This window comes from Acerihabitans sp. TG2 (assembly GCF_035013185.1).
In the GTDB taxonomy this organism is placed as follows: Bacteria; Pseudomonadota; Gammaproteobacteria; order Enterobacterales; family Enterobacteriaceae; genus Acerihabitans.
On record NZ_JAYGJO010000019.1, the window covers coordinates 57,672 to 104,977 of the forward strand.

The 47,306-nt window shown below is 50.3% G+C and carries 37 protein-coding genes and 2 pseudogenes (1 of these 39 only partly in view); 16 read left to right on the forward strand and 23 right to left on the reverse strand.

The window, feature by feature from the left end:
- The 5 genes from SJI19_RS16345 to iolD all read right to left on the reverse strand — a co-directional run.
- Nucleotides 1–505: the 5' portion of a sugar porter family MFS transporter gene (locus SJI19_RS16345; RefSeq protein WP_323479335.1), read on the reverse strand. 893 nt of this gene lie to the left of the window's left edge; 505 of the gene's 1,398 nt are visible here — the first part of the coding sequence; the start codon lies at nucleotides 503–505; its stop codon lies off the left edge, out of view.
- A 214-nt stretch (nucleotides 506–719) separates the two neighbouring features.
- Nucleotides 720–1,841 (reverse strand): Gfo/Idh/MocA family oxidoreductase, encoded by a 1,122-nt coding sequence (locus SJI19_RS16350; RefSeq protein WP_323479367.1) that lies wholly within the window; start codon nucleotides 1,839–1,841, stop codon nucleotides 720–722.
- 116 nt (nucleotides 1,842–1,957) lie between these two features.
- On the reverse strand, nucleotides 1,958–2,854 hold the full coding sequence (iolE, locus tag SJI19_RS16355; protein ID WP_323479336.1) for a myo-inosose-2 dehydratase: 897 nt from the start codon (nucleotides 2,852–2,854) through the stop codon (nucleotides 1,958–1,960).
- A gap of 82 nt (nucleotides 2,855–2,936) precedes the next feature.
- Nucleotides 2,937–3,950, reverse strand: a complete 1,014-nt coding sequence (locus SJI19_RS16360) for a Gfo/Idh/MocA family oxidoreductase (RefSeq protein ID WP_323479337.1) — start codon at nucleotides 3,948–3,950, stop codon at nucleotides 2,937–2,939.
- A 709-nt stretch (nucleotides 3,951–4,659) separates the two neighbouring features.
- Entirely contained in the window at nucleotides 4,660–6,600 is a 1,941-nt protein-coding gene (gene iolD / locus SJI19_RS16365) for a 3D-(3,5/4)-trihydroxycyclohexane-1,2-dione acylhydrolase (decyclizing) (RefSeq protein WP_323479338.1), read from the reverse strand.
- A gap of 659 nt (nucleotides 6,601–7,259) precedes the next feature.
- On the opposite strand from iolD, the gene SJI19_RS16370 reads away from it, so the two are divergent.
- Nucleotides 7,260–8,123, forward strand: coding sequence for a MurR/RpiR family transcriptional regulator (locus SJI19_RS16370; protein ID WP_323479339.1), 864 nt, complete (start codon nucleotides 7,260–7,262; stop codon nucleotides 8,121–8,123).
- Between the two features lie 71 nt (nucleotides 8,124–8,194).
- Here SJI19_RS16370 and iolB read toward each other — a convergent pair whose 3' ends face one another.
- Both iolB and SJI19_RS16380 read right to left on the reverse strand, forming a co-directional pair.
- Nucleotides 8,195–9,016, reverse strand: a complete 822-nt coding sequence (gene iolB / locus SJI19_RS16375) for a 5-deoxy-glucuronate isomerase (RefSeq protein ID WP_323479340.1) — start codon at nucleotides 9,014–9,016, stop codon at nucleotides 8,195–8,197.
- Nucleotides 9,017–9,151: 135 nt separating this feature from the next.
- A complete protein-coding gene (locus SJI19_RS16380; RefSeq protein WP_323479341.1) occupies nucleotides 9,152–10,663 on the reverse strand; it encodes a CoA-acylating methylmalonate-semialdehyde dehydrogenase in 1,512 nt (503 codons plus the stop codon).
- Between the two features lie 436 nt (nucleotides 10,664–11,099).
- On the opposite strand from SJI19_RS16380, the gene SJI19_RS16385 reads away from it, so the two are divergent.
- The 8 genes and pseudogenes from SJI19_RS16385 to SJI19_RS16420 form a co-directional block, all read left to right on the forward strand.
- Nucleotides 11,100–13,028: a bifunctional 5-dehydro-2-deoxygluconokinase/5-dehydro-2-deoxyphosphogluconate aldolase gene (locus SJI19_RS16385; RefSeq protein ID WP_323479342.1), complete on the forward strand. Its 1,929-nt coding sequence runs from the start codon at nucleotides 11,100–11,102 to the stop codon at nucleotides 13,026–13,028.
- Between the two features lie 198 nt (nucleotides 13,029–13,226).
- Nucleotides 13,227–14,117, forward strand: coding sequence for an oxidoreductase (locus SJI19_RS16390; protein ID WP_323479368.1), 891 nt, complete (start codon nucleotides 13,227–13,229; stop codon nucleotides 14,115–14,117).
- Nucleotides 14,118–14,424: 307 nt separating this feature from the next.
- The gene (locus SJI19_RS16395) at nucleotides 14,425–15,150 is read left to right on the forward strand and encodes an ABC transporter ATP-binding protein (RefSeq protein WP_323479343.1); all 726 of its coding nucleotides are present in this window, start codon (nucleotides 14,425–14,427) and stop codon (nucleotides 15,148–15,150) included.
- 81 nt (nucleotides 15,151–15,231) lie between these two features.
- The gene (locus SJI19_RS16400; RefSeq protein ID WP_323479344.1) at nucleotides 15,232–16,164 is read left to right on the forward strand and encodes an ABC transporter substrate-binding protein; all 933 of its coding nucleotides are present in this window, start codon (nucleotides 15,232–15,234) and stop codon (nucleotides 16,162–16,164) included.
- A 74-nt stretch (nucleotides 16,165–16,238) separates the two neighbouring features.
- Entirely contained in the window at nucleotides 16,239–17,894 is a 1,656-nt protein-coding gene (locus SJI19_RS16405; protein WP_323479345.1) for an iron ABC transporter permease, read from the forward strand.
- Nucleotides 17,895–18,105: 211 nt separating this feature from the next.
- Nucleotides 18,106–18,477 carry a hypothetical protein gene (locus SJI19_RS16410; RefSeq protein ID WP_323479346.1) on the forward strand — a complete coding sequence of 124 codons (372 nt, stop codon included), beginning with the start codon at nucleotides 18,106–18,108 and terminating at the stop codon, nucleotides 18,475–18,477.
- Nucleotides 18,474–19,007 (forward strand): RES family NAD+ phosphorylase, encoded by a 534-nt coding sequence (locus SJI19_RS16415; protein WP_323479347.1) that lies wholly within the window; start codon nucleotides 18,474–18,476, stop codon nucleotides 19,005–19,007. Before SJI19_RS16410 ends, SJI19_RS16415 begins: the two co-directional genes overlap by 4 nt.
- Before the next feature lie 29 nt (nucleotides 19,008–19,036).
- Nucleotides 19,037–19,384, forward strand: a pseudogene (locus tag SJI19_RS16420) (aldo/keto reductase); the annotation flags it as partial.
- Nucleotides 19,385–19,407: 23 nt separating this feature from the next.
- Here the strand turns inward: SJI19_RS16420 and SJI19_RS16425 are convergent.
- Nucleotides 19,408–19,614 (reverse strand): excisionase family DNA-binding protein, encoded by a 207-nt coding sequence (locus tag SJI19_RS16425; RefSeq protein ID WP_323479369.1) that lies wholly within the window; start codon nucleotides 19,612–19,614, stop codon nucleotides 19,408–19,410.
- Nucleotides 19,615–19,839: 225 nt separating this feature from the next.
- Between SJI19_RS16425 and SJI19_RS16430 the strand changes: the two genes are divergently transcribed.
- The 3 genes from SJI19_RS16430 (at nucleotide 19,840) to uxuA (ending at nucleotide 25,194) form a co-directional block, all read left to right on the forward strand.
- Complete coding sequence (locus SJI19_RS16430) at nucleotides 19,840–21,384, forward strand: methyl-accepting chemotaxis protein (RefSeq protein ID WP_323479348.1); 1,545 nt, start codon at nucleotides 19,840–19,842, stop codon at nucleotides 21,382–21,384.
- Between the two features lie 263 nt (nucleotides 21,385–21,647).
- Nucleotides 21,648–23,858 (forward strand): catalase/peroxidase HPI, encoded by a 2,211-nt coding sequence (gene katG / locus SJI19_RS16435; RefSeq protein WP_323479349.1) that lies wholly within the window; start codon nucleotides 21,648–21,650, stop codon nucleotides 23,856–23,858.
- Nucleotides 23,859–24,126: 268 nt separating this feature from the next.
- Nucleotides 24,127–25,194: a mannonate dehydratase gene (gene uxuA, locus SJI19_RS16440; protein WP_323479350.1), complete on the forward strand. Its 1,068-nt coding sequence runs from the start codon at nucleotides 24,127–24,129 to the stop codon at nucleotides 25,192–25,194.
- Between the two features lie 105 nt (nucleotides 25,195–25,299).
- Here the strand turns inward: uxuA and napF are convergent, their stop codons facing one another.
- The 14 genes from napF to fabZ all read right to left on the reverse strand — a co-directional run bounded on the left by napF (nucleotide 25,300) and on the right by fabZ (nucleotide 39,793).
- Nucleotides 25,300–25,860: a ferredoxin-type protein NapF gene (gene napF, locus SJI19_RS16445; protein ID WP_323479351.1), complete on the reverse strand. Its 561-nt coding sequence runs from the start codon at nucleotides 25,858–25,860 to the stop codon at nucleotides 25,300–25,302.
- Between the two features lie 12 nt (nucleotides 25,861–25,872).
- On the reverse strand, nucleotides 25,873–26,466 hold the full coding sequence (locus SJI19_RS16450; RefSeq protein ID WP_323479352.1) for a molecular chaperone: 594 nt from the start codon (nucleotides 26,464–26,466) through the stop codon (nucleotides 25,873–25,875).
- A gap of 56 nt (nucleotides 26,467–26,522) precedes the next feature.
- On the reverse strand, nucleotides 26,523–27,299 hold the full coding sequence (locus SJI19_RS16455; RefSeq protein ID WP_323479353.1) for a dimethyl sulfoxide reductase anchor subunit family protein: 777 nt from the start codon (nucleotides 27,297–27,299) through the stop codon (nucleotides 26,523–26,525).
- Nucleotides 27,292–27,918 carry a DMSO/selenate family reductase complex B subunit gene (locus SJI19_RS16460; RefSeq protein WP_323479354.1) on the reverse strand — a complete coding sequence of 209 codons (627 nt, stop codon included), beginning with the start codon at nucleotides 27,916–27,918 and terminating at the stop codon, nucleotides 27,292–27,294. The genes SJI19_RS16455 and SJI19_RS16460 overlap by 8 nt, the downstream gene beginning before the upstream one ends.
- Before the next feature lie 16 nt (nucleotides 27,919–27,934).
- Nucleotides 27,935–30,373 carry a DMSO/selenate family reductase complex A subunit gene (locus SJI19_RS16465; RefSeq protein ID WP_323479355.1) on the reverse strand — a complete coding sequence of 813 codons (2,439 nt, stop codon included), beginning with the start codon at nucleotides 30,371–30,373 and terminating at the stop codon, nucleotides 27,935–27,937.
- Between the two features lie 115 nt (nucleotides 30,374–30,488).
- Nucleotides 30,489–31,496 (reverse strand): ABC transporter permease, encoded by a 1,008-nt coding sequence (locus tag SJI19_RS16470; protein ID WP_323479356.1) that lies wholly within the window; start codon nucleotides 31,494–31,496, stop codon nucleotides 30,489–30,491.
- Nucleotides 31,493–32,521, reverse strand: coding sequence for an ABC transporter permease (locus SJI19_RS16475; RefSeq protein ID WP_323479370.1), 1,029 nt, complete (start codon nucleotides 32,519–32,521; stop codon nucleotides 31,493–31,495). The genes SJI19_RS16470 and SJI19_RS16475 overlap by 4 nt, the downstream gene beginning before the upstream one ends.
- The gene (locus SJI19_RS16480; protein ID WP_323479357.1) at nucleotides 32,521–34,032 is read right to left on the reverse strand and encodes a sugar ABC transporter ATP-binding protein; all 1,512 of its coding nucleotides are present in this window, start codon (nucleotides 34,030–34,032) and stop codon (nucleotides 32,521–32,523) included. Before SJI19_RS16480 ends, SJI19_RS16475 begins: the two co-directional genes overlap by 1 nt.
- A 74-nt stretch (nucleotides 34,033–34,106) precedes the next feature.
- The gene (gene rhaS, locus SJI19_RS16485; protein WP_323479371.1) at nucleotides 34,107–35,066 is read right to left on the reverse strand and encodes a rhamnose ABC transporter substrate-binding protein; all 960 of its coding nucleotides are present in this window, start codon (nucleotides 35,064–35,066) and stop codon (nucleotides 34,107–34,109) included.
- A gap of 471 nt (nucleotides 35,067–35,537) precedes the next feature.
- Complete coding sequence (locus SJI19_RS16490; RefSeq protein WP_323479372.1) at nucleotides 35,538–36,821, reverse strand: TRAP transporter large permease; 1,284 nt, start codon at nucleotides 36,819–36,821, stop codon at nucleotides 35,538–35,540.
- 21 nt (nucleotides 36,822–36,842) lie between these two features.
- Entirely contained in the window at nucleotides 36,843–37,391 is a 549-nt protein-coding gene (locus SJI19_RS16495) for a TRAP transporter small permease (RefSeq protein ID WP_323479358.1), read from the reverse strand.
- A 39-nt stretch (nucleotides 37,392–37,430) separates the two neighbouring features.
- Nucleotides 37,431–38,408 carry a TRAP transporter substrate-binding protein gene (locus SJI19_RS16500; protein ID WP_323479359.1) on the reverse strand — a complete coding sequence of 326 codons (978 nt, stop codon included), beginning with the start codon at nucleotides 38,406–38,408 and terminating at the stop codon, nucleotides 37,431–37,433.
- A 396-nt stretch (nucleotides 38,409–38,804) separates the two neighbouring features.
- Nucleotides 38,805–39,095 carry a hypothetical protein gene (locus tag SJI19_RS16505; protein WP_323479360.1) on the reverse strand — a complete coding sequence of 97 codons (291 nt, stop codon included), beginning with the start codon at nucleotides 39,093–39,095 and terminating at the stop codon, nucleotides 38,805–38,807.
- Nucleotides 39,096–39,337: 242 nt separating this feature from the next.
- Nucleotides 39,338–39,793: a 3-hydroxyacyl-ACP dehydratase FabZ gene (gene fabZ / locus SJI19_RS16510; RefSeq protein WP_323479361.1), complete on the reverse strand. Its 456-nt coding sequence runs from the start codon at nucleotides 39,791–39,793 to the stop codon at nucleotides 39,338–39,340.
- A gap of 1,136 nt (nucleotides 39,794–40,929) precedes the next feature.
- Between fabZ and SJI19_RS16515 the strand changes: the two genes are divergently transcribed.
- Both SJI19_RS16515 and SJI19_RS16520 read left to right on the forward strand, forming a co-directional pair.
- The gene (locus SJI19_RS16515; protein ID WP_323479362.1) at nucleotides 40,930–44,037 is read left to right on the forward strand and encodes an autotransporter domain-containing protein; all 3,108 of its coding nucleotides are present in this window, start codon (nucleotides 40,930–40,932) and stop codon (nucleotides 44,035–44,037) included.
- 255 nt (nucleotides 44,038–44,292) lie between these two features.
- Nucleotides 44,293–44,562: pseudogene (locus SJI19_RS16520) on the forward strand (LysR substrate-binding domain-containing protein); the annotation flags it as partial.
- 109 nt (nucleotides 44,563–44,671) lie between these two features.
- Here SJI19_RS16520 and SJI19_RS16525 read toward each other — a convergent pair.
- The gene (locus tag SJI19_RS16525; protein WP_323479373.1) at nucleotides 44,672–45,148 is read right to left on the reverse strand and encodes a DUF4755 domain-containing protein; all 477 of its coding nucleotides are present in this window, start codon (nucleotides 45,146–45,148) and stop codon (nucleotides 44,672–44,674) included.
- Between the two features lie 436 nt (nucleotides 45,149–45,584).
- Between SJI19_RS16525 and SJI19_RS16530 the strand changes: the two genes are divergently transcribed.
- Nucleotides 45,585–46,139 carry a membrane lipoprotein lipid attachment site-containing protein gene (locus SJI19_RS16530; RefSeq protein ID WP_323479363.1) on the forward strand — a complete coding sequence of 185 codons (555 nt, stop codon included), beginning with the start codon at nucleotides 45,585–45,587 and terminating at the stop codon, nucleotides 46,137–46,139.
- Nucleotides 46,140–46,157: 18 nt separating this feature from the next.
- Nucleotides 46,158–46,814: a hypothetical protein gene (locus SJI19_RS16535; RefSeq protein ID WP_323479364.1), complete on the forward strand. Its 657-nt coding sequence runs from the start codon at nucleotides 46,158–46,160 to the stop codon at nucleotides 46,812–46,814.
- Nucleotides 46,815–47,306 lie beyond the last annotated feature (492 nt).

Genomic DNA, 47,306 nt, shown 5'->3' on the forward strand with positions numbered 1-47,306 from the left:
CCCAGATAAAACCAATGAATGCATTAATCGCAAAAGCAGCTAATTGGCCAATGACAATGGCCACTTCATTTAATCCAGTAAGTTTCCCTCGCATTTCCGTGGGAGCAACCTCGGATATAAACGTAGGTGCTGTAACCGATGCTCCGCCCACGGCATAACCGAGTAAGAAACGAGCCACTAATAGAACGGTAATATTGGGTGATAATGCAGATATCAGGGCACCAAAGAAGAAAACAAACGATAAATATAATAAATATTTTCTTCGACCAAAATAGTCAGCCAGTCTGCCGCCACAAACACTGCCAATCGCGGCGCCAACTAATAGCACGCTCATGACGAGGCCTTCGGTGGTCGGGGTAAGTGCCATGTTTTCTTTCAGGGAAGTAAAGGCGCCATTAATAACACCCGTGTCATAACCAAAAAGTAAACCACCAAAGGTAGCGACTAACGTTATTTGATGTAGTCGTTTCCTTTGCTGCATATTAAGATCCATTACTAGTGTCATTTTTTTACCTTTTCATTCTATTAACCGGTTGAGACTAAAAACATCTTTAGCATCTGTAAATTAAAGATTATGAAGGGGCTTGGAACACGTATGACTCTGATCCCATCAAGTTAGGTTATACTGAATAAATAAATCCTATTTTACGTGTTGATATTAGCCAAATTGTCAGCTGAGGTTTTATTTGCCCTATTTTATCTTTCTCCGTTGTCTAATTCTATAACTTTACCCACCGGCGTTCCTGTGACGACAGGGCAATAGCCTCCAATACTGTAGAGACCCGCAATCCTTCTTCAAAGTCGGGCCACATTTTATCGCCAGCGGCAATGCCGTTTATCAGATCTCTAATTTCGATGGTTTTTTGGTCGTTGAAACCAAATCCATGCCCGGCAGAGACACAAAAGGGGGCATAGTCAGGGTGGGAAGGCCCGACTAAAATAGTTTTGAACCCCTGTCTTTCCACGGGCTCATCATGTCGATAGAGTTGTAATTCAGCCATTCTCTCCTGAGTGTAAGCAATCGATCCCTTTGTCCCGGTGACCACGTAGGTTAATCCCATTTTACAACCACTGGCGATGCGTGATGTTTCAATCACGCCCATGACACCGGATTCAAAACGGACCAACGCACTCGCTTGATCCTCATTTTCAACTTTAGCTCGCTTAGAGAGGTTATTCGGATCGGGGCGTTCAGCGATAACAGTTTCCATATCTCCGACCACTTCACGGATATTGCCGATAAGGTAGTGAGCCATATTGACGATATGCGCAGCCAGATCCCCCAGGGCGCCTAAACCGGCTAATTCTTTTATGCAGTGCCAATCAATAGGCGTCTGAGGATTGGCTAGGTAATCTTCGTTGTGGGTACCGTAAAAATGAACTATTTCGCCAATTTCGCCATTTTCAATAATTTGTTTGGCTAACTGCGCCGCCGGGTTTTTCATATAATTGAAACCCACTAATGTTTTGACATTAGCCTGTTTGGCGGCTTCAACCATTTCCCTGGCATCGGCAACCGTCAGTGCTAATGGTTTCTCGCTATAGACATGTTTATGGTGTTTGATGGCTTCAAGTGCCACCTCTTTATGGAGAAAATTCGGAACACAAATATCGACGACATCAATGCGCGGATCGCTGACTAACTCATGCCAGTCAGCCGTATAACGGTTGAAACCAAAATCTTTTGCTTTTTTCTTTGCCAGTTCTTCACTTATTTCTGCAAGCATCTCGGTTACTATTTTCCCTTTTAACGGGAAAACGGTTGGCGCTTGGGCATAGGCTATTGCATGGCAGCGCCCAATATAACCAGTACCGACTAATCCAATTTTGATTTCTTTCATCATTGATTTCCCAAGCTTTTTTTACCCGTAAAATACGTCACCGCGGGTAGCCTAACCGCCGGGCAAAAAATGCCTTACGAAAAAGTCATTCGTCGCCATTCAAGAGTTCAAAAAAATTAAATGCCTGCAACCTCACGAATATATCGCCTGGCTTTAACGGCATATTCGAAGGGATTGGCTTTGGCGGGATCTTGTTCTGCTTCCACCACGATCCATCCTTGATAACCAAAATTGTCCAGTAATGTAAATACGGGTTTGAAATCAATCACGCCATCGCCCGGTACGGTAAAGGTCCCTTTTTTCACGCCATCGAGGAAACTGAGTTTATGGGCGCGAACCTCGGCCACGACCTTATCCCGCACATCTTTTAAATGAACGTGATTGATGCGTGGCAGGTATTTTTCCAGGATATGCAGCATGGCTTCCTGCGAGCCCTCTGAGTAATACGCATGGCCGGTGTCATAAAGCAGGTAAACATCGTCGTCCACCAGATCCATAAACCGATCTATTTCCTTGGTGGTCTGAATACCGGTGCCCATATGATGATGAAGGCCGACGGTCATTCCTTTTTCGGCGGCAAGATCCGCCAGTTCATTATAGCCACTGGCCACCAAGTTCCACTCGTTGTCGGTAAAAATAGGCCTGCCTTCCAGTACCGGTTTGGGTGTACCTTGAGTACTGCGCGACTGCTCGGAACAGCCAATCACTTTTGCGCCCATGGCATGGAGAAAATCCCTATGGGTAATAAATTCATCGAGGGTTTTGGCTTTTAGTCCGTCGGCAAAAAAAGTGCTGAACCAGGCATTACAGATTTGAATACCGCGGATATCCAGCATCGGTTTGAGAATGTTGGGATCCCGAGGATATTTACTGCCTACTTCGCTGCCGGTAAATCCGGCCAGCGCCATTTCGCTGACCGTCTGCTGGAATGTATTTTCCTTCCCTAAATCTGGCATGTCGTCATTGGTCCAACCAATGGGGGCAATGGCGAGTTTGACTTTGTTTTTATCCATGATAAAGACACCTTGAATAGAGCATTAACCGAATGAAAGTCCCGCGCAGATTCTTGCTGCGCATAACAAAAGGTATTTCCACCTAACGTCGGTAAAAAGCCGGGCGAGGCGGCAAAGAAATACTCACCACGCCAGATTTCTTTTGCGCTGCGATGCAGGCGTCCGCGGCCACCGACGCGGCATACCCGTCCCAAGCTGAGGGGCCGGTCAGTTCCGCATGGGTCACTCCGTCAATAAAGTCTTGCAGTTCGACGTCATAGGCGTCGATAAAACGGTCTTTCCAGTCGGTGAGGATAGTATGCGAGAGCTTGGCTTTGCTGCGCAGTAATACGCTGGACGGTTCTGGCAGGCTGGCGATGCCGTCCTCACCCACGACTTCGGTTTGTATGTCATAACCGTACTGACAGTTAACGAAAATCTCAACGTCAATGCGGGCGCCTTTAACGGTCTCCAGCAAAACGATCTGTGGATCGCGCAATTTGGCGTGGGTATGGGGGCTGGCACGTGGAAAAATGACCTGGGCGGAAACATAATCATCATCAAGCAGCCAGCGTAATACGTCCAGTTCATGGATCATGGTATTGGTAATGGCCATGTCGGTAGTGTAATTTTCATCCACTTTCTGGTTGCGATGGGCACAATGGAGCATCAACGGTTGACCAATTTCGCCGCTATCGATGACCTTTTTCAACGCCCGGTAACCTTCATCGTATGGCCGCATGAATCCGACTTGCACCAGGCGTCGGCCTTGAGCGATTTCAGCGTCGACGATGCGTTTGCAGCCGTCGGCAGTGACAGCCAGTGGTTTTTCACAAAACACTGGCTTACCGGCGGCGATAGCCTGCAAAACGAATTCTTCGTGGGTGGGATCCCAGGATGTGATAATCAGTGCGTCCACATTGGTGGCATTGATAACCTGTTCGCCGTTTTGCAGTACTACCGCATCCAGACCGAGTCGATTAACGGTCTGGGTGGCGCTTTCGAAGTCGATATCGGAAACGGCAACCACTGTGGCTCCTTGTAATTTTTGGCTGCAGCGGCGGATATGTTCCTGCCCAATGGCCCCGGTACCGATCACTCCTAATTTCACCGTCATGTTGATTCTCCTGTATGACATTATTTTAAGCGTTTGATGCTCAAACCGGTCGTCGCCCAATAGCCCTATGGAAAAAGGCGACGTGGCGCATGTCGATTCATAACATCTTTATTTCATCTACATAAGAATATATATTTCATAATATAATAATACAGAAAAAACGTTCTATTCTGAGATGAAGATCATATATTCGAGGATATTTTTTGTCACCAAAGGGAAATTTCTGTTTCTGCTTCCGAGGACGATTATTCAACTATTGCATGTAACATTATGTTATTTATATAAATTTATTTATGTTTATTATCATTTTTTTGTCATTATATTCTGAATATTTAAGGGAATAGGTGAAAAAAAAACGATGATTACTGATGTAAAATCAATATCATGGTTTTTTTACGAATATTTTTTAAAGTTTAAATTTTCTATACTAAATGTATATGAAATTTATTTTTTGTTTGTCTGTTTTTTGCCCATATCGAAAAATAAAGCGGTATCGTTGCTATCACATCATCAATGGACTTTGTCGTCGGGCAGGGGAGACGGTAGGCAATGAACGGGAAAAAACAGGTTTTTTGGCGGGTGAGCGGACATGAGACCAGTTGTTGGAACAGCCCGTACCGGCCAAGTGAATTTATCGGTCTTGGCCGGCTTGTGTCATATCACGGGCTGTTCATGACGGTATCACTGACGGCGACGAACCAGGTCGGGTTCAATACTGACGGGCTTTGCCGATATTCTCTTCCAGTATGCGTGCCATGGCCTGTATATCCGTGTTCGCGGAGACCTGCGCACCGCCGACCCGCCACCAGCTGAAATAGCCGTGGATCATGGTTTTCGGCAACACTTTGATATCAATCAACGTTGATAGGGTCTGCCGCCTAGCGTCTTCAAGTGCATAATGCAACTCTTCCAGCGTGCTAACCCGGTAACTTTTACAGCCGTACCCCTCGGCAATTTTGGCAAAATCCACCGGCACCAAGGGACCATCAAGTCGGGATGGAGATTTTTCACGAAAACGGAATTCGGTGAAAAAACTGTGCATGCCATGCCCTATCTGCAGATTGTTGATGCAGCCGTTGGCCATATTGTCGAACAGTATCACATTGATTTTTAAGCCTTCCTGGATAGAGGATACCAGTTCGGAATGGGACATCATAAAGGCGCCATCACCCACCAAGGCATATACCTCCCGTTCCGGCTCGGCCATTTTGACGCCCAGTGCCGCGTTGACCTCGTAGCCCATGCAGGAGTAGCCGTATTCCACGTGATAACCCTGGAGCGCGGTAGTACGCCAGATACGCTGCAAATCCCCCGGCAGGCTGCCAGAGGCGGCGACAATCACTGCATCCGCCGGGATGGTTTTATTGACAATGCCCAATACTCGACTTTGCGTCAGTAGTGAACCGGTAATGCGGTTGAATTCGGCAAAGACGGACTTGCGGTCCAAGGCATCATCCACTTCCGGAACAAAATCGTCACCGGTGTAATTAATGGCATAAACGCGTTCCCGTTCTATCTGCAACTGGTTGCGCACGTCGATGATGCGATTCCCCCAGTTTCCGTGCCACTCATGCGATGCCAGGCATTCATTGAGGGAACGCAGTGCTTCGCGAGCGTCAGATGTTATCTGGCAGCCGTCAAGCTTGAACGCGTCAAAACGGTTTATATTGAGGTTCAGGAACGAAACCGTCGGATTCTGGAAAATCCATTTGGATGAGGTGGTGAAATCGGTATAACGCGTGCCGACGCCGATAATCAAATCCGCCTCTTTGGCCAGTAGGTTGGCGGCCAGGGTTCCGGTTTCGCCGATGCCGCCGACATTGAGCGGGTGATCGGAAAGCAGCGTGCCTTTTCCTGCCTGGGTTTCGGCGAAGGGGATGTGGTAGCGTTCGGCAAATTCCCGCAATGCCTGTCCGGCGTCCGAGTATTTAGCGCCGCCGCCACAGATCAACAGCGGTTTGCTTTTTCGCAATAACAATTCCACTGCCTCGTCCAGCATGCTGGCCGTCGGTGGTCGACGCTCTATACGATGCACCCGTTTCTGAAAAAAATAATCCGGATAATCATACGCCTCGCCCTGGACGTCCTGTGGCAGAGAAAGGGTTACCGCGCCGGTTTCCGCCGGGTCGGTCAGAACACGTAATGCACTGATACAGGCGCTCATCAATTGTTCGGGGCGGGAAATCCGATCCCAATACTTGCTCACGGTGCGAAAAGCGTCGTTGGTGCTGATGCTCAGATCATAGGATTGTTCAATTTGCTGTAGCACCGGATCGGGTTGGCGGGTGGCATAAACATCACCGGGCAGCAGCAACAGTGGAATGCGGTTGGCGGTGGCGGTGGCCGCTGCCGTAATCATATTGGCGGCGCCGGGACCGACGGAAGAGGTGCACGCGTAAATCTGCCGCCGCAAAGACTGTTTTGCAAAGCCTATGGCCGCATGGGCCATGCCTTGCTCATTACGGCCTTGATGGATATGCAATTGCCCGCAATCTTGCTCCAGTGCCTGCCCAAGCCCCAGAACATTACCATGGCCGAAGATGGCAAAAATGCCTTTGATGAATTTCGTTTCGACGCCGTCAACCTCGACATACTGATTATCTAAAAAACGTACCAGCGCTTGTGCCACAGTCAATCTGATTTTGTTCATGTTTCCCTTCCGTTGCCCCTGGCCAGTTGGCGCCCCATCGGCCGGTATGATGGCCGGTCCATAGAGGATCCCAGAAAGACGTAGGGTTATGATGTGGTGACTCATCGGGTTATGAAATATATGGAATGATTATAGGTATTTCGTTAATCAAAAAAACACACAATAAAATATAAATTTCATTTATGAGATAATGATCAAATATTAGAAATATTTTTTTCATTTAAAGGGGAATGAAATGGATTGGTTTTTACCAGAAATTAGTATTAAAATACTGATAAATAACATTTATGTAAAATTTTATTGTTTCAATAGACGTCACCTGCCACTCTCAAAAATTGTTATACAATTTATTTTTTTCATATAGGCAAGGTTAAACGTAACAGTTGAACCTACGATGGGTCGCCTCACGTTAAAAAATAGAAGATTAATGAAATGAAGCGCAGTGGGGGGGATTTTTTCAAGCTGACAGGAGAGTCAGGAGCCTGTGCGTGGATTGAGGGCGGCGGGGGAGTCTCTTAGCCAGACTGCGTTTTAAGTGGTCTCAAGCATGATGCACTTAATAAAATGACGAGATATTTTCAATAATAGGTTGATTTGAAATTTTCAATCGTAATAATCAAGACTAGCGCTTTTGCTGAAATTCACGGTGTGCCGTTTTCATGACAACTTCTTCTTCCCAACTTTCGTCATTGCAGGATGATATACGTAACCGCTACGATACGCTCAGTAAGCGATTGAAGCAGGTGGCGCGCTATATACTCGATAACAGTACCAGTATCCCTTTTGATACTATTGCCTCAATCGCTGCAAAGGCCAATGTCCCACCCTCGACGCTGATTCGTTTTGCCAATGCGTTTGGTTTTGACGGTTTCAATGAAATGAAACAGGTATTTCGTCAACATATGATGGAGGACACAGTCAGCTATACCGAACGCGCCCGACTATTCCGCCAGACCGCCGGTAAGGAGGCCAATGAGCCGGAAACGCCGATGGAAATATTGAGCATGTTCAGCATGGTCAACAGCCTGGCGCTTCAGCAACTGCCGGGGCAGATTAATGCTACGGACTTGGCCCATGCAGTGAAACTTCTGGCAAATGCCAACAATATCTATGTTATCGGGTTGCGCCGTTCTTTCAGTGTCGCCGCTTATTTGACCTATGCATTGCGACATCTGGAGCGTCGTGCTTTTCTTATCGACGGGTTGGGCGGTATGTTTACCGAACAACTGAGTATGGTGCAGTCCGACGACGTGGTAATCGCCATCAGTTATTCACCGTACGCCCAGGAAGTCGTAGAACTGGTTTCCATGGGGGCGAAAAGCGGAGCCAAGCAAATCGCCATTACCGATAGTCTGGTTAGCCCGCTGGCTGCGTTCAGCGAAGTTTGCTTTGTGGTGCGTGAGGCACAGGTGGACGGCTTCCGTTCCCAGGTATCCTCCATGTGTTTGTCCCAGACGCTGATGCTGTCCCTGGCGATGCAAAATGCCGCTCACCAGTCTGACCATATGCAAAAAAACGGCTGATGCCCTGTGGATGTCCGAAGCGATAACCCGCACCCACTCAGGGTGCTGGGTTGATAAATCTCGTTTCAGCGCTAAGGCACCTTGGGATACTCCGCTGAGTTAATCCAAGCATGGTCCTTTTCCCAGGTAAACTGCCATTTACGTACGGGGCCGGCCATGACATTGAGATAATAATTGTCGTAACCTGCCAGCGTCGCCACCGGATGATACCCACGAGGGACTTTAACGACATCCCGGTCATACACCGGCAAACACTCGTCGAGGGAGCGATCATCGGTGTAAACCCGTTGCAGGCAAAATCCCTGAGCCGGTTCAAGGCGATGATAATAGGTCTCTTCCAGATAGGTTTCATCAGCTGAATTTTCCGTGTCATGCTTGTGACTGGGATAGGAGCTGGTATCCCCTTCTGCAGTAAATACTTCCACCACCAGCAGGCTATCCGCCGGGTCGTTTTCCGGTAGAATATTATGTACCAGGCGCTGGTTGCGTCCCTTACCACGGTGTTCGACTCCGACGTCATCTGGCGCGATTAGCCGCGCCGGCAAATTACCCTTGCCCGGCGCCTGGCAAACTGCGAGTTCTAAATCGGTTAATGCTACGATGTGCGCCTGATCGTGATGGGGTACGTAAACCGAATAAGGGGGTATGCGTTCAAAGGGACTCATGCGTTTGCCGATCTGGCTGAATTCGACATGGCGGGTGGTTATGGTCGCCAAACCTGCCACCAGTACCAGACATAGCTCCTGACTGCCGCTGTCGAGATCCAGTGTCTGTCCTTTTTTAAGCAGATAGGCGTCAAAACTCACATAACGCCAGCCGGCATTTTCCGGGGTAATGTGCTGAATATGTCCATTGTCGTCCCTGGCTTGGCACTTCGATAATAATGTGGTCACACCGTCCTCCTATGCAAATCAAACCGCCGCCTCAATGCCTTAAGCAAGATTATGGCGCAAGGCACATGCTGGCGCATCAGCTTGTGCGGGGCAGCCACATGACCACCCCGTAACGCTAAACCAACGTGATGCTGATTAAATCGTTCCGTCCCAAGAATCCACTTTTTCGCGTTTGCGTTCTGCCTCATCAAACCAGCGGCTGGTAACGCATTTGGTTTCGGTATAAAAACGTACGCCGTCCTTACCAAGACAATGAAGATCGCCAAAAAATGAATTTTTATGGCCAGAGAAGGGAAAAACCCCCACCGGTACCGGAATGCCCACATTGATGCCCACCATGCCGCCGTGAGTTCGTTTCTGGAATTCTCGTGCATAATGTCCGTTTTGGGTGAAAATAACCGAGCCGTTGGCTAACGGATTCTGATTCATGATCCGCAGACCTTCTTCAAAGTCTTTCACCCGTTTGAAACATAATACCGGCCCGAAAATCTCCTCGGTGCCGATACTCATCTCTTCAGTCACCCGATCAAACAGCGTCGGGCCGACATAATAGCCATTATCATACCCCTCTACTTTATAGCCGCGTCCATCAAGCATCAACTTGGCACCTTCTTCGATTCCTTTGGTTATCCAATTTTCCACTGACTTTTTATGTTCGGGTGAGATGACCGGTCCCATATCCGTCTCTTTCAGGTAACCCGGGCCGACCTTCAGCGCTTTGGCTTTTTCCAGAATAGCGGCAATCAGCTGATCGGCGATGTCTTCCTGGACCACCACCACCGGCAATGCCATGCAGCGCTCTCCCGCACAGCCGAACGCGGCATTGATAATTCCTGCCGCGGTACGGGCAATAGGGGCGTCTGCCAATACTAACGCATGATTTTTGGCTTCACACAGCGCCTGAACGCGTTTGCCGTGCGCCGCCGCTTTGGAATAGACATGCAGACCCACTGATGTGGAGCCGACAAAAGAGACGCCATTGACATCGGGGTGGGTTAGGAACAGATCAGCCTCGTTGCGCGAGCAGGTGACAATATTAATGACGCCGTCGGGTACGCCAGCTTCCTGATAGAGTTTGGCGATTTCCATACAGGTCATCGGCGTCATGCTGGCCGCTTTAATCACCATGGTATTACCGGAAGCGATACAAAGCGGAGCCATCCAGCCCATGGGGATCATGGCGGGAAAATTGAACGGCACGATGCCTGCAAATACCCCGATGGGTTCACGATAAAGGGTGGTATCAATACCCACCGAGGCATCCATGAGACTTTCACCGGCCAATAATGTCGGAATAGAGCACGCCAGTTCCGTACCCTCCTTGGCTTTCAAAACATCTCCTTGGGCATCACCCCAGGCTTTACCGTTCTCCTTTGCCACAAGTTCCGTCAGGCGTTCCTCATGCTTGATCAGTAGTTCGCGAACCTGGAACATGATTTGCGCACGTTTGATTACCGGCGTATTTGACCACGCCGGGAACGCTTTGCGGGCAGCGGCGATGGCGGTATTAACTTCATCCTCGGTACAGCAGGGCGCTTTGGCAATAATGTCGCCGGTGCTGGGATTACGCACGTCCATAAAACGGGTGGTTTTGGAATCGAGCCAATGGCCGTCAACCAAATACTGTAATGTTTCTACTGTAGGCATATACATACACTCCATAATGTAATAAGAATCACTTTCGTTTGTTAAGCGTCATCACCCTTCACAGCGGGCATTATAAGATTGGAATGTTTTATAAAAACCAATTTTAGAATAAATATTCTATTTATGAGACGTCGATCAAAAAAAATGAAATTTTCATTTCTTTGAACTTTCGTACAAATAATAAAAGCCTTATTTTTTAAAAAATTAATATAAAACATAATGTTAATTATACTTTATGTTTATTTTTGCATTTCAGGAAAGAGGATTGATTTTTTTAATATCACGTTAAAAATCATTTGATTATGGCGATGTTGCAGTATGAATATTGCTTGGCGAGTGTATTTCATTAGAGCTATTTGTTTTAATGCCATTGAAAATGAAATTTTTACTCCTCATAATGTTCACAGACTTTTTATTGACGAGGGGATAACACATTATGGGTACGGCGCAGCAGCAAAAAAAGCTTGATGTGATATGCATTGGGCGCATCGCGCTCGATTTATACGGACAACAGATCGGCGCCCGACTGGAGGATATGACCTCTTTTGCAAAATATCTGGGCGGGTCGTCGGGCAATGTTGCTTATGGCACAGCGGTGCAGGGCCTGAAATCGGGGATGTTGGCGCGGGTGGGGGATGAACATATGGGCCGTTTCCTGCGCGAGGAGTTGCAGCGTGCTGGAGTGGACACCCGTTACCTCATTACTGACAAAGAGCGGTTAACGGGGCTGGTGATTTTGGGCGTAAAAGATCAGGAAACGTTTCCGTTGATCTTTTATCGCGATAACTGCGCGGATATGGCGCTGTGCCCTGAGGATATCGACGAGGATTATATCGCCTCCAGCCGGGCGGTGGCGATAACCGGCACACATCTTTCCCATCCCAATACCCGCGCCGCGATACTTAAAGCACTGGATTTCGCACAGCGCCACGGTCTGCGCCGGGCACTGGATATAGACTACCGGCCGGTACTGTGGGGCCTAACTGCGCTGGGGGATGGTGAGACCCGTTTTATCTCTTCCGAACGTGTTACCCGGGAATTACAAGAGGTGCTGCACCATTTCGATTTGATTGTGGGTACCGAGGAGGAATTTCATATCGCCGGCGGTTGCACCGATACGCTCAAGGCTTTGAGCAATGTCCGTAAGGTCAGTCAGGCGACGCTAGTTTGCAAACGGGGAGCACAGGGATGCTCGGTATTTGAAGGGGGTATCCCGGCCGGTTGGGACGCGGTGGCGCTCTACAGCGGCGTACGGGTTGACGTACTGAATGTGTTGGGGGCGGGAGACGCCTTTATGTCTGGTTTGTTGCGCGGGTATCTGAATGATGAAGGATGGGAGACAGCCTGCCGTTATGCCAATGCCTGCGGTGCGCTGGTGGTATCCCGCCACGGCTGCGCGCCCGCGATGCCGACCCGGGTCGAACTGGACGATTACTTGTTACGTGAGAAATCGGTTCCACGGCCGGATAAAGATGTGCTATTAAACCATCTGCACCGGGTGACTACCCGTAAGCAACAGTGGCCAGAGTTATGCGTGTTTGCGTTTGACCACCGCCAGCAATTGGTGGACATGGCTCATGCCGCTGGGCGAAACGAGAGCGATATACCGCGGTTGAAACAGCTGCTGCTGCAGGGAGCCCGGGCAGCTGCCGTTGAGGCGGGGCTGAAAAACAACGGTGGTATCCTGGTGGACACCACATATGGTCAGGCTGCGCTAAACGACATTACCGGGCAGGGATGGTGGATCGGTCGGCCGATAGAGTTGCCGTCCTCAAGACCGCTACGTCTGGAACATGGTGATATTGGTTCGCAGTTGGTGGGGTGGCCACTGGAGCATGTGGTGAAATGTTTAGTGTTTTATCATCCTAAAGATAGCGAAGCGATATGCAGGGAACAGGAGTCGTTAATCACTGAGGTGTATCACGCTTGCTGCCAGTCCGGCCATGAACTGCTGCTGGAAGTGATCCTGCCTAAGGACAATTCGGACCAGGACGAAAAATACTACGCGCAGATCCTGTCGCGCTTTTATGCGCTGGGGGTTCAACCGGACTGGTGGAAATTGCCGCCTCTGTCAGCGCAGGGGTGGCGGGCTATCAGCCAGGTGATCGAACATCATGACAGCTATTGTCGGGGGGTAGTGATCCTGGGACTGGACGCGCCGGAAGAGCGTTTGAAAGCGAGCTTTGCAGCGGCAGCGGATGCGCCAATGGTGAAGGGATTTGCGGTAGGGAGGACTATTTTTGGCGAACCGTCCAATAAATGGTTCCGGGGCGAGCTTGATGATGGTCGATTGGTCGAGGAAGTGAAACATAATTTCCTCAGACTGATCGGCTACTGGCGGATTTATCGACCTGCCAAACACTGAAATCGACCACAACGGGCGAGGGAAATGCGTTTTTGGAAAGGCCGTGCAAGCGGTCTTTTTTAGGGTGGTATGTCTCGTTGGATTCAAGGCGCCGGTTCTCTTTTGGCACGAAACACGTATTATCCAGCAGTAAGACGGGGGTAAGTGATCACGGCTGTCAGGGCCGTGAATGACAATGATGACAGGAGGATAATGATGATGTCTGACAATCCAAGCATCGCTCTTGTGGGTCCGGGGGCAATAGGTACGACCATGGCGGCGGCACTTCATGAGGTCGGGCGCACGCCAACGATTTGCGGCCGCTCGGCGCGTGAGTGCCTGGAGTTGCGTGTCGACGGTGGTCGAATTGTGGTACCCGGTCCCGTGTGTATTGATCCGGCCGGGATGAAGACCACGTTCGATCTGGTTTTTGTCGCGGTCAAGTCGACACAAGTGGATGCGGCGGCACCCTGGCTTTCGGCATTGTGCAGTGCGCAGACTGTGGTCTGCGTGCTGCAAAACGGCGTTGAGCAGAAAACGCTCTTCGCGCCGTATCTGTCCGGTGGCGCAGTGCTGCCCTCGGTGGTGTGGTTCCCCGCGCAACGTGAGCCGGATGCCTCGGTGTGGTTACGCGGTAACGCGCGCCTCACCTTACCGGATACGCCGGCGACCAGCGTGGTGCTCACGGCTTTGCGCGGCACACGATGTTCGGTCGACGTCGCGTTGGACTTCACGTCGGTCGCGTGGCGAAAACTGCTACAGAACGCGGTCGCGGGTTTAATGGTTCTGGCCGGTCGCCGTGCCGGTATGTTCACTCGAACCGACATCACCCGGCTGTCTCTGGCCTACCTACGGGAATGTCTTGAGGTCGCTCGTGCCGAGGGTGCGACACTGGGCGATGAAGTCCCGCAAGAGATCATCGATGGTTTTCATCGTTACCCGGCCGACTTAGGTACCTCGATCCTCGCCGACCGGCAAGCCGGTAACCCTCTTGAATGGGACTGCCGGAACGGGGTGGTGCAGCGATGTGGGCGAGCCCACGGCATCCCTACGCCGCTCAGCGATCTGGTCGTCCCCCTATTGGCGGCCGCCAGCGACGGCCCCGGCTAATGACGCAACACGCGTTAAGTCCGACGGAATTCTGGAGAACATACCTCGTCTGATTGGCGATTGTTGTTTAAGGCACCTGCGTCTGAACGGGTTAACGGCATCAAGGCTGAAGCTGACCTCAATCAGTTTTCACGCATGTTGACTAAACCACCCCAAGCACCGTCATATTTGTGCAATAAACCGCCATTAGGCTTGCAGCTTAACAATAAATCCCAAAGAGGATAGTATCCATGACCAAAGCTGCCCCTTGGCTGGTAGTGCTCGGCTGCGCATTTCACCGCGGAACGCCTTTCCCGTTGGTTGCACCATGAGTATAAACGGCTTCATGACCCCTGCCGCAATCCGCGTAGAAAATGTTTTCCATTATTTTTCCGCCACTCCCGTATTGAACAATCTCTGCCTTGAGGTGCCTAGAGGCACCATTATGGCGTTGCTGGGCCCTTCCGGTTGCGGTAAAAGCACGCTGTTAAAACTGCTGGCCGGGCTACTGCATCCTGCCGCAGGTCGCCTTTTTTTTGGCGAGCAAAAAATAGTCGATGGTCGTTTCAGCTTGCCGCCCGAAAAACGCAATTTGGGGATGGTTTTTCAAGACTATGCCTTATGGCCGCATATGACGGTGGCACAAAACGTGGTATTTCCGTTGCAAATGCGCGGCGTCACGGCCAAATCACGTCGGCTGCGTGTATTGGAAACTCTCGATCGCGTAGGACTGGCTGACTTCTCTGAGCGTCGACCGGCAGAACTTTCGGGTGGTCAGCAACAACGCGTAGCCTTGGCCCGCGCCATCATTGCCGAACCTCAAATTCTGCTCTTCGATGAACCGTTATCCAACCTTGATCGCACTCTGCGCGAAAGCCTTTGTGAAGAGATGGCCGCGTTATTACGGCAATTGGGCACCACCGCGGTATATGTCACTCATGACCCACATGAAGCACAAACGTTAGCTCACAGTATTGCCCATATGAATCGAGGCGCGGTTGAGCGTATCGATCAACTGGACGTGGTTTCCCGAGTCTCTCCTTTTGTTGCATAGCCTTTGGTGGAATGACTAATGAACGCATTGAAAAATAAAACTCGTCAACCTTCCTTTATCAAAACAGGTCTACTTACTGCAATGACTTTCACTTTTGCACTGGCAACGGTTAATGCGCAGGCGTTGACTGTCTATACCGCTGGCCCTGGTTCCTTGGCCAAAAAACTGGCGGCGGGTTATGAAAAACACACTGGCGTTAAGGTCGATGTTTTTCAGGCGACTACGGGCAAAGTCATGGCTCGTCTGGATGCCGAACAAGCCAATCCACGCGCCGATGTGTTGATTTCCGCCTCCTGGGATACCGCCTCAAGTCTAGAGAAACGTGACTGGCTGCTGCCATATCAAAGCCCTAACGCTATGCATGTGCCTGCGGCTTTTAAAACGCCTTATTATGTCGCTCAGGGAATATCTGCACTGGGTATTGTCTGGAATACCAAAAGTGGCACGCCGGAGCCAAAAGATTGGCAGGATCTCGCACAGCCGGCATTTAAAGATAAGGTCACAACGCCAGACCCTTCACTATCCGGCGCATCGTTGGATTTGTTGATAGGTTTGCAAAATGCACACGGTGAGCAAGCATGGAAACTGTTTGGGGCACTCAAGACCAACGGTATGATCATCGCGGGACCGAATGCCCAGGCGCTTACCCCGGTCTTGCAAGGCGCAAAAGCCGCCGTGTTTGGCGCTGTTGACTATGTTTCGTATAACAGCATACAAGCCGGGGAAGCGATTAAAGTGATTTTCCCTGCCAGTGGAACGGTGATCGTCCCGCGTCCAATGATGATCCTAAAAAGCAGCAAAGAGCCGGCGCAGGCAAAAGCCTTTATCGACTATGTCCTGTCGGCGCAGGGCCAGAAATTGGTGGCTGATGCCTGGTTAATGCCAGCCCGAGATGATGTTGATGCCAAACGGCCTTTGTTTAACTCACTGAAAGTCTTACCCACAGAAGCCACTGATTCGACCGATCGTAAGCGGGTACTGGATAAATTTGCCACCCTGTTTGCCGCCAAATAAACCGATGATAGCGTGTGTTTTTATCTTCTTTGTCATGAGTCGACGGAACATCCCGTCGGCATAGGGAACCGGAAATGAATAAAAATACGCTGCTACCCCTCTTTACCGGCAGTGCTTTGCTGCTGTTGGTGGCGGTGCCTATCACTTTTGTATTACTACAGTCCATTTTCCCGTACCTGGACAGAGGTGCCTTTAACGCACCCTTCAGTGCCTTTGCCCGCATTTTTCAGGACACACGGTTCTTTGGATTACTGAGCGGAACACTGAAGCTTGGTCTCGGTGTGGCATTGGGCAGCGCGTTGGTGGGTATTCCACTTGGCACCCTGCGTGGCCTTTTTGCTCTGCCTTGTGCCGCACTGTGGGATGCGCTGTTTTTGATCCCTTTCCTGTTCCCGCCATATCTGGCTGCACTGTCGTGGATGCTAGCGCTGCAATCACACGGTTACGTTCAACAACTGTTGTTGGTCGATCTCAATAACGTTCTGTTTTCTCTGCCGGGAATGGTGATAGTGATGACGCTCAATGTGTTCCCGGTGGTTTATTTTGCCGTTTCCCGCAGCATGGCAGCCAGCGGGAGCCGACTGGCGGACGTGGCACGAGTACACGGGGCAGGTCCCTGGCGCGCATTTTTCAGCATTACGCTCCCTTTGGCGCTGCCAGCGATTGCATCAAGCCTGTTGCTGGCTTTTACCCTGGCAATTGAAGAATACGGTGTACCGGCCGCATTAGGCAGCCGCAGCGGGGTGGCGGTGCTGACGACCGGCATTGAACAGCGTTTAGCCGACTGGCCGATTGATATGCCAGGTGCCGCGGGGCTTTCAGTGGTGCTGGTCGCCATTGCCTGCTGCGCCTACTGCGTGCAACGCGCCATCATCAGCGGAAAAAACGTGGAAACAACCTCGGGGAAACCCGCCGCTGTGGTGCCACGATCACTGGGTTATGGGCGTTACCTGGTTATTTTACTGTTCAGTCTTGTTGCTTTGGTTACTGTTGGCTTACCGTTAGCCTCAATGCTGGCAACGGCTTTCACGCGCACGCTTTCTGGTGGGCTAACCTGGGACAACCTCACTCTGGCGCATTTTAGCGCGTTGTTTGATGTGCAGGGGGATGCTCTGGGCGCACTGACAACCAGTCTCAGTCTGGCGCTGGTCACTGCCCTGATTGTCGGCGCAGTAGGTTTGCTCGCCGCCTGGCTTGTCGTCGCTCAACGTATCCGTTTTGCCGCCTGCATTGACGCACTGTCGCTGTTTCCTGCTGCCTTGCCGGGTATCGTTGTTGGTGTTGGCCTGATCCTTGCGTGGAACCGTAGTTTCTGGCCGGTTACGCCTTACAACACGTGGGGAATCCTGCTCCTGGCATACTGCTGTCTGCTGTTACCTTATCCCGTACGCTATGTGAGTGCGGCAATCAAACAGATTGGCGACAATCTGGACGCTGCCGCCAGAGTACATGGGGCGAGTGCGGCGCAGGCATTGCGATTAATCATGCTACCGTTGGTCTGGCCGAGTCTGCTGGCGGCGATGATGATGGTGTTCGCTGTGGCATCACGGGAGCTGGTCACGTCCCTGTTGCTTGCCCCCGCAGGGGTACAAACCGTATCTGTGTTTGTCTGGCGACAGTTCGAGCAAGGCTCGGTGGGTGACGGCATGGCGATGGCGAGCCTGGCTGTTTTACTCACCTTGTCCGTGATGCTGTTTGCCGTCAGATTGCAAAACCGACAACGTCGTTAAGCCTATTCGGGGGTGACGAATTATTGCTTAGGCTACGCGCAAATGGTTGGGCTTTCGATTCTGATGGCGGATTTGCGCAAAGAGCGCTCGCCGATGCAGACAAACCACAAGCATCGGTTGTGCATTTATGGGGTGTATCGACGTCGGTATTGTGATATTTGCAATATGGGTGCATAATAAGTGCATGTTGATTGCATTGGAAGGAGTTGCAATGAGCGTATTACTGCAGAACTCGCTGAGCGTTCAGTTTCGCGAGCCCAATACCGCCTACTTATCACCCACGAGGGTCGGCGATTTCTTCGGTTTCCGAATCCAGGAACTGGCCGAGCGTGCTCATGTCCACCGCAACACCCCCTCCGCACGGCCCCATGCACAACAATTGCAGCAGTTTCTGGTAGATCTGGTGCGGGTACTGGCCGTGGCGACCGAGATGACGGGAGATGCGCAGCAAGCCGTTTTCCTGATTCGCAACGAACCCTTGCGTGCGTTCGGCTATAAGACCGCTGATGCGCTGCTTAGAGAAGGCCGGGCTGATGATGTCATTGCCTACCTGGAATCGTTTGCCGGCGGCGCCGCTGGATGATCGTCGCTATTCTAGACGGCGAGCGGTTCCCGGCGTTTTACCGGGTTATTGTGCCGGCCTATGCCACGACACCTTGCTCTGGTATGGGCGCGGCCAGGCAGGGTGGGCGCTTCAATCGTCCTCGTCAAGAAGCGCTGTACCTATCGGTTGATGAGGCTACCGCGTTGGCCGAATACCAACAGGACAATCCCTGGCTACAGCCTGGCATGATCTGCACTTTTTTCGCCAAAGCATTGCGGGTGGCTGACTTGAGCGCCGGATATGACTCAACGCACTGGGCCGATCTGTGGGCCGACTTCGCCGTCGACTGGCGTACGGAACGTTTTGGCAACGGCATTGAGCCTCCTACTTGGTACATGGCCGATGACGTGGTTGCCGCTGGCTTGGACGGCATACTTTTCCCCTCGCAAGCGTATCCCGGTGGAATTAATCTGGTGATTTATCGCAGTTCCCAACTAACATCGGCGCAACTGTGCGTCTATGATCCGGCGAGCCGCCTGCAAGACATCACGCCTAACATCCGTACGTAGCACACATGGGGGCCATGATTCGACTTAAAATCACGAATCAGTCCAGTTTCGCCGCGAATGATTTTCGTCGTAATCTTCCACGCTTTCAGAAAGAGGCAATGCAGAAAAATCAGCAACTGCTTGGCTGCTTGCAGGATGTGGCAGGGAAATACCCGTGTACGCTGGCGCAGCTTGCACTCGCCTGGGTAATGAGCAAAGGGGATGATATTGTCCCTATCCCGGGAGCACGAAAGCTTGGGCATTTGCGGGATAATGCCGCTGCAGCCAATTTCCTCATTTCTGAAGATGATATTAAAATCATCGATAATATTTTCAAACCGGAACATATTCATGGCCTGCGATATACCCAAGATGATTTCGATTTAATCGATAAGTAATTACCAACAACACATTTCCTCACTCATACTTTACGCATCACGGCGGTTCCGGCCATGGATTCCCAATGGACAATGGTCGGAATAACTAAAGCACAATAAACCATGACATCGGGGTAGCGCAGTTTCCGTCGGTTGCCGGTGCGATGGTAGGTGATTTCATCGTTATCCAGCAACCGGGTAAAGGTGAGCCGCGACACATTCAGTATGTCTGCCGCTTTCTGCGTCGTAATTTGTGATCACGCTCGTATTTACATATAAAAAATTTAACGAGTTAATTACACTGTTTAAAATAATACCTTTATTATTAGATAGTTAAATTGCCTATAACAAAAAAATAACATATTGAATCTTTGTATCACTTTATCGATTAATTTATTTTTTTTAATTTCCGATAACACATAAGGCGCGGGCGGACGCGTTACCAGCCATATAAAACAACAACAGGTCATCATGCCATGAAATTATCACTTGCCCATAAACTTTGGCTCCCACTCGTCGTCGCGCTCGTATGCCTTGCCGGGACATTATTCGTTGGCTCGGTGAAGGTTAAAGAAAACCAACTTACACTGCGGAAAACCGAGTTACAGGATGTCTCGCAACTGGCCCTTGGCGTCGTTAAAGTGCAGGCCGATCTTGTTGCCAATGGATTGATTTCACAAGAGGAAGCGCAACAGCGTGCTATCCAGACCATTAAGAATCTGCGTTATGGTAAAACGGGATATTTTACCGTTCTGAATACTCAAGCGCAGGTCATTATGCACCCAATCAATGCAAAGCTGATTGGCAAAGGGGCTGACGTCACTGATGCTAATGGGGTATATATTTTCAGGGACATGGTGGCTGTCACAAGAGACAATAATGCCGGTTATACTACCTATGTTTTCCCTCGTCCTGGCGAGACGACACCCCAGCCGAAAATTGCGTACAACATTCCTTGGTCGCCCTGGGGCTGGGTAATAACGACTGGCCTTTATGTGGATGATATCGACGAGGCGTTTTGGGTCTCGCTTTATCAAAATATTATTGAATTCGTTGCCATCAGCATTTTGCTCTCAATGTTTGTGTATGTGATTAACCGGAGTACATTGCTGACCCTGGGCGGCGAACCGCGCTATGCCGTTGAAGTCGCCGCCCGGATTGCTTCAGGGGATCTTTCCCACGCGGTTGATAAAAAAGCCAATGACAGCTCAAGCCTGATATATGAAATGGACACGATGCGCGAGCAACTGACCACGGTCATTGAAGATATCCGTGCTGGAGCTGATCTCATCAACGCCAGCACCCATGATATCGTCGCCGGAAACCATGAGATAGTCACTCATTCTGAGCAGCAGGCTATATCTCTGGAAAGAACCTCCTCGAGCATGGAAGAGATTACCGCCGCGGTAAAACAAAATGCAGAGAATTCGGGGCAAGCGCGCGAACTGGCTCGTGGCGCGGTGGACATTGCCTCTCGCGGCGGTGTGTTGATGCAGAATGTGAATGACTCAATGAACGGTATTTCTGAAAGTGCCAGTAAAATAGCCAGTATTATTGAGGTGGTAAACGGTATTGCTTTTCAGACCAATATCCTTGCCCTGAATGCGGCGGTGGAAGCGGCCAGAGCTGGTGAGCAAGGCAGGGGATTTGCCGTGGTTGCCGGTGAGGTGCGCAGCCTGGCATTACGCTGCTCTCAGGCTGCGCAGGAGATAAAAAGCCTGGTGGAAGAGTCTATGGCTCGCGTCAACAGCGGTTCTTCACAGATTAAATTGGCCGGGAGCAATATCGACGACATGATAGAAGCTGTGCAGCTTGTGTCGGACATTATGTCGCAAATTTCTGTTGCGACAGATGAACAGAGCAAAGGCATTAGCGATGTTAACGAAGCCGTGGTGCAAATTGATGCAGTGACTCACCAGAACTCCGTGCTGGTTCAACAGGCGGTGGCCGCGGCAAGTGCCCTGGAAGAGCAAACCCGGAGGCTGACGGAAACCGTGGCTTTTTTTAATACTGGCAGATAATACGAATACGGATAATTGAGATGTAAAAAGCCTGCTTAAGGAAATTTAAGCGGGCTTTTCTTATTTTGCGTCCCCGACAGGGAATACCTTTGTCACTCAGTGGCAATATGTCAACAAGGAGAGAATGCTTTTATTGTCAACATCCGCAGAATGAACGCTGACATCCAAAGGGACCATCTATCAAATATATAGGGTAATTCAGGTATGACTTAGTTAAGTCCGTGTATAAAATAGCAATGAGAATCCATAAAAGGAATATGACCATGAGCAATTCTACTGATGAAGAAGCAAAAGATGCAAAGCCTATTGTTGAAGCAGATAGAGAAGCCTCTGGCGGTAAATGCCCTTTTCATGAGGAAAACACAACTAAAACGACTGGCGGTGGGACAAGTAATCGGGACTGGTGGCCTAACCAGCTCAGAGTCGACCTCCTGAATCAGCACTCAAACCGCTCTAACCCGTTGGGCGAATCGTTTGATTACCGTCAGGAATTCGCCAAATTAGACTATGCTGCACTCAAAGCCGATCTCAAGGCGTTGCTCACCGAGTCGCAAGTCTGGTGGCCTGCCGACTGGGGCAGCTATATCGGTCTTTTCATTCGCCTGGCGTGGCACGGTGCAGGGACCTATCGCTCCGTCGATGGGCGTGGTGGTTCGGGACGTGGCCAGCAGCGCTTCGCACCGTTGAACTCCTGGCCAGATAATGTGAGCCTCGACAAGGCGCGCCGTTTGTTGTGGCCGGTGAAGCAAAAATATGGCCAAAAAATTTCCTGGGCCGACCTCTATATCCTTGCGGGCAACGTTGCTCTGGAAAATTCCGGTTTCCGTACCTTTGGTTTTGGTGCCGGGCGCGAAGATGTATGGGAACCCGATCTGGACGTGAACTGGGGTGACGAGACCACCTGGCTTGAACATCGCCATCCCGAATCGCTGGCCCAATCGCCGTTGGGTGCAACGGAGATGGGGCTTATTTACGTCAATCCTGAAGGCCCCAATCACAGTGGTGATCCTGCTTCGGCAGCCCCGGCTATCCGCGCTACCTTCGGCAATATGGGGATGAACGATGAAGAGATTGTGGCGTTAATCGCCGGTGGCCATACGCTCGGCAAAACACATGGCGCCGGTCCTGCCAGTCATGTCGGTGTTGACCCTGAAACCGCACCTATTGAAGCGCAAGGCCTGGGCTGGGCAAGCAGTCATGGAACCGGTGCCGGAGCTGATGCTATCACCTCCGGTCTGGAAGTGATCTGGTCTCAGACGCCAACACAGTGGAGCCATTACTTCTTCGAAAATCTGTTTAAATATGAGTGGGTACAGACGCGCAGTCCTGCGGGCGCTATCCAGTTTGAAGCGGCCAATGCGCCGGATAGTATTCCCGATCCTTTTGATGCTTCGAAAAAACGCAAACCGACCATGCTGGTCACCGATCTGACGCTTCGTGTCGATCCGGAATTTGAGAAGATATCGCGTCGTTTCCATGGCGATCCACAGGCCTTTAACGAAGCGTTTGCCCGCGCGTGGTACAAACTGACTCACAGAGATATGGGGCCAAAAGCCCGTTATATCGGACCAGAGGTACCAAAAGAAGACTTAATCTGGCAAGACCCGCTGCCGCTGCCGGTGTATCACCCAACTACCGCCGATATCGAGTTGCTGAAAGCAAAAATTGCCGCTTCCGGCCTTACCATCGGTGAACTGACGTCGGTGGCGTGGGCTTCGGCTTCAACCTTCCGTGGTGGTGACAAACGGGGAGGTGCAAACGGTGCACGGCTGGCGCTGCTACCGCAAAGGGAATGGGATGTTAACGCCATTGCTGCCCGTGTACTGCCCACTCTGGAATCTATTCAACGGTCATTACAGAAAGCGTCTCTGGCCGATGTGATCGTTCTGGCTGGCGTGGTCGGTGTTGAACAGGCGGCAAAAGCGGTCAACGTAGCGATTGAAGTACCTTTCACTGCAGGTCGTGTGGATGCCCGTCAGGATCAGACTGATATTGAATCGTTCGAATTGCTTAAACCAAAAGCGGATGGTTTGCGTAACTATCGTGGTTTTTCCGGCAGTACGTCGACTGAAAATCTCCTGATTGACAAGGCTCAACAGCTTACGCTAACCGTGCCGGAATTAACGGCACTTATCGGTGGATTACGGGTGCTCGGCACAAACTACGATGGCAGTCAACACGGCGTTTTCACTAACAAAGTGGGTGAACTTAACACTGACTTTTTTGTGAATTTGCTTGATATGGGCACGGAATGGAAAGCAACTGACTCCTCCGAAGAAACATTTGAAGGACGTGATCGCCTCAGCGGGCAGGTCAAATTTATCGCAACGCGTGCCGATCTGGTGTTTGGTTCGAATGCCGTATTACGTGCTTCAGCAGAGGTGTACGCCAGCAGTGATGCCAAAGAAAAGTTTGTTAAAGACTTTGTCGCGGCCTGGACGAAGGTGATGAATCTGGATCGATTTGACCTCTGAACGACGTCGACCGGTTTTAAAGACGTAAATCATCGGTTTCAAAGAGTTAAATCACAAAGCAAAAAGCCCGCTTCAGTTTCTTGAAGCGGGTTTCCTCGTAAAGAACGATCAACAGGTCGACATCTCAAACATGTTGGCCGGTGAATAACAATCCGATACCGGCAGAATTCCATTGTGTGATTATGATCGCATAAAGTTGCCTTGCTAGTCTTTACTATAGATACTAGTATGGTAGGTGAAGATTTAACGTTTAGGGGTAATAAAACTTATGCAAATGACAATGCGCTGGTTTGGACCAGATGAAGACAAAATTCCGCTGGAACATATCCGACAAGTTCCCGGAGTGGAAGGCATCGTGGGCGCGCTATATGACGTTCCGGTTGGTGATGTATGGCCGAAAGATAAAATCAACGTGATGGCGGATCACGTTCGTGCCGCGGGTCTGAAAATGGAAGTCATTGAAAGTGTTAATATCCATGATGACATCAAAATAGGCAACGAAAACCGCGACCAGTATATTGCGAATTACAAACAGACTATCCGCAACCTGGCGGAAATTGGCATAAAAGTCATTTGCTACAACTTCATGCCGGTCTTCGACTGGATGAAAACGGACATGAACTATGTTCTGCCGGATGGCTCGTTGACCATGGCTTTTGAAAAAAAAGATATCGATAAAAGCCTCGATGAAGTTGTTAAGGAAGTCCTCAAAAATTCAAATGGCTTCGCCCTTCCTGGTTGGGAACCTGAGCGCCTGGCGAAAGTGCAGGAGTTGTTCGCTAAATACAAAGATGTTGATGACGATAAACTTCGCGAAAACCTGGTATATTTTCTGAAAGCTGTTGTGCCCGTGTGCGAAGAAGTCGGCATTAAAATGGCCATTCATCCAGACGATCCGCCATATTCCATTTTTGGCCTACCACGCGTGGTTAAAAACCGCGAAGATCTGGACTGGCTTTGCAACGCGGTGGATTCTGAGGCGAACGGTATCACGCTGTGCACCGGTTCCATTGCGGAAGATCCTGAAAACAATGTGTATGAAATTCTGGCTGAATTTACCCGGCGTAAGCGCATTCACTTTGCTCATGTACGTAATATCAAAATCATTAAAGATAAAGATTTCTATGAGTCAGCACATTTATCCCAGTACGGTTCACTGGACCTGTACAAGGTAATGAAAGCGCTGCATGACAATGGTTTTAATGGTTATATACGCCCTGACCATGGTCGTTTTATCTGGGGCGAAACCGGTCGTCCAGGCTACGGTTTATATGACCGAGCCTTAGGGGCGACCTATCTTCTCGGACTCTGGGAAGCACTCGAAAAACAACATTAATTATTCATGCCGGTGGTTCCACCGGCATTCTATTCAAGGCGAATTCTCAAGGTTACGCTGATATCCCGTTAATCTCTCTATTCATTAATATCGACGGTGGGCTGATTATGTCCTGACCGGGGACGGTGATTCGAGACTAATAGCGCGATCTGCACACTGAATCAGGCATTCACCACAGCCGTTGCAGCGTTGCTCGTCAACCGACGGCAGGCCGTTTCCCTGGCCGATGGTCAGCGCCTGGGTAGGACAGACGGCGGCGCAAAGCCCGCAGCGGCTGCGCGGATTGATGCAGGCAGCGGCGTTAAGTACCGGGCGTAGCCCGGTATCGAATCGCGTCTGGGCAAGCAGGGCTTCGCCGGTGCAGACGTCGATACATGCGCCGCAGGCGGTACAGGCGGCATACTCGATGTTCAGGCGCGGATATCCGTCGTCATCGCGTACCAATACGCCGGGCTGACAACACTCGACGCAGCCTTGGCATTGATCGCAGCGGCTGAGAAATATATTTTCGGGTAATGCGCCCGGCGGGCGTGCCGGTCCTGGTGGATATGCCGCGATCGGAACCAGCGTCTTGCGCGACGCACTCAACAATCCACGCAATAATCCTCGCCGGCTTGCCTGCCGGTGTGTAAGATATTCATGATAAAACAGAGCCGATTTATCCATGTTATGCGGTTCTCAAAAATACAGACGCGGTGCGGTGGAATGTAAATCGTAGCGCTGGCGTAAGTCCTGCAGCCATATGTCTGCGATGCGGGCCAGTCGTGCATAAAAATCGCTTACCGTATTTGCCGCCAGTAGGGTTAAATAGCGACCGCTCCAGGGCAGCAAATGCTGCTCCAGCAACACCTTCGCCGCCCCGTTATTATCTTGTTCCAGCAGCCAGGCCAGGGCCAGAAGCATCAGTCCGAACTGATCCTCGGGTTCGTTATGCTGACCGCTGAAGGATAACCCCTGTTGCCGGAGGAATGTCCGGTAGCGCGCCAATGAATCGCCCATCAGCAGATTTTTTTGATCCAGATAAACCGATCCCCAGGGCGGCGCGCTCATTTCACCCTGGCCCTCGAACAGCACCGAAAACTGATAGTTGAAATCATCGGCCGCTGGCAAAACCCACTGAGCGCACAACACCGTCAGCGCGTGTTTATCGACCCATGGATACAGATCCGGCAACCGGCCGAGTTCGACGCCGACGTTGTCAATTTCCGGTGTCCCGGGGGAATAATAAAACAAAGCGCCCAGCAGGCGGGGTAATACGGCAACAGATGTCACGGCAATTCTCCATGGGGAAAAGGCGGCCCGGGGGACCCCCGACCGCCGGACAGCGCTTACATGGGGATGGCCCACAGATTATAAAAGGCGATGCGCCCAGCCAGTTCGCCGGCTATCACCACCAGGGCGCAGGCGGTGACCAGGCCGGGTAATGGGATGCGGCGCAAATTAATGATGCCGCCCACCACGCCGATCGACAGCAGGATCAACTGGGCGCTGAACCAGGCCAGTTGCGCCGTCGCCAGAGCGCTATCGGCACTCATTAACATGGCGATATAACCTGGGCGCAGGCACAGACTGATAAGCGTCGCCACCAGGCTGAGCCCGATGCCCAGGCGCCGGGCTCCAAGGGCGGCGGCCAGGGCGCCGCCGCCGATAAAGGCGGTCAACAGCATGATGGCGCTGGTGTAATTGCTCGCCCAGGTGGCAACGGTAGACAACTGATAGACCCGGGTAACGGCCGCGAGGAAACCCAGTCCGACCAGCGCCGCCAGCCAGGCTAGGCACAAAAATGCCGTTTGCGCTCCCCGATTAATCAACATCCCCAGAGCAGCGATGCCGCCGAGCGCGCAAAACATCCCGGCCAATACGATTTCGTTGCTCATGGGCGAGCGTCCAGCGCCGAACAGGGTATTGATTGCCCGCAGCGGCTGGCCGAGATGGAATGTACTTATCATCAGTGCCGCCACGAACAGACACATCGCGCCGAATAGCCCCGTTGCCAGCCTGCGCGCGTTGATATGTCGGCATAATCCCGCGATAAGCAGCACAATAAAGGCCCCAATGGCGCTTTGGGTAAAGACGGTGAAAAACACCAGAGGCAACTCATGCATTGGAGATCTCCTTGGGATTGAGCACCGCGCCTTCCTTATCGCCGGTTCGGCGGGCATTGGGATGCGGTTTGACGATCAGGTTGGGATACGTCAGTTGCGCGCACGGCAGCGGGGCAATTTCATTTTCCGTGCCATATTTGTCACGCAGTTCGTCAATGGGACCGAAATCCAGCGCGCGCTGCGGACAAGATTCCACGCAAATCGGCTTCAGATTTTGCTCTAGCCTGTCCAGGCAGCCATCGCATTTGCGCATGACCTTGGCTTGATGATCAAACTGCGGCGCACCGTAAGGGCAACGCATCTCGCAATAGCGGCAGCCAACGCAAAGTTCATCGTTGACCAGCACCAGGCCATCCTCTTCACGCTTATACATCGCGCCGGTAGGGCAGCCGGCGACGCAGGCGGGATTGTCGCAGTGATTACAGGCAATGGAAAGATAATAGGTAAAGGTATTATTTTGCCAGGCATTGCCCTCTTTGACCCAGGCACCGCCGCCATATTCATACACCCGGCGGAATTTGGGACCCACATCGAGATTTTTTTTATCCTTGCAGCTCACCTGACAGGTTTTACAGCCGGAGCAACGGGAGGAATCCACATAAAAGCCGTATTGTTTCATTGGTTAATATTCCTCATCAGACGCGCTGTATCTCTACCAGATTGGTATGTTGCGGATTGCCCTTGGCCAGCGGCGACGGGTTGTGGCTGGTCAGAGTATTAATACAGCCACCGATATCTACTCCTTGCGCGTTGCGTCGGTTCCAGGCCCCTTGCGGCATAGCCGTTACCCCGGGAAGAATGCGGTTGGTGACCTTGCAGCCAATTTCCAGGATGCCGCGGTCGTTAAAAATTCTGACCCGGTCACCGGATTGAATATTGCGCGCCTGGGCATCGATGGGGTTGATCCAAACTTCGTCAGGCACCGCCTCATGCAGTTGCGGCACATTATTGTATGTGGAGTGGGTATGTCCTTTGGTATGGAACCCCGTAAGTTGTAACGGAAACTTCGCCGTCATCGCTTTATTGAGATGAGATTCCGGGGCCGGGCAAAAATCCGGTATCGCTGAAATTCTTTCCCCCGGCGGCAAGATCCATAACGCGGCCAGTTTTGCCAGCGCTGCGGAGTAAATTTCAACTTTTCCCGATGGCGTGGCCAACGGATACGTCTGGGGATCCTGACGGAAATCCGCAAAGGCGATGCTTTGTTTTTCCGTGGCGATCTGTTGATCGACCACCCCCAGGTTTTTGGCTACGCTCCAATCAGGCAGGTAAGGCCGGTTGGCTTTGACTTGCTGATAGTTTTTTTCTATCCATTGGGACTGTGTCCGGCCCTCGGTAAAGCGGGTGCGCAGACCAAAATGGTCGGCGATATCGGCGCAGATATCATAGGTGCTGCGCACTTCCCACATAGGCGTAATGGTTTTTTGCATGGCGATCATATAATTGTACGAGCCGGAGGCATAGGAGTTATCCACTAAATCCTCCGCTTCCAGATAGCTGGTTTCCGGCAACAGGATATCGGCGAATTTGGCGCTGGCGGTCATATGGTTATCGATCACGACGATGGTTTCGCACAAGGTATCGTCTTCCAGGATTTTTCGGGTGCGGTTGATTTCGCCATGCTGGTTAATCAGGACATTGCCGGCCTGGTTCAAAATAAATTTGATGCCGACGTTCAGCTTATCGCCCCCTTGGACGCCCATTGTCGTGGCGGTCATTTTTTCCGGCGTGGCAATGGCGTCGGTCCACAAATAACAGGGGATCGACATTTTAACCGGATTTTTACCGGTGGGTAGCGACGGCACGCCGTACTCGGTGGCCTCAGGCCAATTGCCATTGTTGGTGCCGGGGCGGCCGAAGTGGCCGGTTAGCATGGGTAACATCTGGATGGCGCGCGAGGTTTGTTCGCCGTTGGCGTGGCGCTGCGGGCCCCAGCCCTGGCAAATATAACATGCCCGCGCACCGGCGATTTCACGCGCCAGCTGGCGGATGCGTATCGCCGGGATGCCGGTGATCTCCGCGGCCCATTCCGGCGTTTTAACTATCCGATCGTCGCCGTTTCCAAGGATATAGTCTTTATAACTGGCGTTGGCCGGGGCGGAAGCGGGCAGGGTGGTCGCGTCAAAACCCACGCAATAGCGATTCACCTGTGCTTCATCGATCAGACTTTCGGTTATCAGGGTATAAGCAAGGCCGGCCACCAGCGCTCCGTCGGTAGTGGGACGCAGGGGGAGCCATTCGGCGTGTTCGGTGATCACCGAGTCGGTATAACGGGGATCGACAATGACGACCTTTGCCTGGGACGCTTCAAGTGCCCGGCGCATTTCCTCAACCTGCCCGCCGCCGGACATCCGGGTTTCAGACAGATTGACGCCAAAAAACAGCACCATATCCGAGTGATGGATTTCGCTGAAATGACTGCCGACGTATTTTCCCTGGCTATATGGGGTCGCCGCCAGGATTTGCCCGTTGGAATAGGTGTTGTGATAATTAAGGTACCCGCCCGCCATATTCAGCAGTCGTTTCCAGGCCGGGGTACCCTGAGTCTGGTAATAAGCACCGGACTGATAATTATAGTAGACCGCTTCATTGCCGTATTTATCAATTACCCGTTTCAGCTCCGAAGCTACCAGGGCGGTAGCTTCCTCCCAGGTGATGCGCTTGAATTTGCCCTCGCCGCGCTTACCTACCCGTTTCATTGGGTATTTAAGACGATCGGGGCTATAGACGCGCCAGCGGTTGGCTCGGCCGCGCAGGCAAGGACGAATCTGGTGCTCGCCGAAGACGTTATCGTCTTTGCTGTCCTCTGGTTCAATCCGTACGATGCGATCGTCTTTGACGATCACTTTTAATGCGCAGCGGCTACCGCAGTTTACCAGGCAGGCGCTATGTCTAACCGTTTCGCCGGCGGTCATATCGCCACTGTTAACCTGGCCGGGCTGCTGCGCGCTGGCAGCGAAGGGGAGGGTAATCGAACTGGAGATGGCCACGGCGGCACTGATTTTTGCGGCGTCTTTCATGGCGTCGCGGCGGGTAATTTTTTGATGTAGTAGCTCGGTTAAGAAGTTTTTCATGCCCCAATGCTCGTATTATGATTTGTCATACAATACGATCATTACCCGTGTTCTCCCTTGATGACGATCAATCTCTATCGGGCAAAGCGATGCATGGGCGCCAGACCCACGGGTATTATCGTTTGCGCGCCATAAAACGCCGGGTCAGGATCGGCAGCGAGATCACCACTATCAGCATCAGTCCGACAATAATGGACATGACGATGCCCGGCACGTTCAGCAGGCTCAGGCCAAAGGTCACCAGTCCCATCAGGAAGGCGGCGATAATCACGCCGATCATGCTGCCCGACCCGCCCAGCACGCTCACCCCGCCCAGCACCACCATGGTGATCACGTTGAGTTCCCAGCCCAGGGCGAGAGTGGGTCGGGTGCTGCCCAAGCGGGACGTCAGCAGCACCGCCGCCAGGCCGGACAATAACCCCACCAGCACAAATAAAATAAGATTATGGCGTTTTACATTGATGCCGGAATAATAAGCCGCGACGGGATTATTGCCGATAGCAAAGGTCCGACGGCCAAAATTGGTTTTATGCAGCAAGCCGTAAAACAGCAGCGCCAGCAGGATAAATAACGCGAACTCAAACGACAGTGCGCCGAATACATAGCCTTGACCAAAATAGGCAAAGTTGGCCGGATAGTGGCTAATTGACCGATCGCCCAGCAATACGTAGGTGATGCCGCGAAATAAACTCATGGTGCCGATGGTGATAACGATGGAGGACAAATTTAAACGTGTCACCAGCAGGCCGTTAATGGCACCGCATAGCAGCCCGACCCCCAATCCAACGCAGACCAGCCAGGGAGTGGCCAGCCCGGCCTGGGCGCAAAAGCCCATGATGGTGGAGCTCAGCGCCATCGTTGACGCCACCGACAGATCGATTTCCCGGGCGATAATCAGCATCGCCATCGGCAGCACGATAATCGCTTTTTCGGTAAAATTAAATGTGGCATCCGACAGGTTCCAGATATTGAGGAAGTAGGGGGACGCGGCGGCGTTTATGGCGAATACCGCCATCGTCACTGCCAGCAAAAAACCTTCCCAACTGACAAAACGCCACCAAAAAGCGTTATGCTGCGGCGGCGCGGATTCGGGATGTGTGGGTGAGACAAGGGTCTTATTCATGATACCGGCCTCTTATTGCTATCGGGTCCAGGGGCGGCGGGCGGCGGCATCAGGACGGCGTTGCGCAGGATCAACCGCCCCTTACGTTTATTGGCCCGTTCATTCATGATCACGGCAATGACGATCACGGCGCCGGAAATCGCCATTTGCCAAAATGGCGATACGCCGATCACCGGTAGGGCGTTATTGATCACCCCCAAAAACAGTGCCCCCAGCAGGCAGCCCGGTACGGTACCGATGCCGCCCATGGTGCTGATGCCACCGATAACGCAGGCGGCGACGATTTGCAATTCGAAACCATTGGCCACATCCACATAGGCCACAGCAAACCGGGTGATCCACAAATAACCACAGAACCCGGCTAGCGTGCCGGATAAACAGAAACTGATAAACTGCATTTTGCCGGCATTAATGCCGGTGTAATAGGCAGCAGTGGCGTTGCCGCCGGCGGTGTATAACGCGCGCCCGGTACGGCTGTAACGCATAAAATAGCCCACTGCGATCAGCGCGGCTATTGCGCACCACCCCAACATAGGCAGATGCAGAAATCGGGTCCGCGGCAGGCTAAGGAACTGTGGGCTCATTTGGTGGGCGTTGACCCAGCCGCCGCCGGAGAGCAAAAAAATGATGCCACGGTAAATGCTCATGGTGCCAAGGGTGACGACAATCGACGGAATGCCCAGTCGCCAAACCAGCAGGCCATTAATGGCCCCCATCAGCAAACCGCCCGCCGTAGCGATGATCACCAGCAGCCAGACCGGCAGTTCCGGGTGATGAAAGTTTAATAACGCCACTATCATGCCGGTCAGCGCCAGGTTGGCTGCCATGGATAAATCGATGCCTTTGGTGAGTAGCACCATCATCTGCCCGAGGGCCAGAATAATCAGGATCGAGGTATCGTTGAACATGTCCAGGAGATTGCCTGGGGTGATAAATTCCGGCGACCGGCTGCCGACCCCCAGAATCATCAACAAGATAACCACGGCCAGGAACCCTTCGCGGTGTTTGAGTAGATTTTTCATGATTACGCCACATCCTCGCTGGCGCCGCTGGCGACGCTCACTATCATTTCCGCCGTCGCTTCCCCGGCCTTGAATTCCCCCACCAGCAAGCCTTCGTGCATCACTATAATCCGGTGCGCCATGCCCATGATTTCAGGCAGCTCCGAAGACACCATGATCACCGCCAGCCCTTGCGCTACCAGCTCCGCCATAAATTGATGCACCGCGGCTTTTGAACCGATATCAATGCCTTTGGTGGGTTCATCGAGAATAATGATTTGCGGCTGGGTCGCCAGCCATTTGCCGATCACCACTTTTTGTTGATTGCCGCCGGATAACGTCTCTACCGATTGTCGCCAGCTAAACGCTTTTACCTGCAGGCGTCTGGCGTATTCGTCGGCCAGTGCCCACTCTTTGTTTTCATTCAGAATGCCGTGCGGATTAAGTCGGCTCAGTTGCGGCAGGCTGATATTTTGATAGATAGGCAGCGCGATAATCGTCCCCTGCTGCTGGCGCTCTTCCGGCACATACACGATACCGGCGGCGATCGCCTCGGAGGGATTGGCGAAATGCCGCGCTTGCCCGCCGATCAAAATTTGCCCCCGACTGGGCGGGGTTACACCGAATAGGGCTTTCATTAATTCGGTGCGTCCGGCGCCGACCAGGCCATAGAAACCCAAAATTTCCCCTCTGCGCAGCGAAAAACTGATGGCGGAAAATTCAGTCGGATGGCTCAGCCCGACGACTTGCAGCACGGTTTCACCTGGCGTCTGGGCGGGTTTGGGGTAGGTCTGGCTGATTTCCCGCCCAACCATCATGGTGACCATTCTGGCCTCGGTTATATCGCTGATATGACCAGAGCCGATATAGCTGCCGTCGCGCAGTATGGTGTAATAGTCTGAAATGGCGAAAATCTCGTCAAACTTATGGGAGATAAACAGAATCGCTTTATTTTCCTGTTTTAACCGCGCAATGATTTGATAAAATTCGATTATTTCGTGCTGCGACAGCGCTGCGGTCGGTTCGTCGAGGATCACCACCTGGGCGTCGAACGACAGGGCGCGGGCGATGGCCACCATATGGCGCTGGGCAATGCTTAATTCTTTTAATACGGCGCGCGGGTCAATCTGCACGTCCAGTCGGGTCAGAATTTCTTCGGTTTTGCGCTGCATGGCCGGCCAATCCAGGCGGTTGAATAAACCGCGCTGCAGATAATGCCCGGCAAAGATATTTTCCGTCACCGACAGCTCGTCAAACAGCACGGTTTCCTGATGGATGGCCGTAATGCCGAGCTTATGGGCGGATTGCGGATTGACCAGTTTCACCGGGATATTTTTATATAGGATTTCCCCTTCATCCGGCTGGTAAATGCCGGTCATGACTTTGACCAGCGTTGATTTACCCGCGCCGTTTTCACCAATGAGTGCCGTCACTTTGCCGGGATAAAGATCAAGCCGGACGTGTTCGAGCGCATGCACCCCCGGAAAAATTTTGGTGATCCCCTGTAGTGATAATAACGGTATGGAATCGGTCATCGCGTTCTCCGCACTACCTTATTGCTGCCGTTAATCACCGGCTCTGCTATGGTGCGGCATAGCCGGTGAGCGCATTAGAATATTTTGGCGAATTGATCGATATTGCTGGCGTCGTAGATAAACGGTTTTGCCATGGCGCCATTGCCATCGGCGTCCAATTGCACGTTGCCCAGTTTCCCCATGCTGGCTTGGGTGGCGGTGGTTTTGCCTTTCACCAAATCATAAGCGATATAGGTCGCCGCATAACCGAGATCGATAGGGTTCCAAATGGCGAAACTTTTGGTGGCGCCGGATTTAACTGCGCCGGCCATTTCCGACGGTAGGCCCAGTCCGGTCACGTAAACCTGGCCGATTTTGCCCTGATCCTTCACCGCTTGCGCCGCAGCGACGATGCCGACGGAAGACGGGGAAATGATCACCTTCAAATTGGGGTAGGTCTTGAGCAAGCCGATGGTTTCGCGATAGCTTTTATCCGACAGGTCATCTCCATAGGCCACCGCAACCAGGTTTACCGCAGGATATTGCGGCAATACCTTTTTCATTTCCGCAATCCACAGATTCTGGTTCGTGGAGGTGGGTGTGGCGCTTAATATGGCCGTATCCCCTTTTTGCAGACCCAGGGCTTTGATGGCGTCGGCTGCCAGTTGGACATTCATCTGGCCAATCAGGTCGTTACTGGATGGATTAAGATGGATCTGGCGCCCCTCCTTGGCCACGCCGGAATCCCAGGAAACCACTTTTATCCCGCGCTGCATGGCTTTTTTCAGCACCGGTACCAGAGCGTCCGGATCGTTTGCCGACACCGCAATGGCATCCACCCCTTGCGCAATCAGTCCGTTGAGCACTTCTATCTGCGCTTCCGCCGTGGTGGTGGTAGGCCCGGTATAAATGACTTTAACATCGCCCAACTCCTTGGCGGCCCGCTGTGCCCCGACGTTTGCTGCCTCGAAAAAACCATTGCCCAGTGATTTCGCCACTAGCGCGATTTTGATTTCGGCCGAAGCCTGTCCCGCTAGTGCGAAGCAGGATGCCATAAGGGCACAACTGAGTATTTTTTTAAAGGTCATGGTGTTTACTCCAGCTGATGATCATCACCCCAGCTACAGGGAATTATCATGACTCTAGATCCTGGCAGTAAACGCCGCCTTTGCGCTATTGCCACTGGTGGCCAAATCGTGGCAGTAAGACGAAGGTCCGGATGCGCAGTATCACAAATCCATAACATTCTTTTAAAGGGGCTTTGTCCGCGCGGTAAGCACAAAATTTATCGCGGCAAGCCGCTTATGCTAGGATAGTTTTCGCCTCGATTTTTCATCAGGGGGAGTGGGACATTTATGATGGCCAGACCACGGCAAAATCAGAACGGTCATCCTGCCAAAACCACCTAAATGTCCACATTTAGAGCATCATGACAGGACGAAAATAATGGTCTTCCCCTCAGTATCGTAGCGTCAACGTTAACGCCCCGGAAGCCTTGCCAAAGGGATGAGTTCGCCATTCCTTGATTAATGGAAGTGAGAAGGCAACCAAAGTGATAGAAATGGCAAATACGTAATCATCAATAGCACGATTAATAGTACAAAATAGAACGGTATCATGGCTTTCACCACCTGTTCTATTTTCAATCCACTGACAGCACTCGCGACAAACAAGACCGACCCTACAGGAGGTGTAATCAAGCCAATGCCAAGATTAGTCATCATGATAATCCCAAAATGGATGGGGTTGATACCAAGTTGAATGACCACAGGTAATAGAATCGGTGTGAGGATCAGGATTAATGGTGCCATATCCATCAGGAGTCCGAGCAACAATAGCATGACATTGATGATCGACAAGATGACATATTTGTTATTTGAAAGCGAAATCAACGCACTGGATATCTGCTGTGGTAGACCCACTAGTGTCATCACTGAACCAAATGCCGCAGCAAAGGCAATCAGTACCATCACCATGGTTACGGTCTTAATTGTGCGGTGAATCAGTTTAGGTAAATCACTAAATTTGTATTCCCGGTAGATAAAAAACGTGACAAAAAGTGCCCAAATACAGGCAATGGCGCCAGATTCAGTGGGTGTGAAGAAACCAGAAAGTATCCCTCCGGAAATAATCACTATAGTGATTAACCCCCAGAAAGCATCAAGTGCTATCTTGATTTTACGTTTGAACTCTATTTTGTCTTGTTTCGGGTAGTTATTTCTTCTAGCTGAAATCAGACACATGACGATCAATGAGCCACAAAGAACCAGCGTAGGAACAATTCCTGCCAGAAACATTCCAGGGATCGTTACCGCTGCAGTATTCGCGACAATTGCAAATAATACTGAATTATGGCTAGGCGGAACTAAAATAGCTTGTACTGATGCGCTTGCAGTAAGTACAGCACTAAATGTACGCGGATAACCTTTGCGTTCCATTTCAGGAATCAACACTGAACCAATGGAGGCGGTATCTGCAACAGATGAGCCTGAAATTGCACCGAATAACGTTGAGGCTAGAATATTCACTAGTGCAAGTCCACCGCGGATCCAACCGACAAATAGCCCAGCAAAATCTACAAGCCGCCGTGCCATTCCTCCTTCGGCCATAATGGCACCCGCAAATACAAAAAATGGGATTGTAAGAAGGTTTACATTATCGGTACTGTGAAAAATGGTAATAATCAATCCATCAAGGGAATAACCAGCAATTGCTGTCACTATAACTGCCGTAAGACCCACAGCGTAAGCCACGGGCATGCCAACAGCCATTAGAACGACAAATGTCACCATGAAAATTACTAACGTCATATCCACGCTGTTTATTCCTTTTTAATGGCCGATGGTTGTTGAACCAAACTGGACTAATTCTCTGTCTGCTTGTGAGCCATAGAGAATTCTTTCTAACACAAACAAAAGCGTGAAAAAAGAGCCTATCGGTATAGGGATATGGGTCATGCCTGACGTCAGGAAGGGTAATGAAGGAACGATGTCATACCAAGCATCCATACATCCTAGAACGCCCCAGCGAATAATAAACACACAGATGATGAGCATTGCGATATTAACAAACAGATCAATACCTTTTTTAATGGTTGCCGGTACTCTGTCTGCCAACATGGTAATGGCAATATGCCCACCAGCACGGTAGGCCGCTGCTGCACCCACGAATGAGAAAGTAATCATACAAATTAGTGATAATGGTTCAGGCCAACTGGTTGAACCATAGGGTAAAAAACTTAACCATTTTGGAAAGTCTGGACGAAAACGTGCATAGATTCCAACAAGATAAATAAAGGTCATAAATAACAAGCTAATACCAGAAAGCCATATACAAAGACGGTAGACACAATCCATTGCAAGGATATAAATAGTCTTCATTAGTCACCTCTGAAAAAATCTTATTGGAATCGTATGTTATTATTTGGTGTCTTGAATTTCCTTGACCAGGGCACTATATTGTTTACCGTATTTTTCGCGTACTGGTGCAGTAGCATCGACAAAAGGTTTTTTATCTACCTTGATAAATTCTACACCTTCAGATTTCAGCTTTTTCGTTGATTTTGCATCATACTCAGTCCATAACACGCGCTCTTCAGCTTGTGCTTCTTTAGCCAGCTTCATTATTAGTTGTTGATCTGATGGTGACAATTTAATCCATTTTTTCTTTGAAAATGCCAGCACTTCAGGGATCATAAAATGTTCAGTCATATCATAATACTTCGTCCCTGCGACAACGTAGTTTTCTGAGTCAAATGTTGGCACGTTGTTTTCGGCGGCATCGATAACACCGGTTTGTAGACTAGCAAAAACATCTCCAGTAGCTAATACCACAGGGTTCGCACCCATAGCTTTAAATGCATCAAGACCAATTGGGTTATTTTGCAGTCTAATTTTTACACCGCGTAGATCCGCCAGATCTTTCACCGGTTTTTTGGTTATCAAGCTACGGGAACCCGCATCCATCCAACCTAAGAATTCTAACCCCAGATTGCTATTGGTAATTTTCTCACTAAGATCCTGGCCAATCTTGCCATCCAACACATGGTGTAAATGCTCAGTATCGCGGAAGATAAAGGGCAGATTAAATACACCCACTTGAGGCAGAATGCCACCGACAGGGCCCATAGATACACGAACAATATCGATTGCGCCAACACGCGTTTTTTCTAGGGTAGTATTTTCATCCCCCATTTGGCTGCTTGGGAACATCTTTATGGATAGGCGACCTTCAGTTTGTGCACTTAATTTGTCACCCATATGGATGACGGCTTCGGTTGTCGGGTAATCAGCAGGATGAACATCTGAAGCAATAAATACAGTTTTGGCCATTGCTGTTGTCGAGCCCAGCATCAAGGATAACGCCAAACTACTTAACACTACTTTTTTATTAAACATATCAACCCCATTTTTATGGACGATAACTTTAATAGAGCTTAAATTAATTTTTATGGATATTTTAAGTCATCCGCTTCCGGATATTAATAATATTGATTAAATGGAAAAAGTAAAAAGTGCTGCGGATCACAACTTTAAAAGTTGTATGATATCTTTTTTTTACGAAAACATTGCTGACATTGTTGGCTGCGAAATGAGCTGAGCAGTATTCCAGATGTCTAGGTTATCTTGATTTACCCGATAGCACTCACTTTGGCTTTGCTGTGTCAGGGTAGCGTTTTTGAGGGGACAGTATAGTGGAAAGCAAAAAGCCCACTTCAGTTCCCTGATGGGCTTTTCTAACATCATGACTCCTCTTGATAAAAACGTCTGTTTCCCTGCCGCTAACCCTCGATTTTAGCCCGGGTACAGAACCCCATGCGCGCCACGGCCGATCAAACTCTGCCTGGTTAGCCGCCGGCGTCGGGAAAGGGTCTCGGGTAGTTGCTGATGCAATCGACAGTTCAGATAATCATCCGGGCTGAACGGGGGGAGATTTTTCAGTGAAGCGCGATGTAACCTGGCAGCATCCAGGACTGTGCTGATATGCAGGTCTGCCAGTACGGAAATAATTATATCCGGATGAACGGCATCGAGGTTGTATACCTGCAAAGCAATCCTGGGGAAATCCTTCAGATTGACGCTCACTATGCTTTAGCCTTAACCACTATTGCAGCTGTGACGACATGTTGGTCATTTCATCAGACAGACCAATGATACCAGTAATGACAAACACTCACGCGAGACGGGAAAACACGCGCTCTCAAATCAATAACCCCGAGTGTAAATTGATCATCAAGGGCATGTCCGACTTCGTCAGCAGAATTACACATTTGCGGATGCAGTTCACATTGGGCGAGGGTTTACGGCGGATCTCGCTAAGTGGAAAATTATGCTCGAACACACATGAATGTCGCGGTACAAACCCTTTTATCCAACACAGTTGCCACACCGGCCAGTTGTATTATTCTCCCTCTTTTACGAATGAATGAAACATCAAGATATAACTGATCGCCGGGATAAACAGCATGATAAAAGCGGGCTCTATTAATGGCAGCAAAATAGTATACTTCATCAGAATGCGTTTCGCCTAAGATATGCTGTGCGAGGAAAATCGTCGCCTGTGCCATAGATTCAATAATCAGGACCGCGGGGAATACAGTCGATAAATTGGAACCGGCGGGTATAACAGAGTCATTATTGGTAACATTTTTAATCGCTTTAACGTGCATGCCGTTAACATCATTGCGCATTGAAATAATGCGGTCAATCATTAAGAAAGGATAACGGTGAGGAAGGCGTGATATGATTTTATTGATATCTACGGGCTGTGTATTTTGTAACATTGTGTGCTCCACTAAATCGGTTTATTCGGGCCCGTATATAATTTTCATTATGCGTGAAATTTTAGAATTATTTCAGAGTGTATCCCCATCATTGTGAAAACACAAATGCTCATTAACACTAAACTATGTCAAGGTAATTCATGTTTAATTGATAAACAATGCGCTTAATTTACCACACTTGTTTTTTTAGTTGAGTCTAATCTTAACGCATAATTTTAATGAATTTAGAAAAGAATACAGAAAAGGATTTTTTGTTGCGGTTATTCATTGTGCATTATATCCTTGCAATGGATTCATGTTTTATCTCCATGAATTTAAAATTTAATACGGCATCATAAGTGTTGGCGTGAAAGACCATAAAATAGTGGTTAATGAGTATATGATTTTTATAACTTTGATATCATATAACATCAATAAGAAATAATATAAAGCAGTTGAGTAAGGTTATTTGATATGTGACGTTTTGTTGTATTTTTTATTAAAGTCTTTTACTGGAATTAACATGAATGAAAGTGTTGTTATTTTAAATAAAAAACATCAAAGAATGAATTGTGTAATAAATCACTTGTTGTTATTTATTCATTAACTTGCTTGAATCTGGTTGCTCATCCAAATAGCTTAGTATCATGGCGCTACACTTGCTTTTGTCGTTCGAGTGGCAGGCACCATATGATGCAGATCTATTTGCCGGGTGCGCGACGCCACTTCGAGCAAACTATGCTCAGTCGTTCCTTCATGGGGTGCGCCCAAATCATATTTTGCGAACCGGACAAAATGAATTCAAAACGATGACATTTACTCGCTAAGCCAACTGCGGCGCCGTAGGCTGTGATATGCAAAATAGACCTCGGACTCCAGTTGATCTGAAACCAAGCCAGTCATCAACGTTAGAGCACCACTGAACATAAATCATCCATTTGTAAGGCTGACGCCTATAACGATTTTTTCATCTTCATCTTGCAAGCACATGGCTACTAGCGGGGACGAGGGTCGGAGCTGAATAACACCGGTGCCAGCGTATAGCAATCAAATGGGTAAAAAGTAATCAAATCGTAATTAAAATTACTTATTATTTACTCATTCTTTACGCATCTTTACGAATTACCCACGTTTTATGCTTAAAGGATGAAGTAACAATGAACATGCCACTATGTATGCGTCCCGCCGCGTTTGTTGTCGTCGCGGTTGCCTTGGCCGCCGTTCCGGCACATGGCGCAAGCCGTGCTGGTGATAATGCGATTAACGGGGTCGATCTCCTCTCGGGTTTCAGTAAACTGTGGATCACCGGCGCGACCTGGAATACCGGCGCGCCGACGGCGCTGGGCGCGCCGCTGTTGGCCTATAATATTCAATATGTCATCGATCGCGCCCGCACCCGCACCGAACAGCAGGAAATCGCGGCCTATTATGACGACCGGCGTAACCAGAGCTATAGTGTTATCAGCGGGCTGGGTTCTCTGACCAACGGTTACCTGGCCGGTTCCGGCGCCTTTACTACTATCCCTGTCTTTGATGACACCACCAAAACCGTGCAATACAACGATGCAGGCAATGGCGCGGGAAATAGCGATTCGGCGTTGGGCAACGTGGTGCGACTGGTCTCGGCACTGCGTAACGACGCCTCCACCACGCCGGCCAAAAACCATTATCTGTATCCCCGGCCTTGGCGACAGACGGACGAAGACATTGTCGCTGACTCCCTGAAACCCGAACGCAGCACCACACCGGCATCGGATTCGGGTTTCCCCAGCGGCCACACAAATGCTGCCTATCTTTCGTCGATTGCGCTGGCCTATGCCATTCCCGAGCGTTTCGACAGCCTGCTGCTGCGGGCCTCTCAATTAGGCGACAACCGTATTGAAGCCGGCATGCATTCGCCGCTGGATGTGATAGGTGGACGCATTACCGCAACCTATTTCGCGATCGATAACCTCAGTAATCCAGATAACACCCAGGTGAAAGCCGATTCCCGAGCGCAGGCGCTGGCGTATTTCACCAGCCAATGCGGCGGCGATATCAATAACTGCGCAGAGCAGATTGATCCCGCCACCGATCGTTTTTCCGCCCACGCCCAGGATAAAACGACCTATACCGACCGCATGACCTACGGTTTTACGCCTATCGGCCCCACCGACCTGGCACCGGTGGTACCCTTAAATGCCGAAGTACTGCTGGAAACACGTTTCCCTTATCTGGGGGCCGCCCAGCGCCGCGAGATATTGGCCAGTACCGAGATCTCCTCAGGCTATGCCGTAATTGATGAAAGCGGTGGCTACGGCCGGCTTAACCTGTTCGCCGCCGGCGACGGCTATGGGGCGTTTAATAATACCGTAACCGTTGATATGCGTACTGAGCTGGGCGGATTTAACGCCAGGGATGCCTGGCGTAACGACATCAGCGGCAGCGGCGGGCTGGTAAAACAAGGCACCGGCGAGTTGATACTCAGCGGCGACAACACCTATACCGGCGGCACGGCCGTCGAAGGCGGTACCTTAACCGGCTACGCTCTGGCTTTTGGCAGTGGCACCATCACCATCGGCACAAACGGGACCTTAAAGCTCGACCAATCGGTCGACAACAGCATGGATAATATCCTGGCCGGGCAGGGCACGCTGATCAAGACGGGTGCTGGTTCGCTGAATCTCACCGCGAACAGCGGCTTTGCAGGCATTACACAGGTACGGCAGGGGCGGCTTGCGGTTAACGGCAGCCTGGCCAGGTCCGCTGTAACGGTCAATTCGGGTGCCACACTGGGTGGCAACGGCACGGTCGGCAGCACGCATATCGAGAACGGCGGCATCCTGGCGCCCGGTAATTCGGTCGGGCTGCTTACCGTTAATGGCGATCTGAACCTGGATGCGGGGGCGATTTATCAGGTTCAGTTCACGCCGGCGGGCGCTGCGGACCGCGTCAACGTGGCGGGGGTGGCGAATATCAACGGCGCTCAGCTCAGTCTTGACATGAGCCAGTTGCTGGATCCGCTGGTGCCATTACAGATCTTAAGCGCCACGGGTGGGATAAACGGTGCTTTCGCCAGCCCTACGCTTAATTCCATCTTTCTGAATCCTGTGGTGCAATACGGCGCACAAAACGTTACGCTGAATCTGGTGCGCAACAACACCGCGTTCGACGATGTGGTGACCAATCCGAATCAGCGCGCCACTGCTCAGGGGATAGAAAGCCTGGGGGCCGGCAACAGCTTGTGGAATCAGATTGCGTTATCCGACACCGTTGGCGCCAGGGACATGTTCACCTCCCTGACGGATGAGATTCATGCCTCGACCAAAAGCGCGCTGATCCAGCTCGATCAGACCGTGACCAACACCATGCGCGATCGTCTCTGGTCGGCGCAGATGCATGCTACAAGCCATGACCAGCGAGCCCCTGTGGCACAGGATCGGCTACAGGCCGATATGGGACAAGACAGTACGGTGTGGCTACAGGCGCTGGACGGTTCGGGTTATCTCGACAGCACGGCAACGACAGGGCGTTTGAATACCGATGCCCATACTGTGCTGGTTGGCGTCGATATGCCGGTAAATAGCGTCTGGCGGCTGGGTGGCCTGGTCGGCGGCGGCAGAAGTTCAGCCAATATCGATGGTCGCAGCGGTTCCTCTGACAGTAATAATATCCATGTTGGGTTATACAGCGATGCCCAGTGGGGCGCGCTCAGCCTGAAAACCGGCGCGGCGTACGGCCGGCATGATATTGATGCCAGTCGTACGGTCAACTACACCGGTGTGTCGGAACATCTTGACTCTGACTACCGTGCCGCCAGCATGCAGGCTTTCGCCGAACTGGGCTACGATATCGGTGCCGGTTCGACCTTTGTGCAGCCCTTTGTTGGCGTGGATCACACCCACTTGCGCACCGGTGGATTCAGCGAAAGCGGCAGCGCCGCCGCACTCAACGCTCGGCGGCAGAATAACGACGTCAGCTTCAGTACGATCGGGGTGCATCTTGCGTCGTCTTTCCCGTTGGGAGCGGTGCAGATTTTGCCCTATGCCACTCTCGGCTGGCGCAATGCGCTGGGCAATACCGATATCGACAGTCGTGAAGCCTTTACCCACGGCGATGATTTTACGCTCACAGGCGCGCCGTTGGCCCGTCATGCGGCAATTCTGAGCGGTGGTGCTGAAGTGGCGATCGGCAAAAGCGTCAGCGTCGGGATAAACTATGCCGCGCAAATCGCCAACAACGCAACGGATCACAGTGTAAAAGCCGTTTTGACCGTCCATTTCTGACCCTGGCGGGGTCAGGATGGCGATGCTGCGCTCGATGGGGCGTGACGCTTACGTTTGACCTGCAATCCAACTATCGGTGAAGGCAAAGCCGAGCGCATTACCGAATACATGGTGCAGCCTCGGCTTTCATGGTGTGGCTCATATGCTTACTGCGACCAGTATACGATACTCTTATGCGAGAAATGGCGGATGAAAAAGTGATTGTAGACAAACACGATCTCTATTCCGCCCACAGCATTCGTTGGCCTGAACTGGGTGCCGGTGAATATCGTTATGGCTGTCAATAATGGTGAAGCTTTGCGAAGCGCAGCGTTAAACGGGCTGGGAATGTTAATGCAGCCAGAGGTTCTTCTGGCAGAAGATTTGAGCCAGGGTCGGCTAATACCGTTGCTGCCTGAGTATCAACCGCTGGCGAGGCCGGTGCATATTCTGACTTTTGTTGACCGCCAGCAGTTGCCAAAGATTCGTTTGTACGTCGAATTTTTTCTGCAGCATTTTAGGGGAACGCTCTGCCTGCCGGGTTAACCTAGGAATGCCGCCGAATCGGTAACTTTCAGGGATTTGTTGCCATAAGTGGTGCAAGCTGTAAGAGGCAAGATCACCATCTTGTGCCTGAAATTAAATCATCATATGTCTATAAAACATATTTCTGAAAGACTAATACCCAACGTTCACAAAGTCCCTGATTACCCGCAGGTTCTTTATTCACAATAGGTATGTTTATTTTCCATGAAGGATAATGGATGTCATCGGTTAAGATAGTTATCCCTGAACGCTGATTAGCTAAAAATTTTTCTTTTCCATTAACAATGGCAGCATTATTCATACCGCGCAAAGTGCCATTGCCATAATATTTCCCTGCTTCGGATAACGTGTAGTTAATTTCCCTGATGTTGTTATAAGAATAAACTTTATCTTTTTCTGCATTGAATAGCCGAATAGTGCGCTGTTTGGTATCAATGGAAATACCTGTTTTCTGACATTCATACGATAAAGTATCGCCGTCTAATACTTGTGTAATTGTATTGTAGTACTTCTTTTTTTGTATATCAAAGGTGGTCATGACAATAATAAAGGCCACCACTAAAAATATGATAAGAAAAGCTTCCACTTTGCCTGTCTCCATGCCAATGACCTAATTGCGTTTAATTTTTACTAAAGAAGCTTCTGGATTGGTTGTTTCTCTTACCGACGCTTCTGTTCTTGCGGAAAAAGCATACCACGCCGAAAACTGATCTCAAACAAAATGATCGCTATAATAGATATATAATTATATATTGATAGTGTGTAACGATTAATAATGCTTTATTGATCTATTTTGTTAATTATTTTCATCGTTCTAAATTGATTTTATGATAGTTAAAAACTATCATAGTTTTGTTTTTGATTGGTACAAACGATATGACGAGCGGTAAAATTAACTGAATTATATCAATTGGTTAAGGATGTATATTGTTGGCCAATGCCTATTAGAACTTTTTGCATCTTTTATTGGCATAGGAGAACTACCTCAAAACAGCAGGATTCATCATCATAAAGGACAGGGAATGAAGAAGATTTTACTCGTGGCTGGCACGGTACTGGCTCTAACGGGATGTGGTGATAAAGGCAATTTTGAAAAGGCTATCAACGCGAAAATATCGCAATCCAATGTATGCTTCTCACTTCAAAACAACGATATCGCATTCAACAAAGGTTTTCCCATTCGGGTTAACCGTGGTTACCGTTCTGCCGGATACAGTTCCAGTGATGAAATTTTGAAGGGGCTTGCTAATCAGGGCCTGCTCAATGTTTCACAGCAACCTAACGGTTTTAACAGCGTCGATGTTCTGGAGGTTACGGATAAAGGTCAAGATGTCGAATTTTGGGACAGAAAAATCGGTGCTTGTGTTGGTCATCGCGTTGTTGCAGAAATCAAAAACTGGACTGAACCGAGCGAGGGCGCTGGCGTTAAAATGACACAGGTGACTTATACATGGAAACTGGACGGTGTTCCGGGTTGGGTTGATAAAAAAGCTTTTGCTGGCGTTAAGGGGATGGCAGAGCCAGAAGAAACCCGAATCGTGCTCGTTAAAACCAATAATGGCTGGCAGGCGCGTTAATTTTAGGGGAAAACTTCTATGAACTATATATATTGGGCGATTTTCATTGGTTCACTGATAAACATACCAGCAATTGCCCCGGTACTTTTTCTCAAGAAGACACAAAAGCAGGTGAAGGTATCGATGGCTTTCAGGCTCTATCTGCTTTCTGTTTTCTTGGTTCTGTCGTTGATGACACTATCGCAAAACATGACGCAAAAATACGGACTGTTCCCTGTATGGCTGGTCTTTGCTGCTTTTGGGTTGTTTGTGGTAATGCTGATACCTACGATAAAATTTGTACGTAAGCATTTATCCATTGGGAAAAGTAGGGCTGTGATTCTGTCATCGTTCCTGATTGTCTACGCCGTAAGATTTCATGGCGTGTTTTCATTTGGGAACAGTGATGGATACATGCTTAATGGATACAACGCGACATGGACAATTTTCTTCTTGTTTGCCTGCCTGATGGTTTATATTTGCTGTGCTGGGGATAAGACTTACTATGGTTCTTCTGTGTCATCATCAAGCACACAACCAGATTATTACAAGCCATCAAAGGAATATGAAACACAAACTCAAATTGATTATGATATTGCTGTGAAGGGGGCTAGTGTTCTACTTGATCCAAACCTCAATATTGTTGAGCAGCAGCGTTATCGAGATTCGCTAAATAAAAATGACGACTCGAATTAGTTAGGGATAAAATAAAACCCTGCTTGGTTTTATTTATTTCTAATACTAGATGTACATATTAGGGAGGTGAAACATTCACCTCCCCAAAATTAAATTATTTGGTAATCCCCTGAAAAGCAATGCTGTGGATTCAGACGGTCACTGCAACATAGCGTCCAGCGTTTCGGTCGGTGTTTTGAATCCCAACATTTTTCCTGGCTGGGCGTAACGGACAAAGATACTGGACTGCTTTGCTGGCGCTAACCCTCGATATCCTGGATTAGAGACTACAGTTTGGATCTGCTCGTAAATATTTTTCCCGCTAACCTATCGCATCAAAATCATATTGGGATTCGCGCAGGCGCAGGCGCATGAAAAGCAAAAAGCCCGCTTCAGTTCCCTGCAGCGGGCTTTTTTAAAATCTTGACTCCTTTAACTGGGATCGTCTTTGCCAATAACTGGCTAATAAATAAGCTAAAGGAGAATGCTACTCCTGTCAATACCCCCAGAATG

Excerpts from the sequence above, each read along its gene's own strand:
- SJI19_RS16535 (WP_323479364.1), top strand. The coding sequence starts at position 46,158 with ATGAACTATATATATTGGGCGATTTTCATTGGTTCACTGATAAACATA.
- SJI19_RS16455 (WP_323479353.1), bottom strand. The coding sequence starts at position 27,299 with ATGCATGAGTTGCCTCTGGTGTTTTTCACCGTCTTTACCCAAAGCGCC.
- SJI19_RS16385 (WP_323479342.1), top strand. The coding sequence starts at position 11,100 with ATGGGTACGGCGCAGCAGCAAAAAAAGCTTGATGTGATATGCATTGGG.
- SJI19_RS16380 (WP_323479341.1), bottom strand. The coding sequence starts at position 10,663 with ATGCCTACAGTAGAAACATTACAGTATTTGGTTGACGGCCATTGGCTC.
- iolE (WP_323479336.1), bottom strand. The coding sequence starts at position 2,854 with ATGGATAAAAACAAAGTCAAACTCGCCATTGCCCCCATTGGTTGGACC.
- rhaS (WP_323479371.1), bottom strand. The coding sequence starts at position 35,066 with ATGGCATCCTGCTTCGCACTAGCGGGACAGGCTTCGGCCGAAATCAAA.
- SJI19_RS16395 (WP_323479343.1), top strand. The coding sequence starts at position 14,425 with ATGAGTATAAACGGCTTCATGACCCCTGCCGCAATCCGCGTAGAAAAT.
- SJI19_RS16465 (WP_323479355.1), bottom strand. The coding sequence starts at position 30,373 with ATGAAAAACTTCTTAACCGAGCTACTACATCAAAAAATTACCCGCCGC.
- SJI19_RS16470 (WP_323479356.1), bottom strand. The coding sequence starts at position 31,496 with ATGAATAAGACCCTTGTCTCACCCACACATCCCGAATCCGCGCCGCCG.
- SJI19_RS16430 (WP_323479348.1), top strand. The coding sequence starts at position 19,840 with ATGAAATTATCACTTGCCCATAAACTTTGGCTCCCACTCGTCGTCGCG.
- SJI19_RS16530 (WP_323479363.1), top strand. The coding sequence starts at position 45,585 with ATGAAGAAGATTTTACTCGTGGCTGGCACGGTACTGGCTCTAACGGGA.
- SJI19_RS16410 (WP_323479346.1), top strand. The coding sequence starts at position 18,106 with ATGAGCGTATTACTGCAGAACTCGCTGAGCGTTCAGTTTCGCGAGCCC.
- SJI19_RS16415 (WP_323479347.1), top strand. The coding sequence starts at position 18,474 with ATGATCGTCGCTATTCTAGACGGCGAGCGGTTCCCGGCGTTTTACCGG.
- uxuA (WP_323479350.1), top strand. The coding sequence starts at position 24,127 with ATGCAAATGACAATGCGCTGGTTTGGACCAGATGAAGACAAAATTCCG.
- SJI19_RS16405 (WP_323479345.1), top strand. The coding sequence starts at position 16,239 with ATGAATAAAAATACGCTGCTACCCCTCTTTACCGGCAGTGCTTTGCTG.
- SJI19_RS16515 (WP_323479362.1), top strand. The coding sequence starts at position 40,930 with ATGAACATGCCACTATGTATGCGTCCCGCCGCGTTTGTTGTCGTCGCG.
- SJI19_RS16500 (WP_323479359.1), bottom strand. The coding sequence starts at position 38,408 with ATGTTTAATAAAAAAGTAGTGTTAAGTAGTTTGGCGTTATCCTTGATG.
- SJI19_RS16390 (WP_323479368.1), top strand. The coding sequence starts at position 13,227 with ATGTCTGACAATCCAAGCATCGCTCTTGTGGGTCCGGGGGCAATAGGT.
- SJI19_RS16480 (WP_323479357.1), bottom strand. The coding sequence starts at position 34,032 with ATGACCGATTCCATACCGTTATTATCACTACAGGGGATCACCAAAATT.
- SJI19_RS16350 (WP_323479367.1), bottom strand. The coding sequence starts at position 1,841 with ATGAAAGAAATCAAAATTGGATTAGTCGGTACTGGTTATATTGGGCGC.
- SJI19_RS16495 (WP_323479358.1), bottom strand. The coding sequence starts at position 37,391 with ATGAAGACTATTTATATCCTTGCAATGGATTGTGTCTACCGTCTTTGT.
- napF (WP_323479351.1), bottom strand. The coding sequence starts at position 25,860 with ATGGATAAATCGGCTCTGTTTTATCATGAATATCTTACACACCGGCAG.
- iolD (WP_323479338.1), bottom strand. The coding sequence starts at position 6,600 with ATGAACAAAATCAGATTGACTGTGGCACAAGCGCTGGTACGTTTTTTA.
- SJI19_RS16490 (WP_323479372.1), bottom strand. The coding sequence starts at position 36,821 with ATGACGTTAGTAATTTTCATGGTGACATTTGTCGTTCTAATGGCTGTT.
- fabZ (WP_323479361.1), bottom strand. The coding sequence starts at position 39,793 with ATGTTACAAAATACACAGCCCGTAGATATCAATAAAATCATATCACGC.
- SJI19_RS16360 (WP_323479337.1), bottom strand. The coding sequence starts at position 3,950 with ATGACGGTGAAATTAGGAGTGATCGGTACCGGGGCCATTGGGCAGGAA.
- SJI19_RS16460 (WP_323479354.1), bottom strand. The coding sequence starts at position 27,918 with ATGAAACAATACGGCTTTTATGTGGATTCCTCCCGTTGCTCCGGCTGT.
- katG (WP_323479349.1), top strand. The coding sequence starts at position 21,648 with ATGAGCAATTCTACTGATGAAGAAGCAAAAGATGCAAAGCCTATTGTT.
- SJI19_RS16400 (WP_323479344.1), top strand. The coding sequence starts at position 15,232 with ATGACTTTCACTTTTGCACTGGCAACGGTTAATGCGCAGGCGTTGACT.
- SJI19_RS16370 (WP_323479339.1), top strand. The coding sequence starts at position 7,260 with ATGACAACTTCTTCTTCCCAACTTTCGTCATTGCAGGATGATATACGT.